Annotated in this window: 59 protein-coding genes, 1 pseudogene and 1 riboswitch (1 of these 61 running past the window's edge); of the genes and pseudogenes, 28 read left to right on the plus strand and 32 right to left on the minus strand. The window is 70.0% G+C overall.

Annotated elements, in window-relative coordinates; translation table 11 throughout:
• The first annotated feature begins 67 nt into the window (after window positions 1–67).
• The gene (locus OG407_RS03395) at window positions 68–1,141 is read left to right on the plus strand and encodes an MHYT domain-containing protein (RefSeq protein ID WP_405854847.1); all 1,074 of its coding nucleotides are present in this window, start codon (window positions 68–70) and stop codon (window positions 1,139–1,141) included.
• Window positions 1,142–1,211: 70 nt separating this feature from the next.
• Here OG407_RS03395 and OG407_RS03400 read toward each other — a convergent pair whose 3' ends face one another.
• A complete protein-coding gene (locus OG407_RS03400) occupies window positions 1,212–3,500 on the minus strand; it encodes a zinc-dependent metalloprotease (RefSeq protein ID WP_405854849.1) in 2,289 nt (762 codons plus the stop codon).
• Between the two features lie 88 nt (window positions 3,501–3,588).
• Between OG407_RS03400 and OG407_RS03405 the strand changes: the two genes are divergently transcribed.
• Together OG407_RS03405 and OG407_RS03410 are read left to right on the plus strand one after the other, a co-directional pair.
• Window positions 3,589–5,094, plus strand: a complete 1,506-nt coding sequence (locus tag OG407_RS03405) for a metallophosphoesterase family protein (RefSeq protein WP_405854851.1) — start codon at window positions 3,589–3,591, stop codon at window positions 5,092–5,094.
• Window positions 5,095–5,166: 72 nt separating this feature from the next.
• Window positions 5,167–6,195 carry an LLM class flavin-dependent oxidoreductase gene (locus tag OG407_RS03410; protein WP_405854853.1) on the plus strand — a complete coding sequence of 343 codons (1,029 nt, stop codon included), beginning with the start codon at window positions 5,167–5,169 and terminating at the stop codon, window positions 6,193–6,195.
• A gap of 8 nt (window positions 6,196–6,203) precedes the next feature.
• Here the strand turns inward: OG407_RS03410 and OG407_RS03415 are convergent, their stop codons facing one another.
• Window positions 6,204–7,184, minus strand: coding sequence for a TauD/TfdA dioxygenase family protein (locus OG407_RS03415; RefSeq protein WP_405854855.1), 981 nt, complete (start codon window positions 7,182–7,184; stop codon window positions 6,204–6,206).
• 174 nt (window positions 7,185–7,358) lie between these two features.
• Between OG407_RS03415 and OG407_RS03420 the strand changes: the two genes are divergently transcribed.
• Window positions 7,359–8,189, plus strand: a complete 831-nt coding sequence (locus OG407_RS03420; RefSeq protein ID WP_405854857.1) for an aldo/keto reductase — start codon at window positions 7,359–7,361, stop codon at window positions 8,187–8,189.
• 135 nt (window positions 8,190–8,324) lie between these two features.
• On the plus strand, window positions 8,325–8,759 hold the full coding sequence (locus tag OG407_RS03425) for a cupin domain-containing protein (protein ID WP_405854859.1): 435 nt from the start codon (window positions 8,325–8,327) through the stop codon (window positions 8,757–8,759).
• Between the two features lie 25 nt (window positions 8,760–8,784).
• On the opposite strand, the gene OG407_RS03430 is transcribed toward OG407_RS03425, so the two are convergent.
• The 3 genes from OG407_RS03430 to OG407_RS03440 all read right to left on the minus strand — a co-directional run bounded on the left by OG407_RS03430 (window position 8,785) and on the right by OG407_RS03440 (window position 12,048).
• Entirely contained in the window at window positions 8,785–11,139 is a 2,355-nt protein-coding gene (locus tag OG407_RS03430) for a SpoIIE family protein phosphatase (RefSeq protein ID WP_405854861.1), read from the minus strand.
• A gap of 64 nt (window positions 11,140–11,203) precedes the next feature.
• Window positions 11,204–11,671 carry a peroxiredoxin gene (locus OG407_RS03435; protein WP_033282996.1) on the minus strand — a complete coding sequence of 156 codons (468 nt, stop codon included), beginning with the start codon at window positions 11,669–11,671 and terminating at the stop codon, window positions 11,204–11,206.
• Window positions 11,668–12,048, minus strand: coding sequence for a DoxX family protein (locus tag OG407_RS03440; protein WP_405854863.1), 381 nt, complete (start codon window positions 12,046–12,048; stop codon window positions 11,668–11,670). Before OG407_RS03440 ends, OG407_RS03435 begins: the two co-directional genes overlap by 4 nt.
• A gap of 138 nt (window positions 12,049–12,186) precedes the next feature.
• On the opposite strand from OG407_RS03440, the gene OG407_RS03445 reads away from it, so the two are divergent.
• From OG407_RS03445 to OG407_RS03505, 13 genes are all read left to right on the plus strand, one after another.
• Window positions 12,187–12,804 (plus strand): HAD family hydrolase, encoded by a 618-nt coding sequence (locus OG407_RS03445; protein WP_405854865.1) that lies wholly within the window; start codon window positions 12,187–12,189, stop codon window positions 12,802–12,804.
• A 46-nt stretch (window positions 12,805–12,850) separates the two neighbouring features.
• Entirely contained in the window at window positions 12,851–14,017 is a 1,167-nt protein-coding gene (locus OG407_RS03450; protein ID WP_405854867.1) for an acyl-CoA dehydrogenase family protein, read from the plus strand.
• On the plus strand, window positions 14,018–14,785 hold the full coding sequence (locus tag OG407_RS03455; protein WP_405854869.1) for an SDR family NAD(P)-dependent oxidoreductase: 768 nt from the start codon (window positions 14,018–14,020) through the stop codon (window positions 14,783–14,785). It abuts the gene before it with no gap.
• 114 nt (window positions 14,786–14,899) lie between these two features.
• A complete protein-coding gene (locus OG407_RS03460; protein ID WP_405854871.1) occupies window positions 14,900–15,700 on the plus strand; it encodes a FadR/GntR family transcriptional regulator in 801 nt (266 codons plus the stop codon).
• A 99-nt stretch (window positions 15,701–15,799) separates the two neighbouring features.
• A complete protein-coding gene (locus OG407_RS03465; protein ID WP_405854873.1) occupies window positions 15,800–16,600 on the plus strand; it encodes an enoyl-CoA hydratase/isomerase family protein in 801 nt (266 codons plus the stop codon).
• Window positions 16,601–16,602: 2 nt separating this feature from the next.
• Window positions 16,603–17,574, plus strand: a complete 972-nt coding sequence (locus tag OG407_RS03470; protein ID WP_405854875.1) for an acyl-CoA dehydrogenase family protein — start codon at window positions 16,603–16,605, stop codon at window positions 17,572–17,574.
• Window positions 17,571–18,710: an acyl-CoA dehydrogenase family protein gene (locus tag OG407_RS03475; RefSeq protein ID WP_405854877.1), complete on the plus strand. Its 1,140-nt coding sequence runs from the start codon at window positions 17,571–17,573 to the stop codon at window positions 18,708–18,710. Before OG407_RS03470 ends, OG407_RS03475 begins: the two co-directional genes overlap by 4 nt.
• Before the next feature lie 15 nt (window positions 18,711–18,725).
• The gene (locus OG407_RS03480; RefSeq protein WP_405854879.1) at window positions 18,726–20,324 is read left to right on the plus strand and encodes a FadD3 family acyl-CoA ligase; all 1,599 of its coding nucleotides are present in this window, start codon (window positions 18,726–18,728) and stop codon (window positions 20,322–20,324) included.
• Window position 20,325: 1 nt separating this feature from the next.
• Window positions 20,326–21,531: a CaiB/BaiF CoA transferase family protein gene (locus OG407_RS03485; protein ID WP_405854880.1), complete on the plus strand. Its 1,206-nt coding sequence runs from the start codon at window positions 20,326–20,328 to the stop codon at window positions 21,529–21,531.
• Window positions 21,528–22,364, plus strand: a complete 837-nt coding sequence (locus OG407_RS03490; protein WP_405854882.1) for an enoyl-CoA hydratase/isomerase family protein — start codon at window positions 21,528–21,530, stop codon at window positions 22,362–22,364. Before OG407_RS03485 ends, OG407_RS03490 begins: the two co-directional genes overlap by 4 nt.
• A complete protein-coding gene (locus tag OG407_RS03495) occupies window positions 22,364–23,509 on the plus strand; it encodes a thiolase family protein (protein WP_405854884.1) in 1,146 nt (381 codons plus the stop codon). Before OG407_RS03490 ends, OG407_RS03495 begins: the two co-directional genes overlap by 1 nt.
• A gap of 11 nt (window positions 23,510–23,520) precedes the next feature.
• On the plus strand, window positions 23,521–24,669 hold the full coding sequence (locus OG407_RS03500) for an acyl-CoA dehydrogenase family protein (protein ID WP_405854886.1): 1,149 nt from the start codon (window positions 23,521–23,523) through the stop codon (window positions 24,667–24,669).
• A gap of 46 nt (window positions 24,670–24,715) precedes the next feature.
• Window positions 24,716–25,441, plus strand: coding sequence for an SDR family NAD(P)-dependent oxidoreductase (locus OG407_RS03505; RefSeq protein WP_405868261.1), 726 nt, complete (start codon window positions 24,716–24,718; stop codon window positions 25,439–25,441).
• A gap of 353 nt (window positions 25,442–25,794) precedes the next feature.
• On the opposite strand, the gene OG407_RS03510 is transcribed toward OG407_RS03505, so the two are convergent.
• From OG407_RS03510 to OG407_RS03545, 8 genes are read right to left on the minus strand one after another with little or no spacing between them, the layout of a single operon-like run.
• Window positions 25,795–26,052 (minus strand): hypothetical protein, encoded by a 258-nt coding sequence (locus OG407_RS03510; protein ID WP_405854888.1) that lies wholly within the window; start codon window positions 26,050–26,052, stop codon window positions 25,795–25,797.
• A 39-nt stretch (window positions 26,053–26,091) separates the two neighbouring features.
• Window positions 26,092–26,820 carry an enoyl-CoA hydratase-related protein gene (locus tag OG407_RS03515; protein ID WP_405854890.1) on the minus strand — a complete coding sequence of 243 codons (729 nt, stop codon included), beginning with the start codon at window positions 26,818–26,820 and terminating at the stop codon, window positions 26,092–26,094.
• Window positions 26,817–28,115 (minus strand): amidohydrolase family protein, encoded by a 1,299-nt coding sequence (locus tag OG407_RS03520; RefSeq protein WP_405854892.1) that lies wholly within the window; start codon window positions 28,113–28,115, stop codon window positions 26,817–26,819. Before OG407_RS03520 ends, OG407_RS03515 begins: the two co-directional genes overlap by 4 nt.
• 26 nt (window positions 28,116–28,141) lie before the next feature.
• Complete coding sequence (locus OG407_RS03525) at window positions 28,142–28,465, minus strand: hypothetical protein (RefSeq protein WP_405854894.1); 324 nt, start codon at window positions 28,463–28,465, stop codon at window positions 28,142–28,144.
• Window positions 28,431–28,814 (minus strand): hypothetical protein, encoded by a 384-nt coding sequence (locus tag OG407_RS03530; protein ID WP_328685621.1) that lies wholly within the window; start codon window positions 28,812–28,814, stop codon window positions 28,431–28,433. Before OG407_RS03530 ends, OG407_RS03525 begins: the two co-directional genes overlap by 35 nt.
• The gene (locus OG407_RS03535) at window positions 28,811–29,518 is read right to left on the minus strand and encodes an ABC transporter ATP-binding protein (RefSeq protein WP_327406566.1); all 708 of its coding nucleotides are present in this window, start codon (window positions 29,516–29,518) and stop codon (window positions 28,811–28,813) included. The genes OG407_RS03530 and OG407_RS03535 overlap by 4 nt, the downstream gene beginning before the upstream one ends.
• A complete protein-coding gene (locus tag OG407_RS03540; RefSeq protein WP_365304936.1) occupies window positions 29,515–30,201 on the minus strand; it encodes an ABC transporter ATP-binding protein in 687 nt (228 codons plus the stop codon). Before OG407_RS03540 ends, OG407_RS03535 begins: the two co-directional genes overlap by 4 nt.
• 4 nt (window positions 30,202–30,205) lie before the next feature.
• The gene (locus OG407_RS03545) at window positions 30,206–32,320 is read right to left on the minus strand and encodes an ABC transporter permease subunit (RefSeq protein ID WP_405854897.1); all 2,115 of its coding nucleotides are present in this window, start codon (window positions 32,318–32,320) and stop codon (window positions 30,206–30,208) included.
• 210 nt (window positions 32,321–32,530) lie between these two features.
• On the opposite strand from OG407_RS03545, the gene OG407_RS03550 reads away from it, so the two are divergent.
• Genes OG407_RS03550 through OG407_RS03565 form a run of 4 tightly spaced genes read left to right on the plus strand, consistent with a single transcriptional unit; the run spans window position 32,531 to window position 35,649 of the window.
• Window positions 32,531–32,926: a nuclear transport factor 2 family protein gene (locus OG407_RS03550; protein ID WP_405854899.1), complete on the plus strand. Its 396-nt coding sequence runs from the start codon at window positions 32,531–32,533 to the stop codon at window positions 32,924–32,926.
• Entirely contained in the window at window positions 32,923–34,038 is a 1,116-nt protein-coding gene (locus OG407_RS03555; protein ID WP_405854901.1) for an acyl-CoA dehydrogenase family protein, read from the plus strand. Before OG407_RS03550 ends, OG407_RS03555 begins: the two co-directional genes overlap by 4 nt.
• 2 nt (window positions 34,039–34,040) lie before the next feature.
• Window positions 34,041–34,826, plus strand: a complete 786-nt coding sequence (locus OG407_RS03560) for an acyl-CoA dehydrogenase family protein (RefSeq protein ID WP_405854903.1) — start codon at window positions 34,041–34,043, stop codon at window positions 34,824–34,826.
• 19 nt (window positions 34,827–34,845) lie between these two features.
• Entirely contained in the window at window positions 34,846–35,649 is an 804-nt protein-coding gene (locus tag OG407_RS03565; RefSeq protein WP_405854905.1) for an acyl-CoA thioesterase, read from the plus strand.
• Between the two features lie 186 nt (window positions 35,650–35,835).
• Here OG407_RS03565 and OG407_RS03570 read toward each other — a convergent pair whose 3' ends face one another.
• The 5 genes from OG407_RS03570 to OG407_RS03590 all read right to left on the minus strand — a co-directional run bounded on the left by OG407_RS03570 (window position 35,836) and on the right by OG407_RS03590 (window position 37,768).
• Complete coding sequence (locus OG407_RS03570) at window positions 35,836–36,459, minus strand: hypothetical protein (protein ID WP_405854907.1); 624 nt, start codon at window positions 36,457–36,459, stop codon at window positions 35,836–35,838.
• Between the two features lie 40 nt (window positions 36,460–36,499).
• Complete coding sequence (locus OG407_RS03575; protein WP_318022569.1) at window positions 36,500–36,748, minus strand: hypothetical protein; 249 nt, start codon at window positions 36,746–36,748, stop codon at window positions 36,500–36,502.
• A 398-nt stretch (window positions 36,749–37,146) separates the two neighbouring features.
• A complete protein-coding gene (locus OG407_RS03580) occupies window positions 37,147–37,332 on the minus strand; it encodes a hypothetical protein (protein ID WP_390163053.1) in 186 nt (61 codons plus the stop codon).
• The gene (locus tag OG407_RS03585) at window positions 37,332–37,565 is read right to left on the minus strand and encodes a hypothetical protein (protein ID WP_405854910.1); all 234 of its coding nucleotides are present in this window, start codon (window positions 37,563–37,565) and stop codon (window positions 37,332–37,334) included. The genes OG407_RS03580 and OG407_RS03585 overlap by 1 nt, the downstream gene beginning before the upstream one ends.
• Complete coding sequence (locus OG407_RS03590) at window positions 37,565–37,768, minus strand: hypothetical protein (protein ID WP_318022572.1); 204 nt, start codon at window positions 37,766–37,768, stop codon at window positions 37,565–37,567. The genes OG407_RS03585 and OG407_RS03590 overlap by 1 nt, the downstream gene beginning before the upstream one ends.
• A gap of 173 nt (window positions 37,769–37,941) precedes the next feature.
• On the opposite strand from OG407_RS03590, the gene OG407_RS03595 reads away from it, so the two are divergent.
• Window positions 37,942–38,697: a DUF6879 family protein gene (locus OG407_RS03595; protein WP_318022573.1), complete on the plus strand. Its 756-nt coding sequence runs from the start codon at window positions 37,942–37,944 to the stop codon at window positions 38,695–38,697.
• 14 nt (window positions 38,698–38,711) lie between these two features.
• Entirely contained in the window at window positions 38,712–39,563 is an 852-nt protein-coding gene (locus OG407_RS03600; RefSeq protein WP_405854912.1) for a helix-turn-helix domain-containing protein, read from the plus strand.
• Window positions 39,564–39,589: 26 nt separating this feature from the next.
• Here OG407_RS03600 and OG407_RS03605 read toward each other — a convergent pair whose 3' ends face one another.
• Both OG407_RS03605 and OG407_RS03610 read right to left on the minus strand, forming a co-directional pair.
• A complete protein-coding gene (locus tag OG407_RS03605; RefSeq protein WP_405854914.1) occupies window positions 39,590–40,123 on the minus strand; it encodes a hypothetical protein in 534 nt (177 codons plus the stop codon).
• Window positions 40,124–40,627: 504 nt separating this feature from the next.
• On the minus strand, window positions 40,628–40,825 hold the full coding sequence (locus OG407_RS03610) for a hypothetical protein (RefSeq protein ID WP_405854916.1): 198 nt from the start codon (window positions 40,823–40,825) through the stop codon (window positions 40,628–40,630).
• Between the two features lie 480 nt (window positions 40,826–41,305).
• A riboswitch (cyclic di-AMP (ydaO/yuaA leader) is annotated at window positions 41,306–41,431 on the plus strand.
• 7 nt (window positions 41,432–41,438) lie between these two features.
• Between OG407_RS03610 and OG407_RS03615 the strand changes: the two are divergent.
• Window positions 41,439–41,642, plus strand: a pseudogene (locus OG407_RS03615) (transposase); the annotation flags it as partial.
• A 152-nt stretch (window positions 41,643–41,794) separates the two neighbouring features.
• Here OG407_RS03615 and OG407_RS03620 read toward each other — a convergent pair.
• From OG407_RS03620 to OG407_RS03630, 3 genes are read right to left on the minus strand one after another with little or no spacing between them, the layout of a single operon-like run.
• Entirely contained in the window at window positions 41,795–42,556 is a 762-nt protein-coding gene (locus tag OG407_RS03620; protein WP_405854918.1) for an SDR family NAD(P)-dependent oxidoreductase, read from the minus strand.
• A 59-nt stretch (window positions 42,557–42,615) separates the two neighbouring features.
• On the minus strand, window positions 42,616–43,764 hold the full coding sequence (locus OG407_RS03625) for a thiolase family protein (protein ID WP_405854920.1): 1,149 nt from the start codon (window positions 43,762–43,764) through the stop codon (window positions 42,616–42,618).
• Window positions 43,757–45,226: a class I adenylate-forming enzyme family protein gene (locus OG407_RS03630; protein WP_405854922.1), complete on the minus strand. Its 1,470-nt coding sequence runs from the start codon at window positions 45,224–45,226 to the stop codon at window positions 43,757–43,759. Before OG407_RS03630 ends, OG407_RS03625 begins: the two co-directional genes overlap by 8 nt.
• A gap of 54 nt (window positions 45,227–45,280) precedes the next feature.
• On the opposite strand from OG407_RS03630, the gene OG407_RS03635 reads away from it, so the two are divergent.
• The 3 genes from OG407_RS03635 (at window position 45,281) to OG407_RS03645 (ending at window position 47,122) form a co-directional block, all read left to right on the plus strand.
• Entirely contained in the window at window positions 45,281–46,042 is a 762-nt protein-coding gene (locus OG407_RS03635; protein ID WP_405854924.1) for an SDR family NAD(P)-dependent oxidoreductase, read from the plus strand.
• A 5-nt stretch (window positions 46,043–46,047) separates the two neighbouring features.
• The gene (locus OG407_RS03640; protein ID WP_405854925.1) at window positions 46,048–46,809 is read left to right on the plus strand and encodes an SDR family NAD(P)-dependent oxidoreductase; all 762 of its coding nucleotides are present in this window, start codon (window positions 46,048–46,050) and stop codon (window positions 46,807–46,809) included.
• Between the two features lie 127 nt (window positions 46,810–46,936).
• Complete coding sequence (locus tag OG407_RS03645; protein ID WP_328685609.1) at window positions 46,937–47,122, plus strand: hypothetical protein; 186 nt, start codon at window positions 46,937–46,939, stop codon at window positions 47,120–47,122.
• Between the two features lie 52 nt (window positions 47,123–47,174).
• Here the strand turns inward: OG407_RS03645 and OG407_RS03650 are convergent, their stop codons facing one another.
• The 9 genes in view from OG407_RS03650 to OG407_RS03690 are tightly spaced (at most 35 nt apart) and all read right to left on the minus strand, a layout consistent with a single transcriptional unit that may run on beyond the window.
• Window positions 47,175–48,008 (minus strand): SDR family oxidoreductase, encoded by an 834-nt coding sequence (locus OG407_RS03650; RefSeq protein ID WP_405854927.1) that lies wholly within the window; start codon window positions 48,006–48,008, stop codon window positions 47,175–47,177.
• A complete protein-coding gene (locus tag OG407_RS03655; RefSeq protein WP_405854928.1) occupies window positions 48,005–48,460 on the minus strand; it encodes a VOC family protein in 456 nt (151 codons plus the stop codon). The genes OG407_RS03650 and OG407_RS03655 overlap by 4 nt, the downstream gene beginning before the upstream one ends.
• The gene (locus tag OG407_RS03660) at window positions 48,457–49,515 is read right to left on the minus strand and encodes a CaiB/BaiF CoA transferase family protein (RefSeq protein ID WP_405854930.1); all 1,059 of its coding nucleotides are present in this window, start codon (window positions 49,513–49,515) and stop codon (window positions 48,457–48,459) included. The genes OG407_RS03655 and OG407_RS03660 overlap by 4 nt, the downstream gene beginning before the upstream one ends.
• Entirely contained in the window at window positions 49,512–50,468 is a 957-nt protein-coding gene (locus tag OG407_RS03665; RefSeq protein ID WP_405854932.1) for an LLM class F420-dependent oxidoreductase, read from the minus strand. Before OG407_RS03665 ends, OG407_RS03660 begins: the two co-directional genes overlap by 4 nt.
• Window positions 50,469–50,499: 31 nt before the next feature.
• The gene (locus OG407_RS03670; protein WP_405854934.1) at window positions 50,500–50,898 is read right to left on the minus strand and encodes a cobalamin B12-binding domain-containing protein; all 399 of its coding nucleotides are present in this window, start codon (window positions 50,896–50,898) and stop codon (window positions 50,500–50,502) included.
• The gene (locus OG407_RS03675) at window positions 50,898–52,499 is read right to left on the minus strand and encodes a methylmalonyl-CoA mutase family protein (protein WP_405854936.1); all 1,602 of its coding nucleotides are present in this window, start codon (window positions 52,497–52,499) and stop codon (window positions 50,898–50,900) included. Before OG407_RS03675 ends, OG407_RS03670 begins: the two co-directional genes overlap by 1 nt.
• Window positions 52,496–53,923 (minus strand): FadD3 family acyl-CoA ligase, encoded by a 1,428-nt coding sequence (locus OG407_RS03680; RefSeq protein WP_405854938.1) that lies wholly within the window; start codon window positions 53,921–53,923, stop codon window positions 52,496–52,498. Before OG407_RS03680 ends, OG407_RS03675 begins: the two co-directional genes overlap by 4 nt.
• Window positions 53,920–55,098, minus strand: a complete 1,179-nt coding sequence (locus OG407_RS03685) for an amidohydrolase family protein (RefSeq protein WP_033282959.1) — start codon at window positions 55,096–55,098, stop codon at window positions 53,920–53,922. The genes OG407_RS03680 and OG407_RS03685 overlap by 4 nt, the downstream gene beginning before the upstream one ends.
• A 35-nt stretch (window positions 55,099–55,133) precedes the next feature.
• Window positions 55,134–55,863, minus strand: the 3' end of a protein-coding gene (locus OG407_RS03690; protein WP_405854940.1) for an AMP-binding protein. Its footprint extends 809 nt past the window's final position; the window shows 730 of its 1,539 coding nt (coding positions 810–1,539); its start codon lies beyond the right edge, outside the window — the gene reads right to left on this strand; it ends in the stop codon at window positions 55,134–55,136.

Genomic DNA, 55,863 nt, shown 5'->3' on the forward strand with positions numbered 1-55,863 from the left:
CGCACCTCGGGCCCGATCCATACATACTCCCCCCACAGGAAGCCACAACTCTGGGGGGAGTTGGCTCATGCAAGGCACGATCGACGGGTTCCGCTACGGTGCGGTGACCCCGGTGGCGGCCTATCTGATGGCCTGCCTGGGCGGGGCTCTGGGACTGCGCTGCGTGGTGCGGTCCCTGCACAACAAACAGTCGTGGAAGGCGGGTTGGCTCGCGCTCGGCGCGACATCGATCGGCAGCGGCATCTGGACGATGCACTTCATCGCGATGATGGGCTTCCAGGTCGAGGAGACCCGGATCGGCTACGACGTCGGCCTCACGGTGCTGAGTCTGGCCGTGGCGATCGTCGTGGTCGGCATCGGCGTGTTCGCCGTGGGCTACCGCGGCGCGACCGCCGGAACGCTCTCCGCGGCCGGCGTCATCACCGGCCTCGGGGTCGCCGCCATGCACTATCTGGGCATGGCGGCCCTGAAGTTGAACGGCGACATCGAGTACCGGACCAGCACGGTCGCGCTCTCCGTGATGATCGCGATCGTCGCCGCTACGGCGGCCCTGTGGGCGGCCGTCTCCATCCGGGGCTTCCTGGCGAGCCTGGGCGCCAGCCTGGTGATGGGCGTGGCCGTGTCCGGGATGCACTACACGGGCATGGCCGCCGTGAGCGTCCATCTGCACGGCACCGGCGGCGCGTGGACGGGCGACTCCGCCAACTCCATTCTGCTGCCCATGCTGTTGGGGCCGACGATCTTCCTGCTGCTGGCCGGGGTGGTCGTGATGTTCGACCCGCTGCTGGTGATGGGCGAGGGCGAGTGGGACCGCTCCTTCGCCCGCCACCCGGTCGGCCCGGACGCCGGCGCCAAGCGGCCCGCCGGGCGCCCCGAGTCGCTCTTCAACGCACCGGACCGCCCGGCGGCCGGCCAACCGGACCGGCACGACAGCCCGCCCGCCCCACCGGGCAGCCGCCGGAGCAGAAGCCGGAGCACCCGCAGAAACCCCGCCGCCCCGGCAGCGGGCCGACCGGCCCCGTACGGCAGTCCCGCCATCCCGTCGCCGCCCGATCCCCGCGGCGCCTACAACACCCCGGCCGCTCCCGCACGCGGCCGCCCGGATCCGCACGGCACCCCGCAGCGCCCCGGGGAGTGGTGACCAACACCGCGCGCCACGGCCCGACTTGAGCCACCCACCGTCGTAGCCGCCAAGTGGCCCTACGGCGGGCTCAGTTGGGCGCGCCCGGCGGCACCCGGGGCAGTGGGTCGACCCGCACCGACCCGGCGTCGGCGAGGAACGCCCGGATCAACTCGCCCGCCTCACGCGCCTGTTCGTCACCCTGACACCGCAGCTCCGTGCCGATCCGTCGCACGGCGCCGCGCAGTGACATGCGGACCGGTGCGTGGAGAGCCGCGTCGTCGAGCAGGGTCAGCAGGTGGTTCAGGAGGGTCCAGTCCGCCGCGTGCTGCACGGCGGCCCCGCCGGGCAGCTCGGCGGGTACCGGGTCGGTACGGCGCCAAGTGGTGGCGAGGAGCGCGTCGACGATGTCGGTGACACCCGGCGTGGCGGGGTCGGCGGCATGCTGCCAGGCCACCCGGTTGAGCCGGGCCGGGTCCAGCAGCTGCTCCGTGACCAGTGCGGTCGCGACCCGTACGGCCTCGAAGGGGTCGAAGATCCGCCCGGCACCCGTGTCGAGGTACTGCTCCGTCCGGTCGTAGCGGATCGCGGGCGGGGTGAGGGTGTCCAACACCGCTCCGGGCAGGGCGAGTTGCTCGGCACGCAGCAGCTCGGCGAGTCGAGTCAGCGCCGTGTGCTGAGTGGCCGCGTCGACGGCCCGCACGCCCCGGCCGTCCTCGCCCGCGAGGCCGTACGCGTAGCGCACCCCGCCCACCAGCCGGGCCACGGCCGTCACCTCGTGCCGGTGCAGGAGGTGCAGCAGGACGGCCCGTTCCTCCAGTTCGCCGGTCTGCCGGTCGGGCGGCAGCACTCCGCGGGAGAAGCCGTCCAGGGCGATACGGCGGACCCGCAGCATCGTCTCCAGCGCCTCGACGGCGTCCGGCCCGGTCACCCAGGTCACGGCGTCGGCGTGCGCGGCGTTCGGACCCTGGGCGTCCTCGTCGGAGAGGTAGACCAGGCCCGACTCGGCTGCGTCGCGGCGCAGTTGGGCGAGCGCGGTCTCCTCCGCGCCGTCGTCGAACCGGCCGTAGCCGTGCGCGACCAGGAAGTGGTCCCACGGCCCGAGTCCCGTGCCGTACGCGGCGGACAGGTCGAGGTCGCCCTCCTCCGTGACGCCGATCCGCGCGTGCGGGTAGTCCATGACGGACGGCTCGGGGTGTCCCGTACTGGCGAAGTTGTGCATGAAACCGAGCGCGTGGCCGATCTCGTGCGCGGCGAGCTGACGCAGCCGGGCGAGCACCAACTCCTCGACGGCGGCGAGCCGTTCGGCCTCGTCCGGACGGCCGTACGGTGCGAGGAGGGACTCGCCGAGCGCACGGACCTGCTCGACGCGCTGCGAGCCGAGGCGGACCCGGGCGTGCAGGATCTCGCCGGTGCGGGGGTCGGTCAGACCCTGGCCGAGGGACCAGCCGCGGCCCGCCCGGTGCACCCAGACCACCCCGTTGACGTCGGAGTCGTACGGGTCGAAGGCGTCGCCGCCGGGCTCGACCCGGTAGGCGTCGGGGAGTCCGATCCCGGCGAAGGCCCGCTGCCACCAGTTGCCGCCCTCGACGACCGCCGAGCGGAAGGGTTCGGGGACGGCCGGGTCGATCAGGAAGACGATCGGGGCGCCGCCGGGTTCCGCGCGGAAGCGGGGCTGGAGCTTGACCTGGGTGCTCGCCCGGCCGACGAGGCCGTGGTCGGCGTAGCCGATGCCGTAGCCGCCCGAGGCGGGGTGGTAGCGCCGGACGGGCAGCGGGGAGGCGGGCAGTCGCAGCAGGTTCAGCTGCTGGACGACGGTGAGGGCGCGCGGGTCGGCGGCGACGGCACGGACCGCCGGGCCGCGGCCGGGGCCCCGGAAGGTGAGCAGCGCGGGCAGCCGGACGGCGGTGGGGCCGGTGCGGCTGTCGGCGACGAGCGGGAGGCTCGTGGACGCGTCGATCGCGTAGTCGCCCTGCTCGCGGGCGTGCAGATGCTCGGCGATCCCGTCGTGGTCGGCGAGGACGAGCCCGGTGGCGTCAACGACCGCCGCGCCGTTCTCCTCGCGCAGCACGGGCCCGCTCCACAGCACGGACAGCGCGAACGACTCGTCCCCGGCCCGTACGGCGGCCGCGTCGCCGGAGGTCAGGAAGTGCTTGTTGCGGACGGCGAACAGAACCCGGTCGCCGACCCGCCGGAACTCCGCGAGCCAGGTCCGGCCCGCCTTCCCCCGGTCCAGCCACAGGTCGCTGGAGCCCAGCCCCTGGGAGAGGGAGACGGAGAGGAGGAAGGGTTCGTCGAAGTGGCGGATGCCCAACAGCAGCCGGTCCGAACGGAGTTCGGGGTCGGGGATCAGATCGATGAAGTCGGCTTCGCCGGGCATGCGGGGGCCTTTCGGTTGAGCAACGTCGAGTTGATGTTGCCAGGCCCCTGCCGCTCGCACCGCGTTGGCTCGTTGTTACGGTTCACCGGTGTCTGAATCTTCACGCGATACTCCCGAAGGCGCCGGTTGGGGCACCGCGGAGCGCGGCGCGTATCAGCAGCTCATGCCGTCCCATGTCGAGAAGGTCTCGTGGCTCAGCCCGAAGACTCTGTGGGCCGCGCGCAACGGTGTGCTGGCCTCCTGGTTCGGGGACCCGACCGGCTCCACCCGTGGCCGTTGGGTGGAGCAGCGCGCGACCGCCGGCGCTCCCGCCGACAAGGTGATCCGGCGCGACGATCCCGACACCTTCTCCTTCATGGTCATCGGTGACACCGGCGAGGGTGACGATCCCCAATACGCCGTCGTGCCGGGCTTTCTGAAGGTGAGTCAGGACACGGCGTTCGCGGTCGTCGCCAGTGACGTCATCTATCCCGTCGGCACCGCGGACGACTACGAGACGAAGTTCTTCCGCCCGTACCAGGCCTATCCGGCGCCCATCTACGCGATACCCGGCAACCACGACTGGTACGAGGGCCTCGGCGGTTTCATGCGCGTCTTCTGCGACGACGCGCCCGCGCTGCCCGCACCGAAGGCGCCGCGCCCGCTGACGCGCGCCTGGTTGCGATCGCTGCTGTGGCACCGGCCCCGCCCCTCCGACGGCGAACGCCTGGGCAAGGCAAGGGAGTTGCGTTCCTCACCGGTCCAACAGGCCGTGCAGCCGGGCCCGTACTGGGCGATCGACGCGGGTCCGGTGCGCATCATCGGTATCGACACGGGCCTGTTGGGCACGATCGACGCCGAACAGGGCGCCTGGCTGCGCGAGGTGGCGAAGGGGCCCACGCCGAAGATCCTCATCACCGGTTCGCCCCTGTACGTGGACGGCGAGCACCACCCGTGCGCGATCGAGGGCGGCGGCACGGTCGACGACATCGTCAGCGACCCGGCCCACCACTTCGTCGCGGCGATCGGCGGCGACATCCACAACTACCAGCGGTATCCGGTGCAGTTGGCGGACGGCCGCACCCTCCAGTACGCGGTCTCTGGCGGCGGCGGCGCATTCATGCACGCGACGCACACCGTGCCGCGCGTCGACATCGCGAACGTGACCGAGCAGGACTTCCGCTGCTACCCGCTGCGCGGCGACTCCCTCGCCTTCTACAGCAGGCTGTACGGGCGCCGCCTGCACCTGCGCCGCTTCTTCACCCTGACCGAGGCCGAGGCGTCGGCCGTGATCTGCGAGCGCCTCGGCATCCCGCCGACCCGCACCCCGGGCCCGCCCGTCCGGATCACCCGCCGCATCCGCCTGGTCGCGAGTCTGCTGGGCGCCGGGAGCCGTCCCGGCCGCCGCTCGCGCTTCCGCCTCCCGGTGCGCAAGATCTACACGCAGCTCTTCTCGCCCAGCTCCGTGACGTACAGCCCGCCGTTCTTCAAATGCTTCCTGCGACTGGACGTCACCCCGGACGCGGTCCGCCTGCGCTGCTTCGCGGCCACCGGCAACCACGCCCAGGAGATCGACCCGCCGGTCGAGGACGAGATCACCATCCAGCTGCACTGATCACACGCCCGCAACGTTCACCTGTCACCATCAGGACAGAACGGACCTGACGTACGACCGCCGGAGGAGCCCGTGCCGCCCACCTCACGCCCGCTGCGGAAGCTGGGCTTCCTCACGATCGGCCTCTTCGACGAGGCCGATCCGCGCCGGGGCCACGAGTCGACGCTGGAGATCATCGAACTGGGCGAGCGCCTCGGCTTCGACAGCGCGTGGCTGCGCCACCGCCACCTCCAGTACGGCATCTCCTCCCCCGTCGCGGTCATGGCGGCGGCCTCGCAGCGCACCAGCCGTATCGAACTCGGCACGGCGGTGATCCCGCTCGGCTGGGAGAACCCGCTGCGGCTGGCGGAGGACCTGGCGACCGTCGACATCCTGTCCGGGGGCCGCATCAACCCAGGCGTGAGCGTCGGCCCACCGATGCACTTCGACCGGCTCAAGGAGGCGCTGTACCCCGACACGGCCGACGTCGAGGACTTCGGCTACGAGCGGGTGCGGCGCCTCCTGGACTTCGTGCGCGGCAAACCGGCCACCGACTTTAGTGGGGTGGAGGGCTTCGAGGTGTTCTCGGACCGGGTCCAGCCGCACTCCCCCGGTCTGGGCCGTCGCCTCTGGTACGGCGGCGGCAGCGCGGGCTCGGCGAAGTGGGCGGGCGAGCACGGGATGAACTTCCTCACGAGCAGCGTCGTCAAGGCCGAAGGGCCGGACGAGTCAAGGGACTTCGCGGAGATCCAGCTCTCCCACGTCCGCACGTTCCGCGCCCACCACCCCGACGGCGACGCCGCCCGCGTCTCCCAGGGGCTGGTGGTCATCCCGACCGACTCCGCGTCGCCCGAACAGCGAGCGAAGTACGAGGAGTTCGCCCGCAAGCGCACCCCCCGGACGACATCACCGCAGGGTCCGGCCCGGCTGATGTTCGCGCCGGACATCGTCGGCACCTCCGACGAGATCGCCGAACTCCTGCACGCACACGCCGCGTTCAGGGAGATCGACGAAGTGGCCTTCGCACTGCCGTTCACGTTCGAGCACGAGGACTACGTGCAGATCCTCACGGACATGGCGACGAAGCTGGGGCCGGCGCTCGGGTGGAAGCCCACCGTCTGACCTCGGTGTCACCAGCGGCCGGGCTCGGTGCCGACGATCGGCTCGGAGGGCTTGCCGTCGACGCCGACCGGTATGTCGCCGGTGAGCATCACGCGGTGCATGGTGCGCGGGAAGCCGAGGTGGGCGTTGTCGCTGGGGGCGAGGTGGATGGTGGCCCGGTTGTCCCAGAAGGCCACGCTGCCCGGCTCCCAGCGGAACCGGACCGTGTACTCGGGCCGGGTCGCCTGCGCGAGCAGCATCTCCAGGATCGCGGCACTCTCCGCGCGGGAGACGTCGGTGATCTGCTCCAGGTAGTAGCCGTTGACGAACAGCACCCGCTCCCCCGTCTCGGGGTGCACCCGTACCAGCGGGTGCACCGAGGCGACCTGGTGGTCCAGGAGGTGACGGACGTACGCGTCGTCGCCGGGCCGCGGCTGATAGCCGACGCCGAGCCGGTGCTCGGCCCGCAGCCCGTCCACGAACTCCCGTACCGGCTGCGACAGTCCGGCGTACGCGGCCGCCAGATTCGACCAGGTGGTGTCGCCGCCGTACGGCGGGACGGTCTCCGCGCGCAGGATCGTCGCGGCGGGCGGGTCGACGCGGGCGCCGTGGTCGCAGTGCCAGCCGCGCAGAAGGGTGTGCCTGCGCCGCTCCAGCCACTCCTCGTGCTCCATGCCGAACCGGCCGCCCAACTCCAGCCGGTCGGCGGTCGTTTCGACCTCGGGGAAGCCGGCCGGTGACGCGCCGCCGCGCCGCCCGAGCACGACGGGTTCCCCGAAGCGGCGCGCGAACGCGACATGCCCGGTGTGGTCGAGGCGTTGCCCGCGGAAGAACACGACCTTCCAGCGCAGCACCGCCGCGCGGATCGCGGCGACCACGGCGTCGTCGAGTTCACCGGCCAGGTCGACACCGGTGATCTCGGCCCCGATGTGTCCGGCGGCGGGCCGCACCTCCATGCCGTCCACCCGCGCCGTCTCGTCCGTCGTCGTTCCGCTGCTGTCCGTCGTCATGCCCGCTCCGTCGTCGTACGTGCCCGGCCGGTCGTCCGTACCAGGTCGTCCCCACCGGGTCGTACCCAGGTCGTACGGGTTCCAAGGAAGATCGTGTCAGCGATCCCCGCGCAGGGCGACAGGGGTTCCGGTCGCCCATACTGGCTGTACCGCACAGTCAAGGGAAGGTCGACCGTGATCAGCATCCCGACGCACACGCTCAACGACGGAACGAAGATCCCCGCCATCGGCCTGGGCACCTGGCCGATGGACGACGCGACGGCCGAGGAGGCCGTCGCCGGTGCGTTGCGCATGGGCTACCGCCTGGTGGACACGGCGACGAACTACCGCAACGAGACCGGCGTCGGCCGTGGCGTCGCCCGCAGTGGCGTGCCCCGTGAGGAGATCATCGTGACGACGAAGCTGCCGGGCCGCCACCACGGCTATGAGGAGACCCTCGCGTCCTTCGAGGAGTCCCGGGCGCGGCTCGGCGTGGAGTACGTGGACCTGTATCTGATCCACTGGCCGCTGCCCCGCGTCGGTAAGTTCGTCGACTCCTGGAAGGCGATGATCAAGCTCCGCGAGGAGGGTCTCGTCCGGTCGATCGGCGTCTCGAACTTCACCCCCGGGCACATCGAGCAGTTGGAGAAGGAGACAGGCGTCCTGCCCTCCGTCAACCAGATCGAGCTGCACCCGCTGTTCCCGCAGGACGAACTGCGCGCTTTCGACACCGAGAAGGGTGTTCTCACGGAGAGTTGGAGTCCTCTCGGGCGCGGTTCCGAGCTGTTGAACGACCCCGCTGTCGTGACGGTCGCCGAGGCCTTCGGGGTGACACCGGCGCAGGTGGTGCTGCGCTGGCACACCCAGCTCGGGGCCATCCCGATCCCCAAGTCGGCGGACCCCGACCGGCAGCGCGCGAACCTCGACATCTTCGGCTTCGAACTCGGCCCGGCCCAGCTGGCCGCCATCGCCGACCACGCGCCGCAGCGGCTGGGCGGGGACCCGGAGACGCACGAGGAGTTCTGACCGCTCGGGGGAGTCACGGGGGTTCGGGGAGTTCCGCGAGTTCCCGGGGTGGAAGTCGGCGTTTCTGCCCCCAACTCGCCGTCCCTGCCTCTATGTTCACGGCGGATGCTCAGGATCTCATCGGAAGGTTCTCGTATGCGCACCGCGTTCCGTACCGCCGTGACCGGGTCGGTGGCCGCCGCCGCTCTTCTGCTCGGCGGCACCGCCCAGGCGACCCCGGCAGGCCCCGGAGTCACCGCCAAGCTGATCAGCCAGACCACGATCGGCGACACCGACTACACCCTGCGCGAGATCACCATTCCGCCCGGCCAGGCCACCGGCTGGCACTACCACGACGGCCCCCTGTACGGGTTCATCAAGCAGGGCACGCTCAGCCACTTCGACTCCAACTGCGCCTCCGACGGCGTGTACCGGGCGGGCAGCCCCATCCAGGAACCGGCCGGTTCGGGCAACGTGCACATCGGCCGCAATCTGGGGAACGTCCCTCTCGTCCTCGACGTGCTGTACGTCCTGCCGCACGGATCACCGTTCTCGGAGGACGCGCCGAACCCCGGGTGCCCCTTCGAATAGGCGGCCCGGTAAGCGAGTTGTCCGGTCAGTCCGCCGGCGGCAGCGGCTGTTCGGCCCAGATGGTCTTGCCGCTGCCGGTCTGCCGGCTCCCCCAGCGCTGGGTGAGCTGGGCGACGAGGAGGAGTCCACGTCCGCCCTCGTCGTAGGCGTGGGCGCGGCGCAGGTGCGGTGAGGTCGAACTCGCGTCGGAGACCTCGCAGATGAGGGCGCTGTCGCGGATCAGGCGGAGCTGGATGGGCGGTTCGCCGTACCGGATCGCGTTGGTGACGAGTTCGCTGACGACGAGTTCGGTGACGAAGGACTCCTCGTCCAGTCCCCACGCGGTGAGTTGCTCCGTGGCGGCCTGCCGGGCCCCGGCCACGTGCGCGGGGTCGGGCTCGATGTCCCAGGTGGCGACCCGGTCGGCGCCCAGTGCCCGGGTGCGCACCAGCAGCAGGGCCACGTCGTCGCTGGGATCCTCCGGCATCACGGCCTTCAGCACCGAGTCGCACAGCGCGTCCAGCGACTCGGCGGACGCGGTGAGCGCGCGGCAGAGTTCGGCGGTGGCATGGTCGACGTCACGATCGCGGTCCTCGATGAGACCATCCGTGTACAGGGCGACGGTGGCCCCCTCGGGCAGCTCCAACTCCACTGCCTCGAAAGGGAGTCCGCCGACGCCGAGCGGTGGTCCCGCGGTCATGGGAACGAGGCTCGCGGTCCCGTCGGGCAGCACGACGGCCGGCGGCGGATGTCCGGCGGCGGCCATCGTGAGGCGGCGCGAGACCGGGTCGTAGACGGCGTAGAGGCAGGTGGCGCCGAGTTCCGCGACCTCGTCACCGGTGTCGTCCGTCGCGAGGTGGGTGACCAAGTCGTCGAGGTGGGTGAGGAGTTCGTCGGGCGGCAGGTCCACGTCGGCGAGGGTGCGGACGGCCGTGCAGAGGCGGCCCATGGTCGCCGAGGACGGGATGCCGTGGCCGACGACGTCGCCGACGACCAGGCCGACGCGGCTGCCGGACAGCGGGATCACGTCGAACCAGTCGCCGCCGATGCCCGCGAGCGACCCGGAGGGCAGATAGCGGTGCGCCACCTCGACCGCCGCCTGCCCGGGCAAGTCCCTGGGCAGCAGGCTGTGTTGGAGGGCCAGCGCGGTGGAGCGCTCGCGGGCGAAGCGGCGCGCGTTGTCGATGCAGACGGCGGCCCGGCTGGCCAACTCCTCGGCGAGTACGGCGTCGTCGGCCGCGTAGTCGTCCGGGTGGGCCATGCGGACGCCCACCGCGACGCCGAGGGTGGTGCCCCGGGCCCGCAGCGGCACGGCGATCATCGAGTGGACGCCCTTGCGGTAGGAACTGCCCTCGGGCGAGCGCGCGTTGCGGTCCGCGACCCACCGAACGAATTCGGGCTCGCCCGCCTGACTGCGCACCGCCCGTCCCTCGCGCAGGGCACGCACAGGTGGCGAGGACGGCTCGTAGACGTCCGTCTGTCCCAGGCGTACGGCGGCGCCCGGCGTGCCCTCGTCGACAGAGCCGTGGGCGACGCGCCGCAGCACGATCTCACCGTCCGGCGCCGGCGGTGGTTCGTCCGCGCCGAGCACCCACGGGAGGAGGTCCACGCTGGCGAAGTCGGCGTAGCGCGGCACGAGGATCTCCACCAGTTCCTCGGCGGTGCGGACCACGTCGAGGGTGGTGCCGATGCCGGCCGCCGCCTCGTTCAGCAGGGCCAGCCGCTGCTGGGCGAGGTACTGCTCGGTGCTGTCGAACGCCGCGAGGGCGACCCCGGTCACCTCGCCGGAGCCGTCTTTGAGGGGCCACATCTCGATGCTCCACGCGTGCTCCCGGTTCAGGGCCGGAGCGCCCGCCCAGCTGTTGTAGCGGACCGGCCTGCCCGTCTCGGCGACCAGGCGCAGGTTGCTCAGGAAGCTGCGGCTGTGCTGGGCGTCCTCCACGCTATCCGGGAAGAACCGGCCGATCAGGACGTCCTCGGGCACGCCCATCACCCGGCAGGCGACCTCGTTGAGACGGACGTAGCGCTGCTCGGTGTCGAAGACGGAGAGCGACATCGACGCCTGCTGAAAAGCCTGCTCCGCCAGGGTCGGCACGGGTGCGGATGCCGGTTCGCCAAGGGGCTCGGCGGTGAGGACGTATCCGTCCGGTGCGCCGTCCGCCCCGCTCACCGGGCACGCCCGCACGGTGAGCGGAAGTGGGGTTCCGTCCCGGTGTCGTAGGACCAGGGTTCCCGTCAGCGCGGCCAGGGCCGTGGTGGAGGGAGGTTCGGCGAGCAGTGCCGCCACCGACCGGCCCACGGCCTCCTCGGCCGGGTATCCCGTCAGTGTCCGGGCACCGTCGCTCCACCCCGTCACGATGCCTCGGGCATTGATGACCGCCGCGGCGGAGGCCTGCTCCATATCGTCCAGGATGGTCCCTATACCGCGTCGCAACAACCGCGCTACGTCATTTGTCGCCTCTGTGTCACTTCCGGTGGGCGCGGAGGGCGGCGAGGGCGCGGTCGGCGTGGGTGTTCATCCGCAGCTCGCTGGAGACGACCTCCAGGATCGTGCGGTCCTCACCGATGACGAAGGTGGCCCGCTTGGTGGGCGCGAGCGAGAACCCGCGCTTCACCCCGAACCGCTCGCGGATCGTGCCGTCGGTGTCCGAGAGGAGCGGCATGCCGAGGGTGTGCTTCCCGGCGAACTCCTGCTGTTTGTCGACGGAGTCGCCGCTGATGCCGACCGGCCGCGCGCCGACGGCCGCGAACTCGGCGGCCAGGTCCCGGAAGTGGCAGGCCTCGGCGGTGCAGCCGGCGGACAGGGCGGCCGGATAGAAGAACAGCACCACCGGCCCCTCGGCGAGCAGTTCGGTGAGGCTGCGCTCGGCACCGGTCTCGTCCGGCAGCGTGAAGTCCTCAACCTTGTCACCGACGTTCAGGCGTCCTGTCATGACCGTCCCTTCCCATTCTTCGCGACACTACGGGCCCACAGTACGAGAGGCACCTGCAGCGGCAGCCGCCCGATGGCCGCCGCCTTCTGCGGGGTCGGGCGGTCCCGCCAGTCCAGCGCCATCTTCACGTTGGCGGGGAACACGCCCACGAAGAATCCCGCCGCGGCCAGCGCGGCCGTACGCCGGGTCCGCGGCGCCGCGATCCCCGCGGCCAGCGCCAGCTCGACGACACCGCTCGCGTACGTCCAGGCCCGGGGCGACCCCGGCAGGGCACGCGGGATCGTCGCGTCGAACTGTTTCGGCGAGGCGAAATGGGCGGCTCCCGCGGTCGCCAACAGACCGGCGAGCAGCAGCGACGAGCGTTCGGACCGGGGCACGGTTCCTCCTCTGATGACCTGCCGCGCGATGTTACTCCACGGTAGACGGGCGACGGCGGTTGACCTTGCCCAAGGACGGTTGACCTTGCCCAAAGGTGAGGCCAGACGGTCATGCGGAGACGAACGAGAGGAACCCGCATGAACGCGCGCTGTCTGATCCTCGACATCGGCGGTGTCCTGGAGCTCACGCCCCGGACCGGCTGGCTCGCCCGCTGGGACGAGCGCCTCGACCTCCCACCGGGCACGGCGGACCGACGCCTGACCGAGGTCTGGGACGCCGGGGAGATCGGGACCGTCACCGAGGACGAGGTGCGCGAGCAGGTCGCCGCCCGGCTCGGACTCGGCCCGGTGGACACCGAGTCCTTCCTGGCCGACCTGTGGGACGAGTACCTGGGCACCCCGAACACCGAACTCATCGACTACGTGGCGGGGCTGCGCCCGCACTGCCGGCTGGGCATCCTCAGCAACAGTTTCGTGGGCGCCCGAGAGCTGGAGTCGGCGGCGTACGGCTTCGACCGGCTGGTCGACGAGATCGTCTACTCGCACGAGATCGGCGTCCGCAAGCCCGACCCCCGCGCCTTCGCCGTCGTCTGCGCCCGTCTCCAAGTGCGGCCCGGCGACTGCCTGTTCGTCGACGACTTCGCCCCCAACGTCGAGGCCGCCCGTGCCGCGGGGATGCAGGCGCACCTGTTCGAGGAGAACGCCGGGACGGTCGCACGGATCACCGCACATCTGGACCCTACTTCTTCGGTCTGACCTTTGATATGTTTCGCAATCGGAACCGAAGAAGGGTCCGCATTCCATGGACTTTGAGCTGACCGAGGACCAGGAAACGATCCGCAAGTCCGTCGCCGGACTGCTGCGCGACTTCGACGACCAGTACTGGATGGAGAAGGACCAGGCGCACGCGTTCCCGACGGAGTTCTACGACACCGTCGCGGGCGGCGGCTGGCTCGGGATCACGATCCCGGAGGCGTACGGCGGCCACGGCCTCGGCATCACCGAGGCCAGCCTGCTGCTGGAGGAGGTCGCGCGGTCGGGCGGCGGGATGAACGCGGCCAGCGCGATCCATCTGTCCATCTTCGGCATGCATCCGGTGGTGGTGCACGGCTCCGAGGAGCTGAAGCGACGCACCCTCCCCCGCATCGCCAACGGCGACCTGCACGTCTGTTTCGGCGTCACCGAACCGGGCGCGGGACTCGACACCGCGAGCATCACGACGTACGCACGACGGGACGGCGACCACTACGTCGTCAACGGCCGCAAGGTCTGGATCTCCAAGGCGATGGAGTCGGAGAAGATCCTGCTGCTGACCCGCACCAGCAAGACCGACGAGGTCGCCAAGAAGACCGACGGGATGACCCTCTTCCTGACGGACATCGACCGCGACCGGATCGACGTCCGCCCCATCCCGAAGATGGGCCGCAACGCCGTCACCTCGAACGAGCTGTTCATCGACGACCTGCGCATCCCGGTCGAGGACCGCGTCGGCGAGGAGGGCCAGGGCTTCCGCTACCTCCTCGACGGCCTCAACCCGGAGCGCATGCTGATCGCCGCGGAGGCCCTCGGCATCGGCCGGGCCTCGCTCGACAAGGCCGTCCAGTACGGCAAGGAGCGCGTCGTCTTCGGCCGCCCGATCGGCATGAACCAGGCCATCCAGTTCCCCCTCGCGGACTCCCTGGCCCACCTCGACGCCGCGGAACTCGTGCTGCGCAAAGCGACGTGGCTCTACGACAACGGGAGGCCCTGCGGGCGGGAGGCGAACACCGCCAAGTACCTGTGCGCGGACGCCGGGTTCACGGCCGCCGACCGGGCCCTGCAGACCCACGGCGGCATGGGCTACTCGGAGGAGTACGGGGTGGCCCGCTACTTCCGTGAGGCCCGCCTCATGCGTATCGCGCCGATCAGTCAGGAAATGATCCTGAACTACCTGGGATCACACACGCTGGGACTCCCGAGGAGCTACTGAATGACCGACAGCACAGGGCTGTTCGACCTCACGGGCCGTTCGGCGCTCGTCACCGGCGCCGGGGGCGGCATCGGTTCCGCGGTCGCCGAGGCGCTGGCGCGCGCGGGCGCCGCGGTGCTGGTGACCGACGTCGACGAGTCGGCCGCCGCGGCCGTCGCGGGGAAGATCAACGCCGCAGGCCTGAGGGCGGACAGCGCCGCACTCGACGTACGGGACCGGTCCGCCGCCGACGCGGCGGTGGCCCGCGCGGCGGTGCTCGCCGACGGGACGCTGCACATCCTCGTGAACAACGCCGGGGTCATCGCGCCGGCCATGTTCGACAAGCTGGAGGAGGAGGCGTTCCGGCGCGTCCTCGACATCCATGTGATGGGCACGTTCCACTGTGCTCAAGCCGCGCTGCCGTTCCTGCCGGACGACGGCAGGGGGCGGATTCTCAACGTCACCTCGTCGGCGGGCTTGGTCGGCACGCTCGGGCAGGTCAACTACTCGGCCGCCAAGGCGGGGATCATCGGGCTGACGAAGTCCCTGGCCCGCGAACTGGCGCGCCGGCGCGTGCTGGTCAACGCCCTCGCGCCGCTGGCGGCCACGCCCATGACGGAGACCATCCGTACCAACGAGAAGTTCTCGGCCCAGATGCTCGCCCGCATTCCGCTGGGCCGGTGGGCCGAGCCGGCGGAGATCGCGGGCAGTTTCGTGTTCCTCGCGTCGGATGCCGCGTCCTTCATCACCGGGCAGGTACTGCCGGTGGACGGCGGCATGGTGATGTGACAGGCGACGTGCGTGCTGCGCGGCACGGTGATGTGACAGGCGGCGCGCGTGCTGTGTTGAATGGTTCAGCCAAAGAGGCCGAAGAGCGCGGCTTCCGACGAGAGGCCTGAACCTGTGCAGAGCGCCGAGCACCCTTCCCGCACCCTTCGGGGACGCGCCACGGCCGGTGAGCCCCGGCCGCGCTTCGCCACGCTCACCGTCCCGAAGGCGTCGGACGTGCTGGCGGCGGAGGTGCGCGAGCGAATCCTCTCCGGGGAGTTCACGGAGGGCACGGCACTGCCGCCGGAACGGCAACTGGTCGAGCAGACGGGGCTGAGCCGCGCGACGGTGCGCGAGGCGCTGCGCATCCTGGAGGTCGAACGGCTGCTGGAGATCCGGCCGGGGCGCGGGGGCGGTGCCTTCGTGCACCGGCCAGGGCGTGAATCCCTCGCCAACACCGTGCGGTTGGTGATCCGGGGGCAGCGGATCCGGCTGGAGGACCTGCACGAGACCCGGGAGGCGATCGAGCCCGCGTGTGCGGCACTGGCGGCCAGGCGCCGCACGGACGCCGATCTCGCGGAGCTGGACGACGCCCACGCGGACCTCGTCGCGGCGGGCGAGGACATCCAGCGCTTCCTGCGCGCCAACATCCAATGGCACAACGCCGTGGCGAGGGCCGGCGAGAACGAGCTTCTCATCGGGTTCATGAGCGCTCTCTCCCAGTCGATCCACGCGGCCACCAACATCGAGCAGTTCATGGACGCGGACATCCGCAAGCTCACCGCCCGCGCGCACGCCCGGATCACTGAGGCGATCCGGGACGGCGACAGCGAGGCGGCGATGCGCCGGATGACGCGCCATGTGTGCGGCTTCGCCCGGGCGGCGGCCGAGGTGGACCGCCGGGACGGCGTGGAGCTCGTCGATCCGGAGAACTGACCCAACCGGAGAACCGGCTCAACCGAAGGTGAGAATGTGATTCTCTTCTTCGCGCAACACCATTGACAGTATCGGTCTGACCTTTAATACCATCCCGGTATGAGCAAGGTGACCCCCGTGCTGACCGTGGCCGCCGACGGAGACGTCCGCATCGTCACCCTGAACCGCCCCGACCGGCTGAACGGCGTGTCCGAGGAACTGCACCGCCGCCTGTCGGAGGTGTGGCGCGAACTCGCGGACGACGCGTTGGCCCGGGCCGTCGTCCTCACGGGCGCGGGCCGCGCGTTCAGCGCCGGCGGCGACTTCGACCATCTCCTGCGGCACCACACCGACCCGGAGCTGCGGGAGCGGTCGATCCGTCTCGACCGCACCATCCAGACCGAGATGATCCGCTTCCCGCTGCCGGTGATCGCCGCCGTCAACGGCCCTGCGGTGGGCCTGGGTTGCAGTCTCGCCCTGGCCTGCGACCTGGTGCTGATCGCCGAGGACGCCTACTTCTCGGACCCGCACATCTCGGTGGGCCTGGTGGCCGGCGACGGCGGGGTCACCCTGTGGCCGATGCTCACCAGCCTGCTGCGCGTGAAGGAATACCTCTTCACCGGGGACCGCATCCCCGCCCCCAAGGCGGTCGAACTCGGCCTCGCGAACCGGACGGTCCCGCCCGACGAGCTGATGCGCGAGGCTCTCGCCCTGGCCCACCGGCTCGCGGCCCAGCCCGCCGAGGCCCTCCGCGCCACCAAGCTGGCCCTCGCGGCGGTCGTCGAGCAGGTGTCGCGCGGCGGCATGGAGGCCGCGCTGATGGCCGAGCGGGCCACGATGACCAGCCCGGACCACATCCGCATCATCACCGAACTCGCGGCCCGTGCCGAACGGCGCGCCAACCCCCCTGAGGAGAACTGAGCGTGGACCGCGAGGAGTTCGTCCTGGTCCGCGACATGGTGCGCTCACTCGCGACCCGGTTCGCCGTCACATCGGCGGACGAGGTGAAACCATCGACCCGTACGCCTGCCCAACAGGCCCTGGACGAACTGGGTTTGGCAGATCTACGGCGCACCTCTCCCCCGGCGGCGACCGCACAGGAGTGCGCGCTGCTCGCGGAGGAACACGGCCGCCGCCCGCTCACGACGTCCCTGCTCGGCACGGTCCTGCTGGCCCCCGAGCTGCTCCGCCTGCTCGGCGACGGCTCCCCGCAGGCGACCCCCACCATCGCGCTCACCCGTGAACTCCGCTTCCCGGGACGGACGCCGACAGATCTCGTCGCCTGGGACAGCGAGGGAGCCGACAGCGCGCTCTGCGTCACCGCCGAAGGGGCTGTCACCCGGGTCGAGTTGGGCCCGACGGCACCGAGCACGGACCTCGTGCGCTCGGTCCGCGCGGTGCCATCCGATGGTCCCGTGGAGGTCATCGGCCATCTCGACCCGCCAGACCTACTCCGTTGGCAGGCCTACGCACTTGTCGTCGTGTCCGCCGAACTCGTGGGCGCGGCGGGCTCGTTCGTGAAGCAGGCGGTCGAATACGCCCGTGTCCGCCGCCAGTACGGACAGGCGATCGGCTCCTTCCAGGCCGTACAGCACCTCCTCGCGGACGCGACCGTCCTGGTGGAGGCGTGCACCAGCGTCACGCGGTACGCGGCCTGGTGTCTCGACAACGAACCGCCGGAGCGGGCCCTGACGGCGGCACGCGTCGCCAAGGCGGAGGTCAACTCCTCGGCGCTGGAGGCGGTTTACGCGGGGATGCAGGTCTTCGGCGGTATCGCGCAGACGTGGGAGCACATCGCGCACCTGTATCTGCGCAAGGTGCGCCTGGGCGCGACGCTGCTCGCCACGACGGACGAGCTGCTCGCCGCGCTGGCCGTACCGGAGGTGACGCGATGACCGACACCCCGCTGGACTTCGGCGACCCGGCCGACCTGGACCGGCTGCGGCGGGAGTTCCGTGCCTGGCTGGCCGAACACCCGCTCCCCGAGCGGCAGTCGGGCGAGCCGGTACCGGTCTTCCTGCGCCGCTGGCACCGGTTGCTCCACTCGGGCGGCTGGGTCGGCCTCGACGTCCCGGAGCGCTACGGCGGCCGGGGCCTGACCGCGCTGCACCAGGTGGCGATCAGCGACGAACTGGGCGCGTGCCGGGCCCCGGGGGTCCCCCGGATCGGCTATCTCGCCCACGCGCTCCTGGAGTTCGGGTCGGAGGAGCAGCGACTCCGGTTCCTGCCAAGGATGTTGGCCGGTGACGAGGTGTGGTGCCAGGGCTTCAGTGAGCCGGGTGCCGGTTCGGACCTGGCGGGCATGAGCACCTTCGCCGAGCGGCACGACGACCACTACACGGTGCGCGGGCAGAAGCTCTGGACGAGCTACGCCCAGTACTCCGGCCTGTGTCTGCTGCTGGCCCGCACCGACCGCGCGGCACCGGCCCACAAGTCGATCTCGGCGTTCGTGCTGCCCCTGGACCGACCCGGCGTGACGGTACGGCCGCTGCGCGCGGCCAACGGTGACGACGAGTTCTGCGAGCTGTTCCTGGACGACGTCCGCGTCGAGGAGTCCGAGCGCATCGGCGCCGAGGGCGTCGGCTGGGCGCTGGCGATGACGACGGTGTCGTACGAGCGCAACGCCCTCGACACCGGGCACATCTCGAAGTACGGGCTGCTCGTCGAACGGCTGCGGCGTCACGCCGCCGAGCACCAAGGCAGCCTGCCCGACGGGCTGTTGTCCCGGATCGGCCGGTGTGTCGTCGACTACGAGGTCCTGGTGGCGCACGCCCGCCGCCGTACCGCCGAACGGCTCGCCGGGCAGGTCGCCGGCCCGGAGTCCTCCGTGGACAAACTGCTGATGACGAGGACCGAACAGCGGCTCTACGACACGGCACTTGAGGTGTTCCCGGACGAACTGTGCGGAGAGGGCGGCGAGTTGTTCGGCGACTACCTGTACTCCCGTGCGGCCTCCGTCTACGGCGGCACCTCCCAGATCCAGCGGAACATCATCGCCAAGCGGATCCTGCACCTGCCCTCGAACGGCTAGCCCTGGAGCCAACTGATGCGCTACGACGACGAATTCCTGAGCATCCCGAACGTCATCAGGCTGGCGGCCAGGCGTTTCGGGGACGCCACGGCGCTCATCGACGGTGACCGCCAGTGGACGTTCCGGGAGCTGGAGGAGCAGATGGTCGCCTCGGTCCGCGCCGTCATGGCACTCGGCGTCAAGCCGGGCGACCGGGTCGGGCTGTGCGCCCCCAACTCGGCGGAGTGGATCTTCGCCGCGCTGGGCATCCACGGCGCCGGAGCCATCCTCGTTCCGCTCAACACGCGGTTCAAGGCGCAGGAGATCTCGTACATCCTGCGGAAGTCGGAGGCGGCAGCCGTCTTCGCCTCGCTCTTCCTCGGCAACGACTACATCGGCGAACTACGGAAGGCCGATCCGGGACTGCCGGCCCTGCAGAAGACGGTGTCCGTGCTCGGCCCGCAAGGGGCCGCCGAACTGGCCTGGAACGACTTTCTCGGTGCTGGAGAGGGCGTTTCCGCGTCCGCGGCCCATGAGTCGATCGACCGGTTGACGCCGGACGACGTGTCCGACGTGATGTTCACGTCCGGCACGACCGGCCATCCCAAGGGCGTGATGCTCACCCACGGCCAGTCCCTGCGCGCCTATGGGTGGATGGCGAAGGAGTACACCTTCGAGGCGTCCGACACCTTCCTGGTGATCCCGCCGTTCTTCCACTGCTTCGGATACAAGGCGGGCTGGCTGGCCTCGCTCATGCACGGCGTGACCGTCATCCCGATGCCCGTCTTCGACGCCGGTCGGGCGCTGGACCTCATCGCGAGGGAGGGGGTGAGCATCCTCCTCGGACCGCCGACCATCTTCCACGACCTGGTCAACCATCCGGACCGGGCGGCGCACGACCTGTCGTCGCTGCGGGTCTCGATGACGGGCGGCACGACGATCCCGGAATCGCTGATCCACGCCATGAAAACGGAGTTGTCGTTCGACATCGTGATGAGCGCCTACGGCCTGACCGAGTCGACGGCGCTGGTGACCACGACCCGTGTCGGCGACTCCGAGGAGACGGTCGCTCACACCACCGGAAGTGCCATTCCCGGTGTCCAGGTGCGGATCGTCGCCGCCGACGGTCTCGACGTCCCGATCGGTCTCGACGGCGAGATCCTCGTCCGCGGCTACAACGTCACCCGCGGCTACTGGGACGACCCCGACGCCACCGCCGCGACGATCGACGCCGAGGGCTGGCTGCACACCGGGGACATCGGGCGGCTCGACGACGACGGCAACCTCGCCGTCGTCGACCGCAAGAAGGAGCTGTACATCGTCGGCGGCTTCAACGCCTATCCGGCGGAGATAGAGAAGCTGCTTCTCGGTTGCGAGAACGTCCGGCAGGTGGCCGTGATCGGGGTTCCCGACGAACGGCTCGGCGAGGTCGGCTGCGCCTTCGTGGTCGCGCCCCCGGAGCGGACGCCGACCGAGACCGAGGTGATCGCCTGGGCGCGCGAGCACATGGCCAACTTCAAGGTCCCCCGGCATGTCCGCTTCGTCGACCAACTCCCGCGCAACGCGAGCCAGAAGGTGCTGAAGGACGAACTCCGGGCACAGTTCACGGCCGCCACCCGAGACGCGACGATCTGAGATGACGACAACAACAGGGCCGCTGGCCGGAATCACCGTGGTCGCGTTGGAGCAAGCGATCTCGGCCCCCATGTGCACCCGCACGCTCGGCGACTTCGGCGCCCGCGTGATCAAGGTGGAGAACCCCAAGGGCGGCGACTTCGCCCGCCACTACGACGACGTGGTCAAGGGCCTGGGAGCGCACTTCGTCTGGGTCAACCGCGGCAAGGAGTCGGTGGCCCTGGACCTGAAGACACCCGGCGGCATGGGCGTCCTGCACCGCCTGCTGGAACGCGCCGGCGTCCTCGTCTCCAACCTCACACCCGGCACCACGGCCAAACTCGGCATCACCCCAGAGGACTTGAAGACCCGTCACCCCGACCTCATCGCCGTCGAGATCGACGGATACGGCCCCGGCGGCCCCCTCTCCCACAAGCGCGCCTACGACCTCCTCGTACAGGCCGAGTCCGGCGCCTGCGCGGTGACGGGCCACCCCGGGGCACCGGCCAAACCGGGTCCGCCGATGGCCGACGTGTGCAGCGGCCTGTACGCCGCCCTGTCGATCGTCGCGCTGCTGTGCGGCAGGGAACGCGGGGTGGGGCCCGGGCTCGCGGCCTCGTCCGTCGCGGTGAGTCTGTTCGACACGATGACGGAGCTGATGGGTTATCCGCTCACCTACACCCGCCACTCCGGCATCGAGCAACAGCCGCTCGGCATGAGTTCCCCCGCCGTCGCACCGTACGGCGCCCATCGCACCGCCGACGGCCGCACCGTAGTCCTAGGCACGACGAACGACCGTGAATGGCAGCGCCTGGCAAGGGAGTTGATCGACCGGCCCGACCTCGCGGAGGACCCGCGCTTCGCGAGCAACGCCGGGCGGGTGGCGCACCGCGCTGAGCTGGAGCCGGAGATCAGCGCCTGGTGCGCACGGCACGACCTCGCCGACATACAGGAGCGTGCGGACGCGGCCGGGATCGGCAACTCCCGCTTCAACACGCCCAGCGACGTCATCGCCCACCCCCATCTGCGGGCCCGCGACCGATGGCGCGAGATCGAAACCCCGTCCGGTCCGGTCCCGGCGCTGCTGCCGCCCCCGGTCATCGCCGGGTACGACCCGCCGATGGGTGCGATTCCCGCTCTCGGCCAGCACACGGACGCCGTGCTCACCGAACTCGGGCTGGCGGACGAGGAGATCGCCGTTCTCCGGGCTCAGGGGGCTGTGCGATGACCGCGCAGCCGGTCCTGCTCACGACCGACACCGAGGGCGTTCGGACACTCACCCTGAACCGGCCCCACCGTAAGAACGCGATCGACGCCGAGCTGTGGGACGCCCTGAGAACGGCGCTCTCCGCGGCGGGCAGCGATCGTACGGTGCGTGCGCTGGTCCTGACCGGTGCCGACGGCGCGTTCTGCTCCGGGGCCGACATCCGCAACGGCCCCAGCAGCGAGCACCCCCTGTACCGGATGCGGACCCTGAGCGAGGTCACTCTGCTGCTGCACGAGCTGCCGATCCCCACCATCGCCAAGGTCAACGGCGTTGCGGTCGGGGCGGGTTGGAACCTCGCTCTGGGCTGCGACTTCGTCCTGGCGACTCCGGAGAGCACGTTCTCGCAGATCTTCGCGCGCCGCGCCCTGTCCCTGGACTGCGGCGGCTCGTGGCTGCTGCCGAAGCTGGTGGGATTGCAGCAGGCGAAGCGGCTCGTGCTGCTGGCCGAGTCGATCGACGCGGAGGAGGCCCGCGCCCTGAACCTGGTGACGTGGGTCGTGGGCGCCGACAGGATCGACGTTTTCGTGGACGACCTCGCCGCCCGGCTGGTGGCCGGGGCACCGGTCGCGCTCGCGCAGAACAAGGCGCTCCTCAACGAGAACGCCGATCGCACCCTGCGCGAGGCCCTTGCCGGTGAGGCGCGGGCGCAGGCCATGAACTTCGCCACGGCAGACGTCCCGGAGGCGTACGTCGCCTTCGTGGAGAAACGCCCGCCTCGCTACACGGGGCGCTGGGCGGTGCCGGGAACAGCGGTGCCAGGAACGGCCGCGCCGACAGCTACGGAGGACATGTGATGCGTGAGGCAGTGGTGGTGGGTGCGGTCCGCACCGCCGTCGGCAAACGGAACGGCGGACTGGCCTGTGTGCACGCGGCCGACCTCTCCGCCGTAGTCCTTCAGGCCCTTGTCGACCGCACGGGTCTCGACCCCGAGGCCGTCGACGACGTGGTGTGGGGCTGCGTCGGCCAGTTGGGCGACCAGTCGAGCAACATCGGCCGTTACGCGGTGCTGGCCGCGGGCTGGCCCGAGAGCATCCCGGGGACCACAGTGAACCGAGCCTGCGGATCGAGCCAGCAGGCACTGGACTTCGCCGCCCAGGCGGTCATGTCGGGTCAGCAGGACGTCGTGGTGGCGGGCGGGGTGGAGGTGATGAGCCGCGTACCGCTCGGCGCCTCGCGGGCCGGCGGGATGCCGTACGGGCCCCAAGTCCTCGCCCGTTACGAGGGGTTCTCCTTCAACCAGGGTGTCTCGGCCGAGAAGATCGCGCAGAAGTGGGGGCTGGGCCGGGGTGTCCTCGACGAGTTCGCCGCGCTGTCGCACCAGCGGGCGGCGGACGCGCAGGACGGCGGGGCGTTCGACGCGCAGATCGTGCCGGTGACCGACGGCGCGGGCCCGGTGACCGCCGACGAGGGCATACGGCGCGGTACCAGCGTCGACACTCTCGCGAGGCTGAAACCGTCCTTCCAGGAGGACGGTGTGATCCACGCGGGCAACTCCTCCCAGATCTCCGACGGAGCCGCCGCCCTGCTGGTCACCACCCCTGAAAAGGCACGGGAGTTGGGGCTGACGCCGATCGTCCGCTACCGCGTGGGTGTGATCACCGGCTCCGATCCCGTCCTCATGCTGACCGGACCGATCCCGGCGACCGAGAAGGTGCTGCGCAAGGCCGGCATCGGCCTGTCGGAGGTGGGCGTCTTCGAGGTCAACGAGGCCTTCGCGCCGATCCCGCTCGCCTGGCTGGCCGAGACCGGCGCGGACCCGGCGCTGCTCAATCCGCTCGGCGGCGCGATCGCGCTCGGGCACCCGCTCGGCGCGTCGGGCGCCGTCCTGATGACCCGCATGATCCACCACATGAGGGACCACGGGATTCGCTACGGACTGCAGACCATGTGCGAGGGCGGCGGCACCGCCAACGCCACCGTCGTCGAACTCGCTTCCTGACAGGGGATGTTGTGCGCCGAGACATCTTCACCGACGACCACGAGGCGTTCCGCCGGCTCGCGCGGGACTTCATCGCCAAGGAGGTGGTCCCCCACTACGCCGAGTGGGAGGAGGCCGGCCGACTCCCCCGCGCGCTCTTCGAACAGCTGGGTGCGCTGGGCCTGTTGGGCACGGCCGTCCCCGAGGAGTACGGCGGCTCGGGTCTCGCCGACTACCGTTACAACGTCGTCCTCCAGGAGGAATCGGCCCGCGCCCTGGTCACGTTGGGCACCGTGCGCACCCAACTCGACGTCGTGCTGCCGTACTTCCTCACCTACTCCGACCGGGACCAGCGCGAGCGCTGGTTTCCCGGCCTAGCCTCCGGGCAGTTGCTCACCGCCATCGCGATGACCGAGCCGGGCACGGGGTCCGATCTCGCCGGTATCCGTACGACAGCCGTGCGCGACGGGGACTCGTACGTTCTCAACGGCGCGAAGACATTCATCACCGGCGGGCTCCTCGCCGACCTGGTCATCGTCGTGGCGCGTACGTCGACCGACCCGGACAACCGCCGCGCCGGACTTACCCTGTTGGTCGTCGAGGACGGCATGCCCGGGTTCACGCGCGGCCGAGTGCTGCACAAGATGGGCATCAAGGTGCAGGACACAGTGGAGTTGGCGTTCGACGACGTACGGGTCCCGGTCGCCAGCCGGCTCGGCGAGGAGGGCGCCGCGTTCGGCTATCTGGGCAACAACCTGCCGCAGGAGCGGATGACGGTGGCGGTCGGCTCGGTCGCGCAGGCACGGGCGGCTCTGGACACGACGATCTCGTACGTGCAGGAACGCAAGGCGTTCGGAAAGACGGTCGCCTCCTTCCAGAACACGAAGTTCGAACTCGCCGCCGTGGCTGCCGAGATCGAGGCGGCGCAGGCGATGCTGGACCGCGCGGTGCTCGAACTCGTCGCCGGCGAACTGAGCGGACCCGACGCCGCAAAGGTCAAGCTGTTCTGCACCGAGATGCAGGCCCGCGCGGTCGACCGCTGCCTGCAACTGTTCGGCGGCTACGGCTACATGCTGGAATACCCCATCGCCCGGCTCTACGCGGACGCACGCATCACCCGCATCTACGCCGGGACCAGCGAGGTCATGAAGGTCATCATCGCCAAGTCCCTCGGATTGTGAGGCGGTTACGGTGCCGGACTTCTCCAGCAGACCAGGTGTCGCGTTCGTGGCGGGCGGCTCGGGCGGGATCGGGGCGGCGGTCGTCCGTCTCCTCGCCGAGCGCGGCAGCGACATCGTGTTCACCTACCGGGCCAACCAGGAGGCGGCGGACGCGGTGGCCGCCGAGGTCACGAAGCTGGGGCGTCAACTCCGGTCGTTGCGGGTGGATTTGACCGACGAGTCCGCCACCGCCGAGGCCGTGTCGGAGGTGGGCGGTGGCATCCACACCCTCGTATACGCGGCGGGCCCGCACGTACCGATGCGGCACCTGAGCAAGGTGACGCCGAGCGAGTACCGCGCCCAACTCGAAGGCGACGCCGTGGCGTTCTTCAACCTGGTGCATCCCGCGCTGCCGTTGCTGCGCGAGAGCCGGGGCAACATCGTCGCCGTCACGACCGTCGCCACCCGCCGCTTCCCGGTACGGGACGGGCTGTCGTCAGGCGCGAAGGGCGCGGTCGAGGCGGTCGCGCGAGCACTGGCCGCCGAGGAGGGCCGCTACGGCGTCCGCGTGAACTGTGTGGCCCCCGGCATGCTCAACGACGGCATCGCCGGCCGTCTGATCAGCTCCGGCGAACTGGACGAGGCCGCCCTCGCCGTCACCCGGCGCAACATCCCCATGCGCCGCTTCGGCGACGCGACCGACATCGCGGAGGCGGTCGCGTTCCTCGCCTCGGACCGGGCCGGGTTCATCACCGGACAGGCGTTGGGAGTTGACGGCGGGTACAGCGTGTAGGTCATGAGGGGCTGATACATCGGCCGGCCACGTAAGCGGCACGGACCAGTTCCCCGGACAGCGTGCGGAGGGCCTCGCGCAGCGGTACGTGGAGCAGGCGCAGGTCGGCGGGACGCCCGCCTCCATCAGGGTCCGGCAACGGTAGAGGTGGGGGCGGTCGTCGGCGTCCACGTCGGTGGCGTACGCCGCGCCCCGCTCGACCGGGAAGTGGGGCTGGGGCACGACCGTCACCCCGAGCCGCAGCAGCCAGGGAGTCGTCTCGGCCGGGATCACCGACCCGTGCTCGATACGGTCGCCGTAGGCCGGTCCCTCCTCGTCCAGGGCGAGCAGCGTCACCAGCAACTGCACCCGGGTCACACAGTGCACGGCGACGGCAGGGGCCTGATCTCCCCTATGGTGCGGGCGTGTTGGGCGGGAGTGGGGAGTGTCGGATCGTCGAACATCAGCTTCACGGGCTCGTCGGCGCCCATCACCAGGAGCCGTTGCGGGAGGACGGACAGCATCTGGGTGAGCCCGCTCGCGGGGTGCGGGTCGGCGTTGGTGAACCCGGTGAAGCCGAGCGCCGCGGCCCGCCGCCCGGCCCTCTCCAGATCCAGCCGTACGGGCGGCACAAGACCGCGCAGCCGCTCGTCCTCACCGGAGTCGAGTTACTACTTCCCCGTCCACACCGGGCTACGGCGTTCGGCGAAGGCCCGGGCCCCCTCCAACGCGTCGGCGCTCCTGAACACCGAGTCGACCTCTTCCGGTTCGGCCCAACGGCGTTCTCGCATCAGCTTCTTGGTCATCGCGACGCCGAGAGGGCCGTTCTCGGCGATGCGTCCGGCCAGGGTCAGTGCCGTCTCCCGCACTTCTCCGGCCGGGACGGCGCGGTTGACCAGGCCGAACTGCTTGGCGTCCGCCGCGGTGACGAGGTCGCCGGTCAGGCCCATCTCCAGGGCGACGGCCAGCGGCACCCGGTCGGCGAGGGTCGTACCGCCTCCGGCCGCGAACAGGCCCCGCTTCACCTCCGCGATCCCCAGCTTGGCGTCCTCGGCGGCGACCACCAGGTCGCAGGCCAGGGCGAGTTCGAAGCCGCCGGCGAGTGCCGAGCCGTTGAGGGCGGCGATCACCGGTGTGGTGACGCCCTCGCGGAAGAACCACACCAGGCCGTCGAACTTGCCGCCGCCCTTCGCGAACGCCTTGAGGTCCATGCCGGAGCAGAAGACCGTTCCGGCGCCCGTGAGGACGATCACCCGGACCGCCGGGTCGGTGTCCGCCTCCCGGAGCACGACTGACAGTTCGTCAATCAGCTCTGGATTCAGAGCGTTTCGGACCTCCGGGCGGTTCAGGGTCGCCACCAGGACGGCGCCGATCCGCTCCGTCAGGACCAGGTCGCTCATCGGGCAGCCGCCGCCACGGCCGCCCGGGCCTTGGAGCGGAACGCCTCCAACTTCTCGGCGGGCTCGATGAGTTGGTGGCTGCGGGAGCGGGTGCTGACGTCGTGGCCCTCGGCCGCCTTGCGCAGCGCGCCCACGGTGGCCTGCTCGCGCGGGATGTGCGTGAAGGGGTCGAAGGAGTACCAGCGCATCGCGTTCTCGTAGGTGATCTTCCGGGCCTCGTCGTCGGGGACGTCACAGCTCGACAGCACGTCGTGCAGCTGCTCGGGGGCGTCGGGCCACAGGGAGTCGCTGTGCGGGTAGTCGCCCTCCCAGCAGATGTTGTCGATGCCGATGTCGTGGCGCAGCCGTACGCCCAGCTTGTCGGTGATGAAGCAGGTCAGGAAGTGCTCCCGGAAGACCTCGGAGGGCAGCTTGCCGCCGAAGTCCTGGAGGGTCCAGGTGGAGTGCATCTCGAAGGTGCGGTCGAGACGCTCCAGGAAGTACGGGATCCAGCCCGTTCCGCCTTCCGAGAGGGCGATTTTCAGATTCGGGAACTGCTTGATCGGGGGCGACCAGAGCAGGTCGGCGGCGGCGGAGACGATGTTCATCGGCTGGAGCGTGATCATCACGTCGGGCGGCGAGTCGGCGGCCGGGACGGCGAGCCTGCCGGAGGAGCCGATGTGTACCGACATCACCGTGTCGGTGTCGGACAGCGCGCGCCACAGCGGGTTCCAGTACGGGTCGTGGAAGCTCGGGTAGCCGAGGACGGCGGGGTTCTCGGTGAAGGTGAGCGAGTGAACGCCCTTCTCGGCGACCCGGCGGACCTCCGCGGCGCACAACTCCGCGTCCCAGATGGCGGGCAGCGCCATGGGGATGAAGCGTCCCGGGTAGGCGGCGCACCACTCGTCGATGTGCCAGTCGTTGTACGCCCGCACGAGCGCGAGGGAGAAGTCCGCATCCTTTGTAGCGAACAGGCGGGCCGAGAAGCCGGGGAAGGACGGGAAGTTCATCTGGGCGAGGATGCCGCCCGCGTTCATGTCCTTGACGCGCTCGTGCACGTCGTAACAGCCGGGGCGGATCTCGTCGAGGCCCTGCGGTTCGACGCCGTACTCCTCCTTGGGCCGGCCGGCCACCGCGTTGAGCGCCGAGTTGGTGATGGTCGCGCCGCCGAACTGCCACACGTCGGTGCCGTCGTCCCGGTGCACCAGCTGGGGCGCTTCTTTCTTGTAGCGCTCGGGGAGGTGGTTCACGAACATGTCGGGAGGTTCGATGATGTGGTCGTCGACGCTGATGAGGATGAGGTCGTCGCGGTCCATGACGGCTCCTTACGGGGGTGGGTCGGTCAGTCGGAGGCGGGCAGCGGCTTGGCCGCCTTCACGGCCATGGGGGCGCCGTCGCAGGTGAGTTCGCCCGCGCCCGAGGCGGTGCAGAGGAGTTCGAGCGTCCCTGTGGCGTCGACGTACCGCTTGCCGATGAGGGTGGTGGTGCCTGCCGGTCCGGGTTTCGCCGGGGGCACGTCGGCCGCGGCAACCAACGGGCTGCCGCCGCAGGTCAGTTGGGGCTGCGGCTGGGCGGCGGCGGGTGCGCGGATGACGACCACGCGGGTGCCGCAGACGGTGCTGGCGAGCTGGTCACCGGGGCGCGGCGTCGGTGCCGGTGGGGTCATGGCGGAGTTCCCTTTCGAGCAGGCGGTCGGCGAGGAGTTCCACGTCGTAGGACTGACGGGCCATCCAGTACCGCAGGAAGCCGGTGAGCGAGTACCGCAGGAAGAGCGCGGAACCGACGACGCTCCCGGCGACCGCGGCCAGGCCGAGGGTGAGAGCGTCGTTCTGCACCAGCGGGTCGCTGGTGTCGTGCGAGATGAAGTAGGCGCACACGCCGAGGACGACGCCGATCGTCATCAGGGCGGCGCCCGCGCGCAGCCAGAGAACGGCCCTTCCGGCGGCCGGGTCCGGGATTTTCAGGACGGTGAGTTCGCGGACGAAGCGGTCCGCTCGCGTCTCGGTGGACGTCATGTGGAACTCCCCAGGTAGAGAGCGGACAGTTCGGCGCGCAGGCCGCCGTCGGGGTGGCCCTGCCGTTCGACCCGGCCGCGTACGAGGACGGCGGCGTGGTCGCAGATGTCGAGGACTGCGGCGGCGAACTGCTCGACGACGAGCACGGCGACGCCCTGCCGGGCGATCTCGCCGACCTGTTCGTAGAGCCGGCCGACGACCAACGGGGCGAGTCCCATGGAGAGTTCGTCGAGCAGCAGGACGGCGGGGTCGGTGGCGAGGCCGCGGGCGAGGGCGAGCATCTGCTGTTCGCCGCCGGAGAGGGTGCCCGCCGCCTGTCCGGCGCACCGGGCGAGGACGGGGAAGCGGGCGAACGCGATCTCCTCGATCTCCTCCCGGCTGCGGCCGGTGAAGGTCATCATGAGGAGGTTGTCGCGGACGGACAGGTTCGGGAAGACGCCTCGTCCTTCGGGGATGAGGCAGACTCCGGCGCGGGCCAGGTCGCGAGGGTCGGCGCCGGTCATGTCCCGTCCGCCGAGGACGAGTTGGCCGGACTCGACGGGGTGGACTCCGGCGGCGACGCGCAGGGTGGTGGTCTTTCCGGCGCCGTTCGGGCCGAGCAGTGCCACCACCTGTCCGGCGGCGACGTCGAGGTCGACGCCGTGCAGGACGGTGATGCGTTCGTGGGCGGCGCGGATGCCGCGCAGTTCGAGAAGTGCGCTCACGCGTCCCCCAGGTAGGCGGCGAGAACCGTTTCGTCGCTGCGGATCACCTCGGGCGGGCCGACGGCGATGATCTTGCCGAGGTCGAGGACGTACACCTCGTCGCAGACGGCCATCACGAGGCTCATGTCGTGTTCGACGAGGACGACGGCGGTTCCGTCGTCGGTGAGGGCGCGCAGGAGTTCCGCGAAGCGTTCGGTCTCCTCCGCGTCCTGTCCGGCGGCGGGTTCGTCGAGGAGAAGCACCTTCGGCCGGATCGCGAGCGCCCTTCCCACCTCGACGAGACGGCCGACTCCGGTGGGGAGGGCGTCGGGTGAGGTGTCGGCGAGGTCGGTGAGACCGAGGCGGTGCAGGATCTCGGTGACGACCTGGTCCGCGCGGCGGCGTTCGGGGCCGAGTTCGGCGGCGACGAGGAGGTTGTCGCGCACGCTGAGCCGGCCGAACAGTTCGAGGCGCTGAAAGGTGCGGGCGAGTCCGTGCCGGGCGCGGGCGGAGGGCCGGGCCCGGGTGACGTCCCGGCCGTCCAGCCGGACCTGTCCCGAGGAGGGCCTGCGCAGTCCGGAGGCGACGTCGAACAGGGTGCTTTTCCCTGCCCCGTTGGGTCCGATGAGTCCGGTGACCCGGCCCGCCTCGGCGGTCAGGGCGACCCCGTCGAGAGCACGGTTCCCGCCGAAGGAGACGGTCACTCCACTAACCTGCAGCGACGCCACGGGCCAGCACCTCCTCGTCTTCGGGGCGCCACTCACGCCGTAGGCCCCACCACTCGACGGGGATCTCCGGTTCGGCCGGAGCGGTCTGGCGGGCGCTCGCCCAGGCGCGGAGGGCGACGGCGAGGACGAGTGAACCGCCGTAGTACGTCCAGTCGTTGATGACGTCGGTGAAGCGCAGAGCCCAGGCCAGGGCGAGGGCGCAGAGCAGGGTGGACAGGGCGATGCGGTCGCGGGCGAGGGGCTCCCACTGGCGGCGGAAGCGGGAGACGATGCCGTCGGGGTTGTGGCCGAGGCCGACGCCGGCGAGGCCGGGGAGGAGGGCGACGAGGTTCGCGGTGCCGGGGACGACGGCGATCAGGGCGTTCGTCGGGCCGACGAAGGCGGTGCCGGCGAAGAGCCCGTTGCCGACCGCGCCGAGTCCGCCGACCACGGCGACGAGGAAGATCGGCAAACCGGCGATGAGGCTGAACTGGTCGGCGGTGACGGTGCGTTGCTGCATTCCGTAGAGCGCTCCGCCGAGTCCGGCGATGCCGGAGGCGAGGGCGAACACGGCGACCTTGGCGACCAGCAGGTTGCCGCCGAGGGTGGCGTAGGCGGCCTCGCTGTCGCGCAGGGCGATGAGGCGCCGGCCGAAGCGGCTTCTGCGCAGGGCCGCCACGCCGATCGAGGCGAGCGCGAGGCAGACGGCGGCGAACACCATCAACTCCCTTCCGCTGTCGAGTCGGAGGCCGAACAGGTCGGGTCCGGCGGCGTCGACCGAACCCTGGTCGAACAGGGCGATCCGCAGGCCGAGGATGTGGAAGGCCGGCAGGGTGAAGATCCACCGGTCGAGGATGACGGCGAACGCGGCGGTGCCCAGGGCGAGATACACGCCCGAGAGCCGCAGCGCGGGCAGTGCGACCAGCGCTCCGGCCACCGCCGAGACGAGGATCGTGGCGCCGAGCGCCCACAGTTCGCCGTGCGCGCCGAGGTGCGCCCAGACGACCGCGCCGATGCCGGCCATGCTCAGCTGGCAGAGGGAGACCTGTCCGGCGTACCCGGCGAGCGGGACGTACGAGAGCGCCACCACGCCCAGCGAGAAGATGGCTCCGTAGGTGATGAGGTCGGCTTCTCCGAGGAGAGAGGCCAGTACCGCGCCGAAGGCGACGACCACCGCGGCGAACACGAGGGTGCCGCGCGCGCTCGGCACCGGGACGCGGGCCAGCCGCCGTTCACGGCCGCGCAGGCGTCGGTGCGGGAAGACCAGCAGGGCCAGGAGGAGCAGCAGGGCGGGGGCGGCGAGCCGTAGTCCGGGGAGGTACTCGTTCTGCGGGAGGTAGCCGGTCAGGTAGCTCTCCATGCAGCCGACGACGACGGCGCCGAGGAAGGTGAGCGGCAGGCTGCGCAGCCTGCCGAAGACGGCCGCGGTGTAGGCGCTGACGATCAGCAGGGAGAGCTGGGCGGCGTCGAGGGTGACGGTCGGGGCGATCAGGATGCCGCCGATCGCGGCGAGTTGGGTGCCGAGGATCCAGGAGACCCGACCCGCCCTGACCGGGTCGGCGCCGGTGAGACCGACGAGTGCCCGGTCGTCGACGGCCGCGCGCATCTCGGCTCCGGCGCGGGTGCGGTAGAGCAGGATGCGCAGGCCGACCGCGACGGCGACGGCCACCGCCATGGTGATGGCCTGGTGCCAGGTGATGACGGCCGGGCCGAGGTGGATGGGCCTGCGGGCGGCGAAGAACATCGGCAGGGGTCGCGCCACGTTGGGGTCCCAGATCCAGCGCGCTGCCGCGATGAGACCGCTGAGCAGCGCGACCGTCATCACCAGCCGTTCGGCTTCGCCGAGCGCTTGGACGGGTCGCAGGACGAACCGCTCCACGAGCAGCCCGAAGCCCGGGGCGAGCACGAGCAGCACCACGACCAGGGCGACCGGAACGGGCCAGCCCCAGCCGACGGTCAGCTGCCAGTACATGAACGCGGACAGCATGCCGGCCGCGCCGTGCGCGAAGTTGAACACGCCGGTGGTGGTGTAGGTGAGCACGAGCCCACTGCCGATGACGGCATAGATCGCGGCCGTGCTCAGGCCGACGATCCCGAAGGTGAGGAACTGGTCCATCGCGTCGGATCTCTCCTCTCCATTGCTGGAAACTAGCTTCTCGTCTACGGAGAATCAACCATTCAGACAGAGACTGTTGACGTCACCTCATCCACCATGGAAATCTGCCACTCATCTGAGAGAATGCCATTCTCACTCATGGTGAAGGGTGGAAAGTCGTTGTCCTCCTTGCCCGTTACAGCTCCTCCCCCTGGTCCGACCGACGACCTGATGGAGATCCAGCAACTCCTCGCCCGCTACGCGGTGTGCATCACCCGCGGTGACCTGGACGGGGTGCTGGGGGTCTTCACGCCCGACGGCACGTACAGCGCCTTCGGGGACTCCTACGGCCTCGACGAGTTCCCGGCGCTCGTGGCCGCCGCGCCCAAGGGGCTGTTCCTCACGGGGACGCCGGCCGTCGACCTGTCCGGCGACACGGCGACCGGTACCCAGCCGCTCTGCTTCGTCGACCACGCCACGCACGACCTGCGGATCGGCTACTACAACGACACCTACGTCCGCACGGACGACGGCTGGCGGCTGCGCACACGGGTGATGACGTTCATCCGCCGCAGCGGCGCGCACGACTCGGGCCGCCCGCACGCCTATCAGCGCCCGGGTACATGAACGTAACCTCGGCGCCCGGGTACATGAACGTCGCCGACTTCCGCTCGGGCCTGCGCGTCTGGCTGGACGAGCACGACCTGTCCCCCGGCCCCGACCACTCCCTGGACGCCCAGGTCGCACAACTGGCACGGGTCCGCCGGGCGTTGTACGACGCGGACTGGATGCGGTACGGCTGGCCCGCCGAGGTGAGGGGGCTCGGCGGGCCCGCGGTGCTGAGGGCGGTGCTCGGCGAGGAGGTCGCCTCAAGGGAGTTGGCCGAGCCGGGGATCTACTCGATGATCGAGGTCCTCGCCCCGACGATGATCTCCTACGCTCCTCCCGCGCTGGCCGCCGAGATGGTCCCGCGGCTGCTGAGCGGGCGCGAGCAGTGGTGCCAGGGTTTCTCCGAACCCGGCTCCGGCAGCGACCTCGCCTCCGTCACCACCCGGGCGGTTCCGCGCGGCGACCACTGGGAGATCAGCGGCCAGAAGGTGTGGACGAGTCTGGCCCAATTCGCCGCCCGCTGCGTCCTGTTGACCCGCACCGCACCGGGCCACAACGGGATCACCGCGTTCTTCGTCGACATGGACACCCCCGGCATCACCGTCCGACCGCTGCGCACGATGCACGGCGTGGACGAGTTCGCCGAGGTGTTCTTCGACGAAGTGACGGTGCCCGCCGACCGGATCCTCGGCCGCCCCGGCGACGGCTGGCGCCTGGCGATGGACCTGCTCCCGCACGAGCGCTCCACCTGCTTCTGGCACCGGATCGCCCATCTCTACACGCGACTTGACCGCCTGCTGGCCGAGACGAGCGTCCCTGATGACGCCGAACTCGGCGCTGCCTACCTGGCGTTGCACACCGTCCGCTGCCGCTCCCACGCCACCCAGCGCCGCCTGGCCGCGGGTGAGCGCCTGGGCGCGGAGACGTCGGTCGACAAAGTCCTGCTGGCCACCGCCGAGCAACAGCTTTTCGAGACCGTGCGCGATCTCCTGCCCGGCGTACTGGAGTTGACGGACACGCCGTGGCGCTCGGAGTACCTCTACGCGAAGGCGGCGACGATCTACGGCGGTACGGCCGAGATCCAGCGGAACATCATCGCGCGCCGACTGCTCGACCTGGGGAGGGAGTAGCCGTGGACGCCGCCGAAGAGCATCTGCTCGCCGAGACACTCCGCAAGACGATGACTGCGGCGTCGGGACAGGCGCTGGACGCCGCCCTGAGCGACCTCGGCTGGGCCGAACTCCTCGCGGAGCAAGCGGACATCGCCGTCCCGCTCACCTTTCGCCTGCTGGGCGAGACGGGCGCCCACGCGCCGCTCCTGAACGACGTCCTGCTGAACGCGGCGGGCCGTCCGGTCGGCGGCACTCTGCCGCTGCCGTTCACGGGTGGTACGTGGATCGTCTGGGAGCGCGACGACTCTGCCGCCGGGACGGCCCTGGACTCCGAACTCCCCCTACGCACCGTGCCCGTTGGAGCTTCCGTCCTCCTCGCCGCCGGCCGGGTCGCGCTCGGCTGGTGGCTGCTCGGGACCGGGCGCGCCATGCTCGCGCTGGCCCGCCAACACGCCGTGGACCGCGTGCAGTTCGGCCGCCCGCTCGCCTCCTTCCAGGCCGTGCGGCACCGGCTCGCCGAGTCCCTCGTGGCGCTGGACGGCGCCGAGGCGACTCTGGTGGCCGCCAACGACGACTTGGGCGCGCTGCTGGCCAAGGCGGCGGCCGGGAAGGCCGCGCTGACGGCGGCCCGGCACTGCCAGCAGGTACTCGGCGGGATCGGTTTCACCGCCGAGCACGATCTGCACCGGCACGTCCGGCGGGCCATGGTGCTGGACGGACTGCTGGGCAGCGCACGGGAGTTGACGCGCGAGGTGGGGGCACTGCTGCGGGCCTGCGGGTCCGTGCCACGGCTCGTCCACCTGTGATCGACCGAGGAGCGAATCAGTGACCGGTCTCTGGAGCGACCTGCTCTCCTGCCTGAACCTCGACGCCCAATCCCGTGACGTGTTCGAGGGCGCCAACCAGCGACTCGGCTACCACCGCGTCTTCGGCGGGCAGTTGCTCGCCCAGAGCGTCCGGGCCGCCCAACTGGACTGCCCGGAGAAGGCAGTCAAGAGTCTTCACGTGCAGTTCGCGCGTGCGGGGCGGCCGCAGGAACCGGTGCGATACGAGGTGACGCGTCATCATGAGGGCGGCTCCTTCGCCACGTTGACGGTGGTGGCGCGGCAGACGCAGGGCGTCACGGCCGTAGCCGCCGTATCGCTGCACTCCCACGAGGACGGTCCCGACCAGCAGATCGCGTTCCCGATGCCCCCGGTACCGGGAGCCGAGCACGACGTGGATCTCTCGCTGCTTCCCTGGGACACCCGGGCCACCGTCGACGTGGACTCGCCGAAGTCGGAGCCGCCCGAGTACGACCTGTGGATGCGCACACCGCCCGTCGCCCCGGATCTGGCCCCGGCGTTGACGGCGTACGCGAGCGATCTGAGTCTGATCGGTACGGCGCTTCGGCCGCTCGAAGGGGTCACCCAGCACGATTCGGGAACGGCGTTCTCGTCAGCCGTCACCGCGCACACGGTGTGGTTCCACCGCCCTTTCACCACGGACGACTGGCTTCTGTTGCGCCACCGGAGCCCGCTTCTCGCGCACGGTCGCTGCTACGGCCGGGGGGATGTGCTCACCGCGCAGGGGTCCCTGGTCGCCTCGTTCGCGCAAGAGGCGCTGCTGCGCTTCCGTGCGATCGCGTGACGGGACGTATCCGCGAGGGCGCTCGGCGCACAACGGTCCACCTGCGCGCGACACTTGACGCCTGACGGCGCGTCCCCCCACACCTCTTCCCGGGGGTACCGCTTCTTCCTCGATCCCATTCCGCCTAGCCGTCGCCGCCTGACGCCCTGTGAGCCCCGGAGCGGTGTTCTCCGGGGCCGTGGGAGGTCAGGCGTCCGCTGCCCCTGGGGTACCGCCTGGAATCCCTCTGGTGGCTTCCGCTGGCTCAACGATCGCCGATGGCTCCGATAGCCGCGCGTTGATGTCATCCGACCACTCGTACAGCGCCCCTTGACCGTCACGGAACCACACGATGCCCTGGGTATCGGTGAAGAAGATCGGGATGGGGTTCGGCACACTGAACTGAAGCCTCAGGTCGGGGCTGCTCGGTTCCTTCACTTTCCTCTCTGATTGAGGTGCGAGGAATCCGACGTTCAAATTCCCCCTGGGGCCGGTCTCTCGCCCAGTTGGAACAGGAACGAAGAGCACGACGTCTGAGATAGGGCCATCGCTATTGTTCAGAACGGCGTACTCGATCTTCGGCGCCTGGCCTACGCCAAAATTGAGTCCGCTGCGGTCGTAGTGCTCGGAGTCCGTGGATACAGCCCAGGCAGTGACGAAAGACGCTTGCCTGCGCCGTTCCATCTCCGCGCGTGTAACAGCCTCTTGACGCTGCTCGGCGGTGGCCTTGCGGTCGCGATACAGCACCACACCGCCGACCGCGAACGCGCCGACAGTGCCCAGCGCCGTGAAGACCGAAGCGCCCGTGTTCACCCAATCAAGTGCACTCACGGGTGAAAGTTACTTCCTTCCACCCGCGAGCGGAGGCCGTTCAGGTGGCTGTGGGCGGGTCCTCGTCGTTCGCCGGAGGAACGGCCACGGGTTGCGGCTGTTCCTCCAGCTCGTCCGGCTGCGGGGGTTCATCCTTCTTTGTGGTCAGCCGCTGCCAAGCCTCGCGTGCCCGACGCGCGGACTCGAAGAGGTCGGGGAGCTGATCGAGAACGCCCCTGAGGACGTACAGCGTGATAGTCACCACGCCAGCGATGGCGAGAATGGTGATGGTGATGGCGGTGCCGTCCACCGATCCTTACCTTCCCTGTCATGGGTCGGATCGGGTGCGCAGGCAGCCTCGATCCGAACCCTACGGTTCGGGTCGAGACACCCACGCTGACGCGTACGCAAATGTTCTCGGGGGGGGCAATGTTCAACCCAGGGTGGTGCGGGTGCTTTCACGGGGGCCGCATCGTCTTGCAGTCCGGACGTCAACCCCTCTAAGTAGAAGAGGCCGGACAACAGGCGTAGCGGCGTCCTGGATTTATCAGCAGCGAATGCCATAGAGCCCAGGTGCCTGTGGGCCTCAGTGTGACCCATAGCAAAGAATAGCGCATAGTGGGATGATCTTCACTGAGATGCAACTGAGCCCCACCCAGGTCAAGTTGGGTGGGGCTCAAGCACTCGGTTGTGGTTGGCGATGGGGCGTCACCGGGCGGAGACGTAGCGGTGATGTGGGCAGGTGCAGCGGGGGACGAGGAGGATGCCGCCCCCGCCTGGTAGCGGTAAGTCCTCGGTCTGCCGGCACTCGTTGTGCAGGTCCGCGTAGCCCGGCTGGTGGGCGACCGCGCACTCGGCGGACATGGTCGAGGTGTCGACGCTGTCTGCGGTCATCAGAGGATGCCGCCGCTGCTGGACGAGTTCAGGGCACGGGTCCGCTCCTCCATCGCCCTCAGCCGCTCCTTGTCCGTGGCCAGGCGGACGAGGGCGGGGTCGGCGTCCCACTCCCGCCCGCCGGTCACCGGGCGCAGCTGTACGTACGGGCCCTCGTGCCCCATGACGTAGCCCAGCTCGCCTCTCTCGGGGTCGTGGACCAGGGCACCTGCTGAGTGCCGTTCCTGCGCCATCACTCAAGGCCTCCCCGCCGTAGTGCAGTTGCCAGGCGATCGGCCACATCGGCGTGGATGCGCCCCAGTTCGACGAGCTTCAGGTCGGGTGACGCCGCGTCGACTCTCAGGGAGGGGAAGACGATCCCGGCCTCGGTGAGCGCTGCGCGCAGAGACTCCACTGCCGCGTACGGGTCGACGTCCCGCACTTCCTTCGTAGCCATGAACGGGACGCTAGGAGTGGGGAGTTGCAGCGCACCATAGTGTTTTCTTGATTTTTCTCGTACCCACTCTTGCTTCGCTCGCTTTTTCTCACGAAGGTGGCAGAACCGCGTAGCCTCAGGCGTGCAGCCTGGTGATGCTGGGGTGATCAGCCTCCGGCGAAAGGACTCTGGTCATGGCCCGACGACTGCGCTTCAACGGCACGGGTAGCGGAGAGGGCAGCTGCCCCGCGATTCACGAGGACCTCGACTCGGGTGAGGTCATCGTGCACGGGCCGCGCCTCACCGACCCCGACGCCCTCGCCCAGCTCCAGCACATCGACGAAGACGAGATCCCGATCGTGATGCCGCGTAACACGCTGATCGACTTCGGCCCCAAAGACCGCGACACCGAGCCGCGCCTCTTCACGCCGGAGCAGTTCGCCAAGCTCTTCGACAACTTCCAGCACAGTGCCTGGCACCTGGAGATGCGCGGTCGCTACGCGGTCGACGAGGCCACCGACACCTACGCCCAGTTCGTCCGGGGCGAGGCACCGACGTGGGACCTGACCACACCGTGGAGCCTGGGCATCCGCGCGAAGACCGAGGACGGCGCCAGCGTCGGGCGGGTCCGGATCGTCGACGACCCGCCCACCACGGGGCAGTTGTACCTGCTCGCCCACGCGGAGAAGAACACCGCGCTGGGCGAGGACATCCGCAACATGTGGCGGTCGGACGCCCAACGCGTCAACCTCCCGGACGAGGATTTCTGGATCTTCGACTCTCACATCGTCGCCGTCTGCATCTTCGACGATGATGACAACCTCACGGGCGCCGAACTGATCACGGAGCCCGCCCGGGTGAACCAGTACAACCGACTGCGGGACGTGGCTCAGCACTACGCCGTTCCGTACAGGCAGTTCGCGGCTCAGGTGGCCGTGAAGGAGGCGTAAGCAGGTGTGTGCCGGTGAGTACGGACTATCAGCAGGCTCGCGAGGCGCTCGGGATTCGGCTCCGGGAACTTCGGCTCTCGGCTTCTGATGGCCGGCTCACCGGCACCGCCCTGGCTCGCAGGCTCGGCTGGTCCAACTCCAAGGTCTCGAAGCTGGAGTTGGGCAAGCAGACGGCCACTCCGGAGGACCTGCGCGCGTGGGCGGCGGCGTGCGGCCAGCCCGCCCTGTACGAGGAACTGCGGGCCAGGCTGGCGGGGTTCGAGTCGCACATCCGCTCGTGGCGCAGGCAACTGGTCGGCGGTCACAAGCCCGTCCAGGACGCCCACAACGAGGCGCAGGCCAACTCGAAGGTGTTGCGCGCCTGGGAATCCTCATGGGTCGTCGGCGTCCTCCAGACTCCCGACTACGCCCGCGCCGTACTGACCCGCTCCGCCGAACGGCACAAGTCTCCGCTCGACATCGAGGCCGCCGTACGCGCCCGGATGAAGCGGCAGGAGCTGCTGTACAGCGGCGGCCGGAAGTACCACGTCATCTTGTGGGAGCCGGTGCTGCGCTCGCTGGTCTGCCCGCCCTCGGTGCTCACCGCCCAGCTCGACCGCCTGGCGGGCGCCATCGGCATGGACACCGTGGAGCTGGGCATCGTGCCGCTCACCGCGTCGCTGAAGTCGCCGCCCGGTCTGGGCTTCTGGATCTACGACGACCGCCAGGTGGTCACCGAGACCTGGCACGCCGAGATGTGGCTCGACGACTCCGACTCCCTCGCCCTCTACCTGCGCATCTGGAACTCTCTCCGCGAGTCCGCGGTCTACGGCGCCGACGCCCACAACGTCATCAACTCGGCGAGGCGAGCCCTCAACCCCCGTTGAGGTGCGAAGCGTTCCTCTTCGCTACGTCACCATGCGCGTTGTGGGCGCAACAACGAGGCTTTGCGGAGGGCCTCCGTCAGCGCATCTTCAGAGCGTTTCAGTTCTTCGCCTCGTGCTTCCACCATGGCCCAGGCCGCATCAATCAGCGTCTGCGCACCCTCGGGCTCTGTTGAACCTGCAAGTCGATTGACTTCGCCTTGCCATCCCACGAAGGAGACCAAGAACGCTTTGAGGGACTCGAACCAAACCGCGTGAGCCTTCCCGACAGCCCTTGGTGCATACAGGGCGATCTTGGTCTCGATGAGTCTCACTGGTTGCTCGGGGCGGTCAGGGTCTAGATCGTCGGGAACTGCCTTTGACGCGAGGGTCTCGTTCCGGACCGCAGCGAACGCCAACATGATGCGGTGGGTTTCCTCCAATGCGTCAGCGCGATGTTCCCAGAATCTCTGATCCCGCTCCCGCGAACGAGTGCCTCGTTGGGTGATCACCGAAGCGAGAAGTGTGGCCGAGGCCCCAAGAAATGTGCCTATCAGCGTGGCTTCAAGAGGGGTCAGTCTCATGCCGGGAACGTAGGGCTCCCCGTGGGGTCTCGGGGGCAAAGTCTGGGGATCTACGGTCGGACGCCCTGGGCGGCCACGAGAGTCTGAGCGCGCACATGACGAAGGGGCGCCCCGTCATGTGGGGCGCCCCTTCGCAATAGACCGTTCACTCAGCTACGACCACGTGGCCCACGCCAACAACGACGCTTACAGTTGACATAATGAATTCAATAAACTTCATGCCAACCTCCACCTTGCGATTTGAAATTGTATTGCTAGGGCATGTGCCCCGGGTTTTGCCCTTACGGAGCGTGCGAATGACCTTGATGAACTCGTAGAAGTGCCAGAGTGCCAGACCAACCGTAAGTGTGATTGCCGGAATCGAACCGGCCGTAGCAATAGCTCAATGAACGGGCTGTAGCACAACGCTAGCACGGGCGACCGAATTTGGCGATCGGTCACCAAAGACCGCCAACCAACTGAAGCCCTGGGGTCTGCAGTTAGCACCCCAGGGCTTCCGCGCGTTCACAACAGGCCGAGCGCGGTGAGCACGGTCATGCAGAGGATCATGCATCCGCCGAAGACGCCGCCGCCGAAGAGCACCGCCACTGCTTTCCGCGCGCCAGGGGTGTGGCTCAGGAAGCCGCCCACCAGGGCCACGATGGTGGACACCAGGGCGCAGATGACGACGATGAGCGCCTTTACACCGAGAGAGAGGTTCAACGGTCCGAATTACCTTTCCGGTGATCGGACCAGGTGTCAGACCTCAGCCCGACCACCACGTGACGCACGTGTGGTCTTGCTGAGGCCCACCGACGTATGGGGCTCATGGAGGGGGCTTGGCTAGAGCCCGGCGCGGAGCCGGTTGTCCTCTCATGCCTGCAATTTGTGCGAAGGACGGCGTTGCCCTTGACCTGGAACGTCGGATCCAGGCTCGCTGCATGCTCGCTTACATTTGTCCCAACTCTACCGGGACCGGGGGGCGCTAGTGCGGCAGTGAGCTGAAGCCGCGTAACTGATTTCCGACCCCGTGCTGGCAGGCGCGGCCGGACGCCCCGCCCGCCCACAAGAGGCCGCCGGAGACCCCACGGAGCACCGGGACGGGCCACCCGCTGGCGGGGCGCGTGCGCACGAGGACGGTCAGCCCCTGGGCACACGCCGGCACCTACCTCTTGTGGCGGTGCTCAACACCCCACGTGACAGCCGCGGTTGGCGCTGACGCCACGACCGGGCCGAGCAGCCCTTGGGGTGAAGCCGCGAGTGTGCGGCCGGGCAACTTCGAGCCCGAATCCGACAGGTCATCCTTCACAGGCGGCTGACGAAGGACGAGCGAGCCATGACGGCAACGCAGAACGGTCCGCAGTTCTCGGGGTCCGGGGACGAACCCCCAAGGAACAGGAAGCACGAGGCTCAGGTCACGATCTTGATCGCGATCATCGCCGGGTGCTTCGCGGGCATCCTGTGGGAGCAGCTCCCCGAGCGGTTCGGTACGTGGAAGTGCATCCACTCCCGCTACCAGACCTGGCGCAACTGCGGTGTCTGGGACGAGATCCTGGCTGCCCTGCCCCGCACGGGTCAGCCCGTGTGGGTGCCAAATCTCGTGCCACCGCTGCGAATTGAGGGCAGGGTCGATCCCCGCCTTTTCACCGAGGAAGAAGCGGTACCCCCAGAAATGGGCGTGCCGGGGCCCGTTCAGCGCATGACGGTGCCGCCGTCGACGTTGATGACCTGGCCGTTGATCCAGGCTCCGTCGGCGGACATGAGGTGGGCCACCATGCCGGCGATGTCGTCGGCCCGTCCGTGCCGGGTGCTGCGGGTGCGGGCGAGCAGCGCCTCCAGGAGGTCGGGGGCCGCGCCCTCCTGGATGGCCTGCGTCAGGATCAGGCCCGGTGCGACGGCGTTGGCGCGGATGCCCTCCCTGCCCCAGCGCGAGGCGACATGCCGGGCGAGGGCGTTGATGCCCGCCTTGGTCGCCGAGTACGCGGGGCGCGCGGCCTCGCCGGTGAAGGCCGCGATGGACGAGGTGTAGACGATCGCGCCGCCGCCCCGGGCCAGGAGTTCGGGAACGGCATACCGCGTGACGAGCATGTGGCCCCGCAGATTGACGGCGAACGTCCGGTCCCACACCGCGAGGTCCATGTCGACGACGTCGGTGTCCTGGGAGACCGCGCCCATGTCGCCCGCGTTGATGTGCACGGCGTCGAGACCGCCGTACGTCCGCACGGTGGTCCGCACGAGTTCGCGGACCGAGGCCTCGTCGGCGATGTCGAAGCCCACCGCGACCGCCTGGCCACCGGCGTCACCGATGGCCGTGGCGGTCCGTCGGGCTCCGTCCAGGTCTCGATCGCCGACGACGACCCGGGCGCCCTCGTCCGCGAGCCGCCGGGCGGAGGCGGCGCCCAGTCCGGTGGCCGCGCCGGCGACGAGAACGGCCTTCTCCTTCAAGCCCTCCACACTGTTCCCTTCACGTCGTCGACGCTCTCCACCACCGCAACCAACCAACAGGTGACGGACTATGGCGCGAGTACCTCGATGACCGTGGCCGAGCCCATGCCGCCGCCCGCGCACATCGCGGCGACGCCGATGCCGCCGCCGCGACGGCGCAGTTCGTGCACGAGCGTGACGAGCATCCGGGCGCCGGTCGCGGCGACCGGGTGACCGAGGGAGCAGCCGCTGCCATTGACGTTGACGCGGTCGGGGTCGAGGCCGAGCAGTTTCACCGCGGCGACCGGTACGGCGGCGAAGGCCTCGTTGATCTCGAAGAGGTCGACGTCGGAGGTCGAAAGTCCGGCGCGGGCAAGGGCTTTGGGGATCACCTTCACCGGGGTGAGGCCCGTCTCGGCGGGGTCGGCGCCGACCGAGGCCCAGGAGCGGACGACGGCGAGGGCGGGCAGGCTCAGCCGATCGCTGGCCACCACCAGGGCGGCGGCACCGTCGTTGGCGCCGCCCGCGTTGCCGGCGGTGATGGAGAAGCCGTCGATCTCCGGGTGGAGCGGCTTGAGCGAGGCGAGCTTCTCCAGGCTGGTGGTGCGGCGGGGGTGTTCGTCGACGGAGAACAGTCCGTGCGGTGTGTCGATGGGCACCAACTCGGCGTCGAAACGGCCTTCGTCGATGGCGCGAATGGCGTTCTGGTGGGAGCGCAGGGCCCATGCGTCCATGTCGGCGCGGCTGAGGCCCGCCCGTACGGCGGTGTTCCAGCCGACCGTGATCGACATGTCCAGGTTGGGGGCGTCGGGCCGGTCGGGGTGCGTGGGCGGGCTCCATGGTTCGACCCACTCCCCGTCGACGCGGAAACGCTGTTTCGGGGACGTGGAAGCCGAGTTGACGCCGCCGGCGATGACGAGTTCGTCCATGCCCGCGCGGATGCTCGCCGCCGCGCTCTGCACGGCGGCGAGTCCGGCGGCGCAGTGGCGGTTGTACGCGAGGCCCGGTACGGAGGTGAGGCCGACGGTCAGCGCCGCGTGCCGGGCAACGACCCCGCCGCCGTACAGGCCCTCGCCGAGGATCACGTCGTCGATCGCGTCCGGGTCGAGGTCGTCCGTGGCGGCTGCGGCGGCGACGATGTGGTGGGCCAGGTCGAACGCGGTGGTGTCGCGCAGGGTGCCCTTGACGGCGGTGCCGACGGGGGTGCGCAGGGCGGACACGAGGACTGCTTCAGGCATGGGTGGTCTCCAACTCGGCGAGCAGGGTGCGGCGCAGCAGCTTTCCGGTCTCGGTCTTGGGGAGTTCGGCGCGGAACACGATCGCGTCGGGGGTCTTGGAGGAGCGAAGCCGGTCCTTGACCCACTGGCGGACCTCGGCCGGGTCGCCCTCGCCGACCACGACGGCCACGATCCGCTGCCCCCACTCGGGGTCGGGCACGCCGATCACCGCCGCCTCGACGATCCCGGGGTGGGCGACGAGAACGTCCTCTATCTCGGCGGGAGCGATGTTCTCACCGCCGCGAATGATGGTGTCGTCGGCGCGTCCCTCGATGAACAGATAGCCGTCGGGGTCCAGTCGGCCCCGGTCCCGGGTGGAGAACCAATCTCCCCCGGCCCCAGGGGGCTGAGAGGTGCCCCCAGCGTCGAGAGCGCTGCGTCCGCCGTACTCTCCGGATATCTGCTCCCCGCGCACGAACACGAGCCCCGTCTCCCCAGCACGGGCCGGTTTCCCGTCGTCGTCACGGATCTCGATCTCGATGCCGGGCAAGGCCCGTCCCACGGAACCGAGTCGGTCCCGTACGGCCGGGTCGGCCGACGCCAGTGCCTCGCGGTGGTCGTCGGGCCCGAGGACCGCGACCGAGGAGGCCGTCTCCGTCAGGCCGTACGCGTTGACGAACCCCGTGCCTGGGAAGATCTCCAACGCCCGTTCCACCACAGGTCGCGGGGTCCTGGCGCCGCCGTAGGCGAGGCTCCGGAGCATGGGAGTGTGGGCGTCGTCGGCCGGGACCTCGGCGACGATGCGGGCCAGCATGGTGGGGACGACGAGTGCGTGGGTGACCTGTTCGCGGCGCGCGGTCTCCAGCCACTCCCCCGCGTCGAAGGCGGACAGGTAGACCAGGCGGCGGCCCGAGTAGAGGTTCGTGAGCAGGTTCATCAACCCGGCCACGTGGTACGGCGGTACGGCAACGAGCGCCGCGTCGCCTTCCTCGGCGGAGGCGAACTCCTGGGTGTTGAGGACGTAGGCGAGCAGGTGCCGGTGGCGCAGCAATGCGGCCTTAGGTTCGGCGGTCGTGCCGCTCGTGTAGAGCACCACGGCTACGGCGTCCTGGTCCTGGGCCAACTCCGCTGCGTCGAACCTCTCTTCAGCGTCCTCTTCGGCGCTCAGTAGTGCGTCGAGGTCGGCGGGGCGCAGTACGAGGGCCTCGGGGTGGCGGGCCAGGAGGCGGGCCAACTGCTCTTCGCCGAGGCGGTAGTTGAGGGGGATGAACGGGATGCTCGCCAGGGCGGCACCGAACAGGGCCACCGGGTAGGCGAGGTGACTGGGGCTCAGATAGAGCACGGCCGGACGGCCCCGGAAGCGGTGCGCGGCGGCGCGGGCGCGGGCGCGCAGGTCCGAGGCGGTCAGGGAGCGGCCGTTCGCCGTCACCACCGGTCGGTCGCCGTCCGAGGCCACCATCTCCAGAATCATGGTTATGTTCATGAGAATGCTATTCTCATCTCACTAGAGCGCTGTTCGCAAGAGAGGAAATCCTTGATGCAGATCAGTGGGAGCTCCGCGGTGGTCGTCGGCGGGGCGGGCGGCCTGGGCGCGGCCACCGTCCGTCGGCTGCACGCGGTGGGAGCGAAGGTCGTCGTAGCCGATCTGGCCGACGAGAAGGGCAAGGCCCTGGAGCAGGAGTTGGGTGTGCGCTACGTGCGCACCGACGCCACCTCCGAGGACGATGTCCAAGCGGCCCTGGCCGAGGCGGAGTCGGCGGGACCGCTCCGCATCTCGGTGGACGCGCACGGCGGTCCGGCGAGCGGTGGCCGGCTCGTCGGCAAGGATGGTTCACCCCTCGACCTCGCGGGCTTCCGTACGACGATCGACGTGTATCTCACCGGCGTGTTCAACGTGATGCGGCTGGCCGCAGCCGCCATCGCCCGGCAGGAGCCCGCCGAGGGCGGCCGGGGCGTCATCGTGAGCACGGCCTCGATCGCCGCGTACGAGGGCCAGATCGGCCAACTCCCTTACGCGGCAGCGAAGGGCGGGGTCGTCAGCATGACCCTGGTCGCCGCCCGCGACCTCTCCCCGCTCGGCATCCGGGTCGTCACGATCGCGCCGGGCACCTTCAACACGCCGGCCTACGGCAGGGCGGGCGACCAGTTGGAGGCCTACTGGGGGCCGCAGATCCCGTATCCGAAGCGCATGGGGCTGCCGGTCGAGTACGCGGGTCTCGTGCAGCACATCGTCGAGAACGACTATCTCAACGGCGAGGTCGTCCGTCTCGACGGCGCCCTCCGGTTCCCGCCGAAGTAACCGGCATGAGTCAAGTGACAGGCCGGGGCGGGCAGTTGAAGGGCAAGGTCGCGTTCGTCGCGGGCGCCAGCCGCGGCATCGGCCGTACGGTCGCGGTGGCGCTCGCGGAGGCGGGTGCCTCGGTCGCCGTGGCCGCGCGTTCCGAGCGGGAGGGCCGGCTGCCCGGGACGATCCACTCGGTCGCGGACCGGATCACCGCGGCGGGCGGACGTGCGCTGCCGGTGCCCTGCGACGTGAGCGACGAGGCGTCGGTCGACGCGGCTGTCGCCGCCGCCGTCGCGGAGTTCGGCGGGATCGACATTCTCATCGCCAATGCCGGGGTGCTGTGGCTGGGCCCGGTCGAGTCGACGCCGCTCAAGCGCTGGCAGTTGTCGCTGGACGTCAATCTGACCGGGGTGTTCCTGGTGACCCGGGCGGTGATTCCGCATGTACGGGCGCGTGGCGGTGGCTCGTTGGTGGCCGTGACGACCGGCGGGGTGGGCATGACGGACCGGGGTGCGAACGCGTACTGGGTGTCCAAGGCGGCCGTCGAGCGTCTCTACCTGGGCCTCGCCGCCGACTTGAAGAAGGACAACATCGCCGTCAACTGCCTTGCTCCGTCACGGGTGGTGCTCACGGAGGGCTGGCAGGCGAGTGGCGGGGGCCGGGAGATCCCGCCGGAGATGGTGGAGCCTCCGGAGGCGATGGCGCGGGCCGCCGTGCTCCTCGCGGGCCAGGACGCCACCGGCCTCACGGGGACCGTCCAGCGCTCGGAATCCCTTGCCTGAAAGGCAGTTGGCCTGCGGGAGACGCGGGATACGCATGACTGTTCGGCATCTTCGGGGGCACTCGGGAGACAACGGCGCAGCCACCGGGATCACCGGTCGCTCGCCGTCTATCCGTAGGGGTTAACAGATGCTTGCATTCGTGGCGGCCGCGCTCTTCTTCATCGCCTTCATCATCCGTGTCACCGAGACGTCGACGCAGATCGTCTTCAGCTCGACGAGCCTCATGCTGCTCGGGCTCGCCTTCCTCGCCGCGCACTCGGCGGGCGTGGGGTCCGGCTGGTCCGCCCGGCGCAGCAGCGGCCGTCGGCGCTGAGGGAACGGCGCGCTCCCTCGGTAGCGCGCCTCCTTCGCCGACCGCCGACCGGTCACCGCCCGGCGCGTTCTCGCACCGCCGCACAGACCCCACCGTCGACGAGAACGTCGATTCCGGAAACGAAAGCGGCCTCGTCCGACAGCAGGAACGCCACCGCGGCCGCGACGTCCTCGGCCCGGCCCACCCGCCCGAGCGGCGTCTGCTCCACCAGAGCGGCCATGGCGGGCTGGGCCGAGGCCTCCTGTTGCCCCTGAGGGGTGTCGATGACGCCCGGCGAGACGGAACACACCCGGGCGCCGTACGGCCCGAGCCGCACCGCCTCCCGCCGTACGAACCGGTGCACCCCGTGCTTGGCCCACGCGTATGCGAGACCGGTGTTCTCCACAGCGGGCCCGAGGGCCTCGCGCAGCCGGTCGAGAAAATCCTCACGGAGCGGATCGTCGAGGATCGCGACTACGACGGGATCGGCCTCCAGATTGCCGAGGAGCGGGGCCATCGAGGCGAAGCACACCATCGCGGTCCCCTTGGTGGCGAGCGGGCGGAGTGCCTCGGCCAGGCGCGCGGTGCCGACGAGGTCGACCTCGAAGATGCGCCGCCAGTCGGCCATGGTGGGCGAGATCCCGGCGGCGTGCGAGACGGCCCTCAGGGAGCCCAACTCGGCGACGCGGGCGGTGAGTCGGGACAGTCCGGCCCTGTCGGTGATGTCGAGGACGAAGGGTTCGACCTCGATCTCCCCGTCCGCGGCGGCCAGTTCCTTCGCCGCGGCGGTCACGGCCGGCTCGTCCCGGTCCACCAGCAGCAGCGTGTCCACCAGTTCGGTGAGCCGCCGCGCGCAGGCCAGTCCCATGCCGCGCCCCGCGCCGGTCGCGATGCCTACGATCGTCATACGTCCCCTTCTCCGTGACCCCAGACCTTCTCCAGTCCCGGCCGCGCCACCCGGTCCACGAGTTCCACGAGCAGCCCGCTCGGCCCGCGCAGAAAGGCGAAGGGCGCGCCGCCGGAAGCGGACCGGCTCGCCTCGGTCACGAAGCCCTGCCCGATGAGTTCGGCCGCGTCCGCGGCGACGTCGTCGGACCAGTAGCCGACGTGGTGCACACCGCCGCCCGCCACCGGTTCCCACAGCGTTCCCGGGATGCGGCGGACGATCTCCAGCCGGGGCACCGTCCGGGAGTAGGCGCAGCTGATGTCGAGAACGGCGTTTCCGGTCGGCAGCGTCAGCGGTACCGCCCCGCCGATCTCGGCGCACCACTCGTACCCGAACGCGGCCGAGAACTCGGCCAGCGTCCCCTCGAAGTCCTCGACGACAAACCCGAGATGGAACTGGTCCTCCGCCCTCACGACTCCCCCACCACCCCGGAAACGTCATGCTCACCCAGGCGGGGCGGCGGCCCGTACTCCGGCTCGTACCCCTCGACCCGCACGGAACTGCGCACCAGCCGGAAGTCCCCCGCCGTCACCACCGTCTCCGGTGTCGCCGCCAGCGCCTGCGGCAGCGTGCGTACGGCGGCGGCGGGCACCCCGAGCGGGCGCAGCCGCGCCTCCCAGGCCGCGGCGGTGTCCCCCGCCAGGGCGTCGGTCACGGCGGCGAGCACCTCCTCCCGCCGCTCCGCGCGTTCGGCCATGGTGGGGAATCCCTGGACGCCGGCCTCGGCGGCGAAGGACTTCCAGAAGCCGTCGTGGGTGATGAAGAGCGCCAAGTAGCCCTCGGCGGTGGGAAAGAGCTGGGCCGGTACGTAGTAGGAGTGCGCGCCGAGCGGCAGCCGGCGTGGTTCGACGCCCTCGTTGAGGTAGGCGGAGGCACGGTAGTTGAGCTGAGAGAGCATCACATCCCTCAGCGACACCTCCACTTGGCCGCCGCGCCCGGAGACGATCTGGGCGAGGAGCCCCAACGCGGCTGTCAGGCCTGAGGAGTTGTCGGCCGAGGAGTAGCCGGGCAGGGTCGGCGGCGCGTCCGGGTCTCCGGTCAGCGCGGCGACACCCGTGGCCGCCTGCACCACATAGTCGAAGGCGGGCTCGTCGCCCGCCTCCAGTCCGTATCCGGTGAGCGCGACGCACACGATCCGGTCGTTCCACTTGCGCAGCACGTCGTAGGTCAGGCCCAGCCGGTGGATGGCCGACGGTTTGAGGTTGACGAGCAACGCGTGGGCGTCGGCGACGAGTTCACCGAGCCTGGCCTGTCCGTGGTCGGTCGTGAGGTCGAGGCGGATGCTGCGTTTGCCGCGGTTGAGGCTGGCGAAGTAGGCGTCGCTCACCTGGCGGGAGATGTCCCCGCCCGGCGGTTCGATCTTGGTGACCTCGGCGCCGAGATCGGCGAGCATCATCGTGGCGTAGGGGCCGGCCAGCATGTGGCCGACCTCCAGGATGCGGATGCCGTCGAGCGGTCCGGTGGTCATCGCAGGTCCGCGGCGAGGGCGGCGAGCATGTCGCGGGTGCGGTACTTGGAGGCGACCAGTTCGTCGCGGTTGTCGCCGATGGGCAGCAGCCGTACAGAGAGATCGGTGACCCCGGCGTCCGCGAACCGCTTGAAGCGGGCGGCAATGGCGTTCTCGTCGCCCGCCGCGCACAGGTCGCCGACGTCGCGGGCGTCGCCGTACTCAAGAACGCGTTGGTAGTTGGGCGAGATCTCGGCCTCGCCGAGGATGCGGTTGGCGCGTTCGCGGGCCTCGTCGACGCGGTCGGGGCCGCACAGGCAGACCGGGATGCCCGCGACGATCCGCGGTGCCGGGCGTCCGGCGCTCTCGGCGGCCTTGGTGATGCGGGGGACGACGTGTTCGGCGACGGCGCGTTCGTCGGCCATCCACAGGACGGTCCCGTCGGCCCGCTCTCCGGCGAGGCGCAACATGACCGGGCCGAGGGCCGCGATCAGGACCGGCAACGGGGAGACCGGCGCGAGGGTGAGCGGGTTGTGGACGGTGAAAGTGTCGTTCTCGACATCGACCATGTCCGTTCCGCCGAACACGGCGTCCAGGACGTCCAGGTAGTCGCGGGTGAAGGCGGCCGGTTTCTCGTACGGCAGTCCCAGCATGTCCCGGATGATCCAGTGGTGGGACGGTCCGAGGCCAAGGGCGAGGCGTCCGCCCGCCGCGGCCTGGGCCGAAATCGCCTGCCGGGCAAGGGCGATGGGGTGCTGGGCCTGCAACGGCACGACGGCGGTGCCGAGTTCGATCCGCTCGGTGCGCGCGCCCATCAGCGCGATCGCGGTGAGCGCGTCGAAGTCGGTCGGGATCTGCGGCACCCACACGGTGTCGAAGCCCGCCTTCTCGGCCCATGTCACGTCGTCGATCATCCGCGTGACCTTGCGGACCGAGTCCCCGCGTTCGGGCCCGATCATCACTCCGATACGCACGCTGCCTCCAGGTTTTCGGGTCGGCGCCGGGTCATGGCGAGGTGACGGATGTCAGAGCGCGCATCTTGGCCACGAGGGCGTCGAGCGGCGTGCCCGTCGGGAAGACCGCGGCGGCTCCCGCGGTGAGCAGCTTCGGCACGTCGGCCGGCGGGATGGTGCCGCCCACCACGACGGCGATGTCCTCGGACCCCGTGGCGCGCAGTGCCTCGATTACTCGGGTGGTGAGAGCGAGGTGCGCGCCGGAGAGGATGCTGAGGCCGACCACGGCGACGTCCTCCTGGACAGCGACGGCCACGATGTCGTCGACGCGCTGCCGGATCCCGGTGAAGATGACCTCGAAGCCCGCGTCGCGCAGGGTCCGCGCGACGATCTTGGCCCCGCGGTCGTGTCCGTCGAGCCCCGGCTTGGCGACCAGTACGCGGGCTTTCATCAGAACACCACCGGCTGCTGGAACTCGCCCCAGACCGCCTTCAGCGCGGCCACCATCTCGCCGACCGTGCAGTAGGCGTTGGCGCAGTCGATCAGGATGGGCATGAGGTTCTCGGTACCTTCCGCGGCGCGGGTCAGTTCGGCGAGGCGTTGCCGTACGACGGATGCGTCGCGGGTGGCCTTCACGTCGGCGAGCCGTTTCAGCTGCCGGTCGCGGCCCTCCGCGTCGAGTTCGTACGTGGCGAGGTCGGGCGGTGGCTCGTCCGCGACGAAGCGGTTGACGCCGACGACCGGCCGGGTGCCCGCCTCGACCTCGCGGTGCAACTGGTAGGCCTCGTCGGCGATGAGGGTCTGCAGGTAGCCGTCCTCGATGGCGCGGACCATGCCGCCGTAGCGCTCCAGGTCGTCCATGATCTCGACGATGCGGGCCTCGGTGGCGTCGGTGAGCGCCTCCACGAAGTACGAGCCGCCCAGCGGGTCCGCGACCCTGGTAACGCCCGTCTCATGAGCGAGAATCTGCTGTGTGCGCAGCGCGAGTGTCGCCGACTCCTCGCTGGGCAGGGCGAACGGTTCGTCCCAGGCGGCCGTGAACATCGACTGGACGCCGCCGAGGACCGAGGCGAGTGCCTCGTAGGCGACGCGGACGGTGTTGTTCTGCGCCTGGGGCGCGTACAGGGAGGCGCCTCCGGCGACGCAGCCGAAGCGGAACATGGCGGCCTTGTCGCTGTCCGCCCCGTACCGTTCGCGCACGATGGTCGCCCACCGCCTGCGTCCGGCACGGTACTTGGCGACCTCTTCGAAGAAGTCGCCGTGCGTGTAGAAGAAGAAGGAGACCTGCGGGGCGAACTGATCGATCGTCATACGGCCGCGGGCCAGCACCGTGTCGCAGTAGGTGACCCCGTCCGCGAGCGTGAACGCCATCTCCTGTACGGCGTTGGCGCCCGCGTCGCGGAAGTGCGAGCCGGCGACCGAGATCGCATTGAAGCGCGGTACCTCGGCCGCGCAGAACTCGATGGTGTCGGCGATGAGTCGCAGGGAGGGTTCGGCGGGCCAGATCCAAGTGCCCCTGGACGCGTACTCCTTGAGGATGTCGTTCTGGATCGTCCCGGTGAGTTTCGCCCGGGGCACGCCCGCCCGTTCGGCGGCGGCGACATAGAAGGCGAGCAGGATCGCGGCCGTGCCGTTGATGGTGAAGCTGGTGCTGATCCTGTCGAGGGGGATGCCCTCGAAGAGGACCTCGGCGTCGGCGAGTGTGTCGACGGCGACGCCCACGCGGCCGACCTCCTCGGTCACTTCGGGGTCGTCGGAGTCGTAGCCGCACTGCGTGGGCAGGTCGAGCGCCACGGAGAGTCCGGTGCCGCCCTGCTTGAGGAGGTAGTGGTAACGGAGGTTGGAGGATTCGGCGGTGCCGAAGCCGGAGTACTGGCGCAGTGTCCACAGCCGGCCCCGGTAGCCGGTGGCGTAATTGCCGCGCGTGAAGGGGAAGTTGCCCGGCGCGGGCGGTGCGGTGCCGACGTCGTCGGGGCCGTAGACCGGTTTGAGGGGCAGGCCGGACGCGGTCCGGACGAGGTCGTCGCCCTGGGGCGGTGTGGGAGGCGTCATCGCAGGAGGTCCTTCATCACTTTTCCGGTGGCGTTCAGCGGCAGTTCCGTGCGGAACTCCACGGTCCGGGGCACCTTGAACCCGGCCATGCGGAGCCGGCTCCACTCGATCAACTCGTCGGCGGTCAGCGACTGTCGGAGGACGACGAAGGCCTTGCCGACCTGTCCCATCCGTTCGTCCGGGACGCCGATCACGGCGGCCTGGGCGACCGCCGGGTGTTCCATCAGGAAGCCCTCGATCTCGGCCGGGTAGGCGTTGAAGCCGCCGACGATGAACATGTCCTTCTTGCGGCCGACGATCCTCAAATAGCCACGCTCGTCGAGCGTTCCGAGGTCCCCGGTGTGCAGCCAGCCGTCCTCGTCGATGGCCTCGGCGGTCGCGTCGGGGTCGTTGAAGTAGCCGCGCATCACGCTGTAGCCGCGGACCAACACCTCGCCGTCGTCGGCGACTTGGACCTCGACGCCGTCGCAAGGGGTGCCGACGGTGGTGGCGATGTCCTCGAAGGAGTCGCCGGGCCGGGTGGCGGTGGCCGTGCCCGCCTCGGTCAGGCCGTAGCCCGTCATGATCGAGGTGAAGGGCAGTTCCGTCATCACGCGGCGGATCAGTTCGACCGGGATGTCGGCGGCCCCGGTCACCGCAACTCGCAGTGAGGACAGGTCTCTTGTGCCGCGGTCGGTGAGCAGGGAGTGGTAGAGCGTGGGCGGGCCGGGCAGGACCGTCACCTTCTCGCGCTCGACCAGGTCGAGGACGGTGTCCACGTCGAAGACGGGCACGGGGAGGATGGTCATGCCGCGGATGAGCGACGCGACCATGCCCGCCTTGAAGCCGAAGATGTGGAAGAACGGGTTGACGATCAGATAGCGGTCACCCTCCCGGACCCCGGCCAGGTCGCACCACTCCGCGTACAGGCGGAGCGTCTGGGCGTGGGTCATCAGGACGCCCTTGGGCCGGCCGGTGGTGCCCGAGGTGAACACGATGTCGCTGACCTGGTCGCCGGTCACCTTCCGCTCGAAGGGTGAACCGCTCGCCAGGAAGCCGGACTTGAGGTCGATCACCGGCACACCGGGCGGTGCTTTGAAGTCCAGACCGAGGAAGCCCTCCTGGACGAGAACGGCCTTCGCACCGCTGCGCACGATGATGTCGTGCGCCTCGTCCGCCTTGAACCGGGTGTTCACTGGCACCACCACACCGCCCGTCGTCATCAGACCGAAGGCCGCGACGATCCACTCGGCGGAGTTGGGCGCCCAGATCGCGACCCGGTCGCCCTGCTCCACCCCGGCCGACGCGAACGCACCCGCAGCCACACGCACCCGCTCGACCAGCTCGGTGAACGTGAGGCGGAGCGGGCCGTCCACCACAGCTTCGGCATCACCGAAGCGGTCGGCCGCGCTCAGCACCATCCGCGGGATGCTCTCCCAGGTCATACGCCGATCAACCGGGCGAGGTTGCCGCCCATGATCTTGGCCTGGTCGGCCTCCTTCATGCCCTGGAGCGCGTCGATGTAGGAGACCGGGTCGGCCAGCCCCTCGGGGTGCGGATAGTCGGACCCGAACAGGACGCGCTCGACTCCGACGACTTCGGAGAGCGCGGCCATGTCCTCCTCCCAGAACGGGCTGATATGGATGCGCTTCCTGACCTCTTCGACCGGGTCGCCCAGGAAGCCCTTCGGCTGCTTCTTGTAGGTGCTGCCCAGTTGGTCGAGCAGAGGCAGCAGCCAGGAAGAGCCGTTCTCGATGACCGAGACCTTCAGTTCCGGGAAGCGGAACAGGGCTCCGTGGCAGACCCAGGACGCGACCGCGTCGGTGACCGGCCGCCACTCGGACATCATCCGGAAGACCTGCGCCTGGAACGGCGTCATCTCCTGGCTCTTACCCTCCCAGTCGCTGGAGTAGCGCGAGTAGCCGCTGTCGGAGGAGTGCATGGCCACCAGCACCCCCGCCTCCTCGACCCGCTTCCAGAAGGGGTCGAACTCCGGCAGCGCGAAGGACCGCGAGCCGCCGTAGCCGGGGACCGGGGCGGGCCGGATGAGAATGGCCCTCGCTCCGCGCTCAAGGCACCACTCCAGTTCGGCGATCGCCTTGTCCAGGATCGGCAGGCTGATCACCGGGGTGGTGAAAATGCGGTTCTTGTAGTTGAACTGCCAGGTCTCGTGCAGCCATTGGTTGAGGGCGTGGACGACGACGTGGATCAGCTCCGGGTCGTCCCGCATGCGTTCCTCGACCAGGCTGGCGAGGGTCGGGAACATCAGCGTCTGCTGGATGCCCAGGTCGTCCATGAGCGCCAGGCGGGGCCCGGGCTCGCGGAACGCGGGGATCGACCGCATCGGCTCGCCGAACAGCTCCCGGTGGGACTTGCCCTCCGGGTTCCCCTCACGGAAGTAGTCCTCCCACGCGCCGGGCCGGGCGACGACCTCGAAGGTGGGGTTGGGAATGTAGTCGCTGATCTGACCGCGGATGGCGATCTTCGTACGGCCTTTCACCTGCACGTACTGAATGGCGCTCGCGTACTGCTTGGGCAGGTACCGGGTGAGCGCATCCTCCGTCTCATACAGGTGGTTGTCCGCGTCGAACAGTGGATACGGCGGCACACGCGATGGCATGAGATCCTCCTTCGCAGATTTCGAGAATCATATTCTCACTCTTGATGAGCGGCAATGTTCTTGCGGAGAACGAACTTCTGGACCTTGCCGCTGGCGGTCCGCGGGAAGTCCTCGGCGAAGTGCAGTTCCTCCGGCCACTTCTGACGGGCCAGGCCCGCCGCGGCGAAGTGGGCGCGCAGGTCGTCGAGGGTGGGTTCGGGGTGGCCGGGCCGCAGTCGTACGACGGCTGCCGCGTGCTCGCCGAGGCGGGCATCCGGGGCGGCCACGACCGCGGCCTCGGCGACGGCCGGCAGGGCGAGGAGAACCTCCTCCACCTCCAGCGCGCCGATGTTCTCGCCGCCGCGGATGATGATGTCCGCCTTGCGGTCGGTGATGGTCAGGTAGCCGTCCTCGTCGAACTCACCGATGTCGCCGGTGCGGTACCAGCCGTCCTCGTCGAAGGCCCGCTCGGTGAGGGCCGGGTCGGTGTAGCCGAGGCACAGGTCCGGGCCGCGGCTGAGGATCTCACCGTCCTCGGCAAGCCGGATCTCCACTCCGGCCAGCGCGTCGCCGTCGGTGTAGAGCCGCTTGTCCTCGGGCGCGGTGTGGGCCGAGGCGGTGATCGAGGGGTGCTCGGTGCTGCCGTAGGCGCGGAAGACCGTGATGCCGAGGTCGGCGAGGCGTCTGGTCACCGCGTTCGGTACGGCCGCGCCGCCGAGGCCCGCGTACTTCATGCGCGTGAGGTGGCCGGGCGTGAAGTCGGGGTGGTCGAGGAGGCTCGTCATG

The organism is Streptomyces sp. NBC_01515, from assembly GCF_045040345.1.
GTDB lineage: Bacteria > Actinomycetota > Actinomycetes > Streptomycetales > Streptomycetaceae > Streptomyces.

Coding starts and splice junctions, on each gene's coding strand:
- OG407_RS03395 (WP_405854847.1), top strand. CDS start 68: ATGCAAGGCACGATCGACGGGTTCCGCTACGGTGCGGTGACCCCGGTG.
- OG407_RS03400 (WP_405854849.1), bottom strand. CDS start 3,500: ATGCCCGGCGAAGCCGACTTCATCGATCTGATCCCCGACCCCGAACTC.
- OG407_RS03415 (WP_405854855.1), bottom strand. CDS start 7,184: ATGACGACGGACAGCAGCGGAACGACGACGGACGAGACGGCGCGGGTG.
- OG407_RS03425 (WP_405854859.1), top strand. CDS start 8,325: ATGCGCACCGCGTTCCGTACCGCCGTGACCGGGTCGGTGGCCGCCGCC.
- OG407_RS03430 (WP_405854861.1), bottom strand. CDS start 11,139: ATGGAGCAGGCCTCCGCCGCGGCGGTCATCAATGCCCGAGGCATCGTG.
- OG407_RS03435 (WP_033282996.1), bottom strand. CDS start 11,671: ATGACAGGACGCCTGAACGTCGGTGACAAGGTTGAGGACTTCACGCTG.
- OG407_RS03445 (WP_405854865.1), top strand. CDS start 12,187: ATGAACGCGCGCTGTCTGATCCTCGACATCGGCGGTGTCCTGGAGCTC.
- OG407_RS03450 (WP_405854867.1), top strand. CDS start 12,851: ATGGACTTTGAGCTGACCGAGGACCAGGAAACGATCCGCAAGTCCGTC.
- OG407_RS03455 (WP_405854869.1), top strand. CDS start 14,018: ATGACCGACAGCACAGGGCTGTTCGACCTCACGGGCCGTTCGGCGCTC.
- OG407_RS03465 (WP_405854873.1), top strand. CDS start 15,800: ATGAGCAAGGTGACCCCCGTGCTGACCGTGGCCGCCGACGGAGACGTC.
- OG407_RS03475 (WP_405854877.1), top strand. CDS start 17,571: ATGACCGACACCCCGCTGGACTTCGGCGACCCGGCCGACCTGGACCGG.
- OG407_RS03480 (WP_405854879.1), top strand. CDS start 18,726: ATGCGCTACGACGACGAATTCCTGAGCATCCCGAACGTCATCAGGCTG.
- OG407_RS03485 (WP_405854880.1), top strand. CDS start 20,326: ATGACGACAACAACAGGGCCGCTGGCCGGAATCACCGTGGTCGCGTTG.
- OG407_RS03490 (WP_405854882.1), top strand. CDS start 21,528: ATGACCGCGCAGCCGGTCCTGCTCACGACCGACACCGAGGGCGTTCGG.
- OG407_RS03495 (WP_405854884.1), top strand. CDS start 22,364: ATGCGTGAGGCAGTGGTGGTGGGTGCGGTCCGCACCGCCGTCGGCAAA.
- OG407_RS03515 (WP_405854890.1), bottom strand. CDS start 26,820: ATGAGCGACCTGGTCCTGACGGAGCGGATCGGCGCCGTCCTGGTGGCG.
- OG407_RS03520 (WP_405854892.1), bottom strand. CDS start 28,115: ATGGACCGCGACGACCTCATCCTCATCAGCGTCGACGACCACATCATC.
- OG407_RS03525 (WP_405854894.1), bottom strand. CDS start 28,465: ATGACCCCACCGGCACCGACGCCGCGCCCCGGTGACCAGCTCGCCAGC.
- OG407_RS03530 (WP_328685621.1), bottom strand. CDS start 28,814: ATGACGTCCACCGAGACGCGAGCGGACCGCTTCGTCCGCGAACTCACC.
- OG407_RS03545 (WP_405854897.1), bottom strand. CDS start 32,320: ATGGACCAGTTCCTCACCTTCGGGATCGTCGGCCTGAGCACGGCCGCG.
- OG407_RS03550 (WP_405854899.1), top strand. CDS start 32,531: ATGGAGATCCAGCAACTCCTCGCCCGCTACGCGGTGTGCATCACCCGC.
- OG407_RS03555 (WP_405854901.1), top strand. CDS start 32,923: ATGAACGTAACCTCGGCGCCCGGGTACATGAACGTCGCCGACTTCCGC.
- OG407_RS03580 (WP_390163053.1), bottom strand. CDS start 37,332: ATGACCGCAGACAGCGTCGACACCTCGACCATGTCCGCCGAGTGCGCG.
- OG407_RS03585 (WP_405854910.1), bottom strand. CDS start 37,565: ATGGCGCAGGAACGGCACTCAGCAGGTGCCCTGGTCCACGACCCCGAG.
- OG407_RS03590 (WP_318022572.1), bottom strand. CDS start 37,768: ATGGCTACGAAGGAAGTGCGGGACGTCGACCCGTACGCGGCAGTGGAG.
- OG407_RS03595 (WP_318022573.1), top strand. CDS start 37,942: ATGGCCCGACGACTGCGCTTCAACGGCACGGGTAGCGGAGAGGGCAGC.
- OG407_RS03605 (WP_405854914.1), bottom strand. CDS start 40,123: ATGAGACTGACCCCTCTTGAAGCCACGCTGATAGGCACATTTCTTGGG.
- OG407_RS03625 (WP_405854920.1), bottom strand. CDS start 43,764: ATGCCTGAAGCAGTCCTCGTGTCCGCCCTGCGCACCCCCGTCGGCACC.
- OG407_RS03630 (WP_405854922.1), bottom strand. CDS start 45,226: ATGAACATAACCATGATTCTGGAGATGGTGGCCTCGGACGGCGACCGA.
- OG407_RS03635 (WP_405854924.1), top strand. CDS start 45,281: ATGCAGATCAGTGGGAGCTCCGCGGTGGTCGTCGGCGGGGCGGGCGGC.
- OG407_RS03640 (WP_405854925.1), top strand. CDS start 46,048: ATGAGTCAAGTGACAGGCCGGGGCGGGCAGTTGAAGGGCAAGGTCGCG.
- OG407_RS03645 (WP_328685609.1), top strand. CDS start 46,937: ATGCTTGCATTCGTGGCGGCCGCGCTCTTCTTCATCGCCTTCATCATC.
- OG407_RS03650 (WP_405854927.1), bottom strand. CDS start 48,008: ATGACGATCGTAGGCATCGCGACCGGCGCGGGGCGCGGCATGGGACTG.
- OG407_RS03660 (WP_405854930.1), bottom strand. CDS start 49,515: ATGACCACCGGACCGCTCGACGGCATCCGCATCCTGGAGGTCGGCCAC.
- OG407_RS03670 (WP_405854934.1), bottom strand. CDS start 50,898: ATGAAAGCCCGCGTACTGGTCGCCAAGCCGGGGCTCGACGGACACGAC.
- OG407_RS03675 (WP_405854936.1), bottom strand. CDS start 52,499: ATGACGCCTCCCACACCGCCCCAGGGCGACGACCTCGTCCGGACCGCG.
- OG407_RS03680 (WP_405854938.1), bottom strand. CDS start 53,923: ATGACCTGGGAGAGCATCCCGCGGATGGTGCTGAGCGCGGCCGACCGC.
- OG407_RS03685 (WP_033282959.1), bottom strand. CDS start 55,098: ATGCCATCGCGTGTGCCGCCGTATCCACTGTTCGACGCGGACAACCAC.